The organism is Achromobacter sp. 10T422 (genome assembly GCF_056394065.1).
Genome location: NZ_JBFTHD010000008.1, coordinates 227,748 through 285,418 on the forward strand (window position 1 = coordinate 227,748; position 57,671 = coordinate 285,418).

The following is a 57,671-nucleotide window of genomic DNA, read 5'->3' on the forward strand; positions in this document are numbered from 1 at the left end:
CCCTTCATCAAAAGCGGCAAGGCGCGCGCGCTGGCCGTCACGTCCAAGACCCGCAACCCGGAACTGCCCGACGTGCCCACGATGATGGAAGCCGGCATGAAAGACTACGAAGTGGTCGGCTGGTACGCGCTGGTCGGGCCGAAAAAACTGCCTGACGCCGTCTCCGCACGGCTCACGCGGGCGCTGGCCGACGTGTCCAAAGACCCCGCCTTCCGGCAAGCCATGACCGAAGGCGGCTACACCATCAACACGGGCGATTCCCAGGCGCTGCAATCCCGCATCGACCGCGAATACGCCCTGTGGTCTGACGTTATCCAAAGCGCCAACATCCAGGCCAACTGACCCCCGCTGACCCTTACCGGAGCCCCCTGATGCATCCTCCGCTTGCGCTACACGCCCAGACCCGCCTGCCCATCATCGGCGCCCCCATGTTTTTGGTCTCCGGGCCAGAGCTGGTCGTGGCGCAATGCGCAGCGGGGATCATCGGCACCTTTCCTTCCCTGAATGCCCGCCCGCAAGAGCAGCTGCAAGACTGGATCACCCGCATCGAAGACGGGCTGGCGGCCAAGCGGCGCGCCGATCCGTCGGCCAAGGTTGCACCGTATGGCGTGAACCTGATCATCCATCCCAGCAACCCGCGCTGGCAGGGCGATCTGGCCATCTGCGCGGAACGGCGCGTGCCGCTCATCATCACGTCACTGCACGCACCCGAAGCCGTGGTGCAAGCGGTGCATCCCTATGGCGGGCTGGTCTATCACGACGTCACGAACGTGCGGCACGCCAAGCGCGCGCTGGAAGCGGGCGTCGATGGCCTGATCCTGGTTGCCGCGGGCGCGGGGGGCCACGCGGGCCAGATCAATCCGATTGCGCTCGTCAATGAAATCCGCGCGTTCTACGACGGCCCGCTGGCGCTGTCGGGCTGCATCAGCCACGGCAAAGACATCCTGGCCGCCCAAGTGCTGGGCTGCGACTTCGCCTACATGGGCACCCGCTTCATCGCCACGCAAGAATCGCTGGCAGGCGAGGCGTATCGCGAAATGGTGCTGCAAGCGCAAGCGGCCGATGTCACCTACACGCCCTACTTCTCGGGCGTGCCCGCGAACTATCTGTCGGCCAGCATCCAGGCCGCCGGACTGGACCCGCTGGTGTTGGCCAAGAACGGCGAGGCGCCGCCCGCCAACATGGACAAGAACTCACGGCCCAAAGCTTGGAAAGATGTCTGGAGCGCCGGCCAGGGCGTGGGCGCGGCGCAAGAGATCCTGCCGATCGCGACGCTGGTGGATCAGTTGGAATTGGAATATCGCAACGCGCGCAAAGCAGTGATGGGGGCTTGATCACCACAAGGCGATGATGGGAGCTTGATCACCACAAGGCGGTGATGGCAGCTTGATCACCGCCTTGCGGTGAGGGGACTTGATCCCCCTTCCCGCCCCTACTCCAGCTTGATGTTCGCCGTCTTGATCAGGTCGCGCCACTTCACGATTTCATCGTGCACGAATTCGCCGAACTGCTCGGGCGTTCCTGGTTTCGGCTCGGCGCCCGCCGCGATCATGCCCTTGGCCGTGGCGGGGTCTGACAGCACCTTCACCATGTCGGCGTTCATGCGTTTCACGATGTCGGGCGGGGTGCCCTTGGGCGCCATCACGCCGCTCCAGGAATAGGCTTCGTAGCCCGGCAGGCCGGACTCGGCGATGGTCGGCACATCGGGCAGCATGCTGGAACGCGTGGGGTTGCCCACGCCCAGCGCACGTACCTTGCCGCCCTTCAAGTGCGGCACCGCAGACGGGCCATCCGCGAACATCACTTGCACCTGTCCACCCAACAAGTCTTGCATGGCGGGTGCGCTGCCGCGATATGGCACGTGCTGGATGCGTATGCCGGCCATGGCGTTGAAGAGTTCGCCCGCCAGGTGCGTGCCGCCGCCCGTGCCCGACGAGCTGAACGACAGCTTGCCGGGGTTCTGCTTGGCGTAGGCGATCAGTTCGCTCACCGTGTTCACGGGCAGTGACGCATTCACCACCAGCACGATGGGGAACACCGCCGCCATGCCCACCGGCACGAAGTCGGTGGTGATGTCGTACGTCAGATTGGTGCGCAGGCTGGGCAGCACCGCATGGTGAATGGACGCGAAGAAAAAGTTATAGCCATCGGGTTCGGCTTTGGCCGCGAACTGCGCGCCGACGATGCCGCCCGCGCCCGACTTGTTATCCACAACAGTGGGCACCGACCACAGCTGGCCCAGCGGCTGCGTGGTGAAGCGCGCGGTGGTGTCCACCGGGCCGCCCGCAGGAAAGGGAACGATGAACGTGACGGCGTGGCCCGGCCAGGTGGCGGCGCGGGCGGCCTTGGGGAACAGCACAGGCAAAGCAGCGGCGGCGCAGGCGGCGCCCAGCCCCGCGACGACGCGGCGGCGTTGAGGATCGATCACAGCAGTCTCCTGATTCTTGGTCTTGTTCACGGTCAAGCGTTCAGAACTGCTGCCCGCCGCTCTTATTGGCTAGCGTGTGTTTGCTAACTCTTTTTTATTATTTTCCGAGCGCCCGGATTCGCCGCTACATATTTTCAAAAGCCCCTCTTTCGCAGCGCCCCTGGGTTCGCTGACCGAACAGGATTTTCCCTATGGCGATGCGCGGATACGACATCCGGCGCACGCCAAAAGGACGATGGCAAGTTAGGACAAAGTCCCGATGCTATTGCCCGCGCGCCGCGCGCTGCACGTGTTCGATGAAGCACTCGGCAAAGCTCGGCAGGTCGCGGCCGCGTTGCCGGCACAGCAGGCGGTCACGCAAGGCCCAGGGGTCGTCCAGCTTCAGCACATGCAAGGCGTTGGGACGGCTGTAGCGGGCGGCGCACGCGCGTGGCACCACGGCAATGCCGGCGCCCGCTTCAACCATGCGGCACACCGCTTCAAAGCTGCCGACGTGCACGCGCTGGCAGATGCGCTTGCCCAGACCGCTGGCAATATCTTCCAGGAAGGTCTGGATGGCGCTGTCGGGATGGATGCCCACGAACTGGTAGGCGTCGACCAGGTCTGCAAAGTGTGCCGACTGTGACGCGGCCAGCGGATGATCCAGCGCCGTCACCACCGTGAGTTCGTCGCGGAACAGCGGCGTGACGTCCAGGCCTTCGACGTCGATGTTGCCCGCCACCAGGCCAAGGTCTCCCGCCCCCGCACGGATGGCAATGACGATGTCGCCCGAAATTTTCTCTTCAAGCTCGACGTCCACGTCAGGGTTTTCCGCAAGAAACGTGGACAGCGCATCGGCCAGGAACGAGTTCGTGGCGGTGGTGTTGGCCAGCAATCTCAAGCGTCCCTTTAACCCGCTGGCATAGGGTTGCAGATCGGCGTTCAGGCATTCCAGCTGCCGGAAGACGGCATTGGCGTGCTTGAGCAGCACCTCGCCCGCGGGCGTCAGCGCCACGCCTGTAGCCAGCCGCACCAGCAGGCGCGCCTTGAAGGCTTCTTCCATGTGCTTGACCCGGGCGCTTGCCGCCGGCAAGGACAGGAACGTGCGTTCCGCCGCCCGGGTCAGGTTGAGTGTTTCGCCCACGTTCAGAAACAAACGCAGGTCCGTCAAATCATGTCTCATGTTCCACCACGCAGAAGGGGGGCATTTCTAATTTTGAATTCTTCGAATGCCGGGTCGAATCTACCATGGTGTTTTCCCGTGAACCAGACCGGTTGATGCGGAACTGTTTTCCACAAACGGCGCACGCGCCGCAGCAAAGGAGTCGATTCAATGAGCGGCATGGTTTCCGGAAAGGTAGTGGTCGTCACGGGCGCGGGCGGCGGCATCGGGCGCAGCATTGCGCTGGCGATGGCGCAGGCGGGCGCCAAGGTGGTCGTGAACGATATCGGTGTATCGCTCACCGGTGAAGGCGGCGCCGAAGGGCCTGCGCAAGCGGTCGTGAAAGAGATTATTTCGGCGGGTGGCCAGGCCGTGGCCAACACCGATAGCGTGGCGGCGTATGACAGCGCCAGCCGCGTGGTGCAGACCGCGATCGACGCGTTCGGCCGAATTGACGCCGTCATCAACAACGCGGGAAATTTGCGCGACCGGGTTTTCCACAAGATGAGCGAAGAGGAATGGCGTCAGGTGATTGACGTGCATCTGAACGGCTCGTTCTACATGAGCCGCGCGGCCGCGCCCTATTTCCGCGAGCAGGAATCGGGCGCCTTCGTGCACATGACGTCCACCTCCGGCCTGATCGGCAACTTCGGCCAAGCGAATTACGCCGCCGCCAAACTGGGCATCGTGGCGCTGTCCAAATCCATCGCGCTCGACATGGCGCGCTACCACGTGCGCTCGAATTGCATCGCCCCCTTTGCGTGGAGCCGCATGACGAGTTCCATCCCCGCCGAAACAGACGAAGAAAAGGCGCGCGTCGAAAAGCTGAAGAAGATGGAAGCGGGCAAGGTCGCGCCGATGGCGGTGTATCTGGCCAGCGACGCCGCCAGCGAGATCACCGCGCAGATCTTCGCCGTGCGCGCCAACGAAATCATGCTGATGAGCCAGCCGCGGCCGCTGCGCACGGTGCACAACAGCGAAGGCTGGACGCCGGAACGTATCGCCGAGATCGCCGTGCCCGCCATGCGCAAGCACTTCTATGCGCTGGAGCGTTCGCCTGACGTCATCGACTGGGACCCCATCTGAGACCGCCATGCCGCTGGATTACGCAACCGTGAAGGATTGGCGCTTTGACGAGGTCCGTCAGCGCTACGAGCAGAAAGACACCATGCTGTACGCGCTGGGCATCGGCCTGGGGCAAGACCCCGAAGACGCCAGCCAGTTGCGCTACGTCTACGAAAAGGACTTGCAGGCCTTTCCCACGATGAGCGTGGTGCTGGGCTACCCGGGCTTCTGGGTGCGCGAGCCGCGCGCGGGAATCGACTGGGTGAAGGTGGTGCATGGCGAGCAACGGCTGACAGTGCATGCGCCGTTGCCGGCATCCGGCATGGTCACCGGCCGCAGCCGCAACACGCATGTGATCGACAAGGGCGCAGACAAAGGCGCCATCGTCATCACCGAGCGCACGCTGCATGGCGAAGACGGCACGCATCTGGCCACCTTGCAGCAAAGCACCTTCTGCCGGGGCGACGGCGGTTTCGGGCAAGGCGACGCCAGCCCCGAACCGTTGCCCGCCGCGCCGGATAGCGCGCCGGACCTGCGTTGCGAGTTGCGCATTCCGCCCAGCGCCGCGCTGCTCTACCGCTTGAACGCCGACCGCAATCCGCTGCACGCCGACCCCGACGTCGCAAAGCAAGCGGGTTATCCCCGGCCCATTCTGCATGGGCTGTGTTCGTATGGCGTGGCGGCGCACGCCATCGTGAAAAGCTGCTGCGATTACGACGCGTCGCGGCTGACCAGTTTGAACACGCGCTTCTCGGCGCCGGTGTACCCCGGCGAGACGCTGCAATGCGATATCTGGCGCATGCCGGATGGGCAGATCCGCTTTCGGGCGCGGGCGCGCGAACGCGACATCGTGGTCATGAGCCACGGCACCGCGACGGTGCAATCATGACGCGGCCGCCCGCGCTCGATGGCATCCGCGTGCTGGATTTGTCACGCATCCTGGCCGGCCCCTGGTGCACGCAAAACCTGGCCGACCTGGGCGCCGACGTCATCAAGATCGAACGCCCGCGCGTGGGAGACGACACGCGCGCCTGGGGGCCGCCTTACTTGAAGGATGGCGACGGCCAGGACACCAGCGAATCCGCCTACTACCTCAGCGCCAACCGCAACAAGCGTTCGGTGGAAGCCGACATGGCCACGCCCGAAGGGGCGGCGCTGATCCGCGAACTGGCGGCCGTCAGCGACATCCTGGTTGAGAACTTCAAGGTGGGCGGGCTGGCCAAGTACGGGCTGGACTACGACAGCCTGAAAGAAATCAATCCGCGCCTGATCTATTGCTCGGTCACCGGCTTCGGGCAAGACGGGCCCTTCGCGCAACGCCCCGGGTACGACTTCATGATCCAGGGCATGGGCGGGCTGATGAGCATCACCGGCGAACGCGATGATCTGCCCGGCGGCGGCCCGCAGAAGGCGGGCGTGGCGGTTACCGACATCGTCACCGGCATGTACGCCACCGTCGCCATCCTGGCCGCGCTGCAAGAGCGCCATCGCAGCGGGCTGGGCCAGCATCTGGACATTGCCTTGCTGGATTGCCACGTGGCGCTGCTGGCCAACCAGAACTCGAACTATTTCAACTCGGGCGTGGCGCCCACGCGCGCGGGCAACGCGCATCAGAACGTGGTGCCGTATCAGGTGTTCGCGGCCAGCGACGGCCATCTGATTGTGGCGACGGGCAACGAATCGCAATACCGCGCGTATTGCCGCGCCATCGGCGTGCCAGAGCTGGGCGACGACCCGCGCTTTTGCACTAACCGGCTGCGCGTCACGAACCGCGAATTGTTGATTGGCATGTTGACGGCCATCATGCAGGAAGGCCGGCGCGACGACTGGATCGCCAAGCTGGAAGCGGTGGGCGTGCCTTGCGGCCCGATCAACAACATCGCACAGGCGTTTGCGCATCCGCAGTCGGAAGCACGGCAGCTGCGCCGCGATCTGCCGCATCCGTCAGGCAGCACGGCGCCCGTCACGGCCAGCCCGTTGCGGTTCTCGGGGTCGCCCGTGGTGTACCGGCGCGCGCCGCCGCTGCTGGGCGAACATACGGAAGAAGTATTGCGGGACGTGCTGGGGAAATCGGCCGAGGCCATTGCCACATTCAAGACCAAGACCTTGGGCGGCACCTGACGCGTTGTCGTTATCGTTATCGTCACCCCCAAAAAAAACGGCCGCTGAAAGTCAGCGGCCGTTTTTCTGTGAGGGGGCTTACGCCACCGCGACCGGAATCTTCCCGATCTTGGCTTGCCATTCCTTGGGGCCGGTCGTGTGGACGGACGTGCCTTGGGCGTCAACCGCCACGGTCACCGGCATGTCCTTCACGTCGAACTCATAGATGGCTTCCATGCCCAGGTCGGCAAAGCCCAGCACCTTGGCGCCACGGATGGCCTTGGACACCAGGTACGCTGCACCGCCCACGGCCATCAGGTAGGCCGAGCCGTGCTTCTTGATGGCTTCGATGGCCACGGGGCCGCGTTCCGACTTGCCGATCATGGAGATCAGGCCGGTCTTCTCCAGCATCATGTCGGTGAACTTGTCCATGCGCGTGGCGGTGGTGGGGCCTGCGGGGCCAACCACTTCGTCGCCCACCGGGTCCACCGGGCCCACGTAATAGATCACGCGGTTGGTGAAGTCCACGGGCAGCGGCTCGCCCTTGGCCAGCATGTCCTGGATGCGCTTGTGCGCGGCGTCGCGGCCGGTCAGCATCTTGCCCGACAGCAGCAGGGTCTCGCCCGGCTTCCAGCTGGCGACTTCTTCCTTCGTCAGCGTGTTCAGGTCCACCTGCTTGGACTTGTTGTAGTCGGGCGCCCAGTGCACTTCCGGCCATTCGGACAGCGACGGCGGGTCCAGGCGCGCCGGGCCCGTGCCGTCCAGCTCGAAGTGGGCGTGACGCGTCGCGGCGCAGTTCGGGATCATCGCCACGGGCTTGGAGGCCGCGTGCGTCGGGAAGGTGCTGATCTTGACGTCCAGCACGGTCGTCAGGCCGCCCAGGCCCTGCGCGCCAATACCCAGCGCGTTGACCTTTTCGTAGAGCTCGATGCGCAGCTCTTCCAGCTTGTTCTGCGGGCCGCGGGCCAGCAGTTCGTACATGTCGATGTCTTCCATCAACGACTGCTTGGCCATCAGCATGGCTTTTTCAGCGGTGCCGCCGACGCCAATGCCGAGCATGCCCGGGGGGCACCAGCCGGCGCCCATCGTCGGGACGGTCTTCAGCACCCAGTCCACCAGCGAATCGCTGGGGTTCAGCATGGCGAACTTGGACTTGTTTTCCGAACCGCCGCCCTTGGAAGCGATTTGCACGTCGACCTTGTCACCCTGGACAAGCTCGACGTGCAGGATACAGGGCGTGTTGTCGCGCGTGTTCTTGCGCGCGAACAGCGGGTCGTCCAGCACCGAGGCGCGCAGCGGATTGTCCGGGTTCAGGTAACCACGGCGCACGCCTTCGTCACAGAGCTCTTGCAGGGTGCGCTTGGTGTCAAAGCGCACGCTCATGCCGATCTTCAGGAAGACGTTGACGATGCCGGTGTCCTGGCACAGCGGACGCTTGCCTTCGGCGCACATGCGGGAATTGGTCAGGATCTGCGCCATCGCGTCACGCGCGGCCGGGCTTTCCTCGCGCTCGTAGGCGCGCGCCAGGTGGCGGATGTAATCCACGGGGTGGTAATAGCTGATGAACTGAATGCCATCGGCTATCGACTGGATGAAGTCTTCTTCTTTAATGATGACGGACATGGCGATTTGCGGGTCTAGATGGAAAACATGAAAACGCGGCTGGCACTAACGGCCAACCGCAGTGGAAAAGAAGTATTTTTGCCGCCGGGCCGCCCCAAGGCAAAAAACGCCCCCTCGGGGGGCAGCAAGCGAGCGTAGCGAGTGCAGCGTGGGGGCCATTTTTGCCGCCGGGCCGCCCCAAGGCAAAAAGCGCCCCCTCGGGGGGCAGCAAGCGAGCGTAGCGAGTGCAGCGTGGGGGCCATTTTTGCCGCTGGGCCGCCCCAAGGCAAAAAGCGCCCCCTCGGGGGGCAGCAAGCGAGCATAGCGAGTGCGGCGTGGGGGCTCACATCACTTGCCTTGCCAGACCGGCTTGCGCTTTTCAGCGAAAGCGGTCGCGCCTTCCTTGGCGTCGGCGGACGAGAAAATGTGGGCGATCAGCGGGCGCTGGCGGTCGAACATGCCTTCCTGCTCCCAGTCACCCGATTGCGACACGATGCTCTTGGCAGTCTGCACGGCCAGCGGGCCGTTTTCGACAATGGCGCGCGCCAGTTCCAGCGCGCCGGCCAGTGCGCCGCCCGGCTCGGTCAGGCGGTTGACCAGGCCAAACGAATAGGCGCGCTCGGCGGTCAGCATTTCGCCCGTCAGAATCACTTCCATGGCGATGTGGTACGGCAGGCGGCGCGGCAGGCGCAGCATGCCGCCAGCGCCGGCCACCAGGCCGCGCTTGACTTCGGGCAGGCCGAACTTGGCGTTATTGGCGGCCACGATCAGGTCAGAGGCCAGCGCCATTTCGCAGCCACCGGCCAACGCATAGCCTTCCACGGCGGCGATCAGCGGCTTCTTGGGCGGGCGTTCGTTCAGGCCGGCGAAACCACGGCCTTCCACGTAGGGGCGCTGCCCGGATTTGGCAAACGCCTTCAAGTCCATGCCCGACGAGAACGTGCCGCCGCCACCGGTCAGGATGCCGATACGGATATCGTCGCGGCTGTCCAGCTGGTCAAGCGCGGCGGCCATGGCCTGCGCGGTTTCCAGGTTGATGGCGTTCTTGGCTTCGGGGCGGTTGATCGTGATGATCTGGATGCCGTCGGTGACTTCCACCGTGATCAGGTCTGACATTGGGACTGCTCCTTCCGGGAATTCTCGGAATCGGGTTCCGGGTTTTATATAAGACTTGGGACGTAACCTGGAATCATACGACCATTGGTTTCCAGGCGCAGCCGAGGTCTGCCGAAGCGTCCGCCAGCGGCACACCCGCAGCGCCGCAGCCGGCCGCCCGGCAAGCCCCCGACGCCTTCCGAACGATGCCCAAAAGACGTAGATGTAACCGTCCACCGGCCACGGGGAAACAGGACCGGCCCGGGCCAGTTAAAATGCCGGGTTTCCCACGCCCATGGCAGGCCTTGCCCGGGCGACCGAATTCCAAGAATCCTATGCTCACCTTTCAGCAAATCATCCTTACGCTCCAGGAATACTGGGACAAGCAGGGTTGCGCCCTGCTGCAACCCTACGACATGGAAGTCGGCGCCGGCACCTCGCACACGGCCACGTTCCTGCGCGCGATCGGCCCGGAGCCGTGGCGCGCCGCCTACGTGCAGCCGTCGCGCCGCCCCAAGGATGGCCGCTACGGCGAAAACCCCAACCGCCTGCAGCACTATTACCAGTACCAGGTGGTGCTGAAGCCGGCGCCCCCGGACATTCTGGACCTGTACATCGGTTCGCTGAAGGCGCTGGGCATTGACCCCACCCAGCACGACATCCGCTTCGTCGAAGACGACTGGGAAAACCCCACGCTCGGCGCCTGGGGCCTGGGCTGGGAAGTCTGGCTGAACGGCATGGAAGTCACGCAGTTCACCTACTTCCAGCAAGTAGGCGGCCTGGATTGCACGCCGACCACGGGTGAAATCACCTACGGTCTGGAGCGTCTGGCCATGTATCTGCAGGACGTGCAAAGCGTGTACGACCTGGTCTGGACCGAAGGCGCCAACGGCAACCGCGTGCTGTACCGCGACGTGTTCCACCAGAACGAGGTCGAGCAATCGACCTACAACTTCGAGCACTCGTCGGCCGACATGCTGTTCGCGCACTTCAATGACTACGAAGCCGAAGCGAAGCGCCTGATGGAAGTGCCGCTGGCGCTGCCGGCCTACGAGGCCGCGCTGAAAGCCGCGCACACGTTCAACATGCTGGACGCGCGTGGCGCCATCAGCGTCACCGAGCGCGCCGCCTACATTGGCCGCATCCGCAACCTGTCGCGCGCTGTTGCGCAGGCTTATTTCGATTCCCGCGAACGACTGGGCTTTCCCATGCTGCGCCGCGGGGAGGCTGCATAAATGACGACGAACATCCGCCCGCTGCTGGTCGAACTGCTGACCGAAGAACTCCCGCCCAAGGCCCTGCAAAAGCTGGGCCAGGCCTATGCCGAAGGCGTGCGCGCCACGCTGGAACGCCACGGCCTCTTGGCCGAAGGCTGCGCGGTCACCGCGTATTCCACGCCGCGCCGTCTGGCCGTGCACCTGTCCGCCGTACTGGCGCAGGCGCCCGACCAGCCCTACGCTGAAAAGCTGATGCCCGCCAAGATCGGCCTGACCGAAGACGGCAAAGCCACGCCGGCGCTGCAAAAGAAGCTGGCCGCCAAGGGCCTGGAAAATATTGATCTGGCCACGCTGGACCGCGAATCCGATGGCAAGCAGGACTACCTGGTCGCTCGCGGCACCGCCCCCGGCGCGTCGTTGGCCGCCGGCTTGCAGGAAGGCATCGACACAGCGTTGAACAGCCTGCCGATTCCGAAGGTCATGCGCTACCAATTGGCTGACGGCGTCACCACCGTCAAGTTCGTGCGTCCGGCGCACGGCCTGGTCGCACTGTTTGGCGCCGACGTGGTGCCGGTGTCGGCGCTGGGCATGCAAGCGGGCCGCGACACCCTTGGCCACCGCTTCATGAGCACGGGCCCGGTGTCGTTCGCCGACGCCGATTCCTACGCCGCCACCCTGGCAGAAAAGGGCCGCGTCGTGGCGTCCTTCGAAGGCCGCCGCGACGACATCCAGCGCCAGTTGCTGGACCACGCCGGCCGCCTGTCGGCCACGCTGGGCGACGACCCCGAAGTGGCCGCGCTGCTGGACGAAGTGACCGCACTGGTCGAACACCCCACCGTCTATGTGGGCGAGTTTGAAGAACAATTCCTGCAAGTGCCGCAGGAATGCCTGATCCTGACCATGCGGCTGAATCAGAAGTACTTCCCGCTGTTCGACCCGGCCACCGGCCGCCTGACGCACCGCTTCCTGATCGTGAGCAACATGCACACGGACAAGCCGGTGAACATCGTCGAAGGTAACCAGCGCGTGGTGCGCCCGCGCTTGGCGGACGCCCAGTTCTTCTTCGAAACCGACCGCAAGACGCCGCTGGCCGCGCGTGTCGAGCAGCTGGGTTCCATCGTGTATCACAACAAGCTGGGCACCCAGCTTGAACGCGTTGAACGCGTGCGCGCCATCGCGCGCGGCGTAGCCGGCCAGCTGGGCGGTGACGTCGCCGCCGCAGACCGCGCCGCCATGTTGGCCAAGGCCGACCTGGGTTCGAACATGGTGGGCGAATTCCCTGAGCTGCAAGGCATCATGGGCGCCTACTACGCCGCGGGCGACGGCGAGCCCGCCAGCGTCGTCGAGGCGCTGCGCACGCAGTACCGCAACCGCTACGACGCGCCCGTCACCCAAGACACGCTGACGGCCGCCACGCTCTTCATCGCCGAACGCGTGGAAACGCTGGTCGGCATCTGGGCCATTGGTCTGGCGCCCACGGGCGAACGCGACCCCTTCGGCCTGCGCCGCGCCGCGCTGGGCCTGATCAGCGCGTTCGAACAACTGGCCGCAGGCGGCTGGCTGAAGATCAGCGAAGACGGCCCGCTGTCCCTGAACGGGCTGCTGGAACTGGCCGCGGGCACCTTCCCCGCCGGCAAGATTCCCGCCGACACGCTGGCTGAAGTTCGCACCTTCATCTACGAACGCTATCGCAACCAGCTCATCAACGACTTCGACCGCAACGCGGTGGAAGCCGTGATTGCGCTGACGCCGCCGCTGCACCAAGTGGCCGAGCGCGTGCGCGCCGCCGCCGCGTTTGCGCAGCTGCCCGAGGCCGCGAGCCTGGCCGCCGCCAACAAGCGCATCGGCAATCTGCTGAAGAAGGCAGAAGGCGAGATCGGTGCGGTGAATGACGCCGCGCTGGTCGAGCCCGCTGAACGCGCGCTGGCCGCCGCCGTAGCCGCGCTGCGTCCGCAGGCCGAAGCGCAACTGGCCGCAGGCGACTTCGCCGGCAGCCTGTCCACGCTGGCTCAGGCCCGCGAGCCTGTAGACGCCTTCTTTGCCGACGTCATGGTCATGGCCGAAGACCCGGCCGTGCGCGCCAACCGCCTGGCTCTGTTGAGCCAGCTGCATGGCCTGATGAACCAGGTGGCCGACATTTCCAGGCTGGCACAGTGAAACTGATCATCCTTGACCGCGACGGCGTCATCAATCAGGACAGCGATGCGTTCGTCAAGAATCCCGACGAGTGGATTGCCCTGCCGGGCAGCCTGCACGCCATCGCCCGGCTGACGCAGGCCGACTGGAAAGTGGTGGTTGCCACCAACCAGTCCGGCCTGGCGCGCGGCCTGTTCGATATGGACACGCTGACCGCCATCCACACCAAGATGCGGCGCGAGCTCGCTGCTGCGGGCGGCGCGATTGACGCCGTGTTCCTGTGCCCGCACGGGCCGGACGACAACTGCACCTGCCGCAAACCGCGTCCGGGCCTGTTCGAACAGATCGGCCATCGCTACGACATCCATCTGGCTGGCGTGCCGGCCGTGGGCGATTCGCTGCGCGACTTGCAGGCGTCGTCGGCCGTGGGCTGCTCGCCGTGGCTGGTGCAAACCGGCAATGGCAAGAAGACGCTGGCCAAGGGCGGCTTGCCCGAGAACACGCGCGTGTGTGAAGACCTGTCGGCCGTGGTCGACCTCCTGCTTCAGGACAACTGATTCAATGGCCCGGCTACGTTCGCTGCTGTACTTCATGTTCCTGGCCGTCACGGTCATCCCCTACGCCTTCGCCTGCATCCTGTGGGCGCCGCTGCCGCTGCACTGGCGCTACAAGCTGACGGTGGGCTGGCCGCGTCTGGCCATCTGGGGCGCCAAGGTGTTCTGCGGTATCCGCTGGCAGGTCAAGGGCTGGGAAAACCTGCCCGACGGCCCCGCCGTGATCCTGTCGAAACACCAGTCGGCCTGGGAAACGTTGTTCTTCCCGGCCCACATGCCGCGCGAAGTCTGCTTCGTCTACAAGAAAGAACTGCACATGGTGCCGTTCTTCGGCTGGGGCCTGGCGCTGCTGCGCATGATCGCCATCGACCGTTCGAAAGGCCGCGACGCCTTCGATCAGGTGGTCAAGCAAGGCCAGACCCGCATGGATGAAGGCCGCTGGCCGCTGCTGTTTCCCGAAGGCACTCGCGTGCCGCCGGGCAAGACGGCGCGCTTCAAGATGGGCGGCGCGCTGCTGGCTTCGCGCACGGGCGCCGTCGTCATTCCCGTGGCGCATAACGCCGGCGAGTGCTGGCGGCGCAACGCTTTCGTCAAATATCCCGGCATGATCACCCTATCGATCGGTCCCGCGATAGAATCCAAGGGACTCTCCCCCGAAGAACTGAACCAGAAGGTTCAGGCATGGATCGAAGGGGAAATGCGGCGTCTCAACCCCGAAAGGTATGTCCAGCACTGATCAGCTCGAACTCCTGTTCGACGTGCACGAAGACGACGCGCCCCAGGGCGCGTCGCCGCTGATCGCCACGCCGAAGCCACCGGCCGCGCCCCGCCCCGCTCCCAAGGCGGCGCCCCCGCAGCCGGTCACCCCCAAGACACTTTTCCCCGACGCGCAGGCCGGCACCCGGCCAGACAGTCAACCCCACACGCCCCTCAGCTCGCCGTCCGGCCCCCCGTCCAACGCCGCCCCCTCCGGCGAGCCGCTGCTGACGTTGTCGCCGAACGCGTCGTCGCGCGTACCCACGCCCTGCCCTGATCCTTTGCCGCCCGGCGCGCGCTGGCGCGAAGTGCCGACGGAGCAACAGCCCATCGGCTTCGTGCTGCTGCGCTCGCGCCGCCGCAGCATCGGGTTTGTGATCACGGACGACGGCCTTCGAGTCACCGCGCCCAGCTGGGTCACGCTGACACAGATTGACGACGCCGTGCGCGAGAAGGCCCGCTGGATTCTCGCAAAGCTGCGTGAATGGCATGCCCGCAAGCAGCAGCTGGCCATGGCGCACACGCGCTGGCAGGCGGGCGGCGAACTGCCGTATCTGGGCAAGCGCATCCTGATTGGTGTGGGCGGTGACAGCCGTCAAGCCTGGCTGTCCGGTGACGCCGATGCGCCCGCAGACGGCGACACGCTCTGGCTGGCGCTGCCCTCGCATGCCGACCAAAGCCGCATCCGCGACTCTGCCCAAGCCTGGCTGCAACAGCGCGCCGGCGCATGGTTCGGCGCGCGGCTGGCGCACTTCCTGCAAATCAGCGGGCTGAAGATTCGCCGCTGGAGATTGTCATCGGCCGCCACGCGCTGGGGCTCGTGCACCAGCGACGGCAACATCATGCTGAATTGGCGCCTGATCCATTTCGCGCCCGGCATCATTGATTACGTCATCGCGCACGAGCTTGCTCATCTGCGCGAGATGAACCACAGTCAGGACTTCTGGCGCGAAGTGGGCCAGATTCTGCCCGACTTCGAAGACGCCAAGAACATCCTGCGGCGTCACGACCCCGCATCCTTGCCTCAGTTCTGAGGCGCTTTGGAGACTAGACAATGTTGCTGCTGATTCCGGGCCCGGTCACGACCGACGCGCGGGTGAAGGCCGCCATGGCGCAAGACTATGCGCCGTGGGACAACGACTTCCGCGAGACCTACCGGCAGGTCTGCGATGGGGTGCTGCGTGTGGCGCAGGCGTCGTCCGACACGCACGCCGCGCTGGCGCTGCCCGGCTGCGGCCACTTTGCGGTGGAAGCCGCGATCCGTACCTTCGTGCCCACGGGCGGCCGCCTGCTGGCGCCGTCCACAGGCGCGTACGCCGCGCGCTTGCAGAAGCTAGCGGGCGACGCGGGCCGTGTGGCGGTGCCCTTGCCCGTGGGCGCCTCCGAACGCGTTGACCCGCAAGCCGTCGCCGCCGCGCTGGAACGCGACCCGACGCTGACGCATCTGGCGCTGGTCTACAGCGAAACCGGCAGCGGCATCTGCCATGACGTGCCTGAGCTGGCCCGCATCGCGCACGCGCTGGGCCGCCGCGTCATCGTCGACGCGGTGTCGGCCTTTGGCGCGTTGCCGCTGGATCTGTCCCTGCTGCCGGCGGTGGACGCCGTCGTGCTGACGGCCAACAAATGCCTGGAAGGGCTGCCGGGCGCAGCCTTTGTGGTGGCGCGCCGTGACGCGCTGGACGCCGCACGCGGCAACGCGGGCAGCTGGTCGCTGGATTTGGCCGACATTTATCAGCACACGTTGGCGCCCAACGCCGGCCCCCGCTTCACGCCCCCCGCGCCAACGATTGCCGCGCTGGCCGTGGCGCTGGAGCTGTATCACCAGGAAGGCCGCGAAGCGCGTCTGGCGCGTTACACCGCCAACATGCGCACCCTCTATGATGGCGTCAGCGAGCTGGGGCTCACGCCCTACCTGCCGCGCGATCTGCAAGGCCCGATTGTCGTCAACGTCCATGCGCCGGATTCGCCTAACTGGCACCTGCAATTGTTCGTCGACGCCCTGAAAGCGCGCGGCTACGTGCTCAGCAATTTTTTCAACACCGAACAACCCACGTTCCGGGTCGGCTGCATCGGCGCCTTTGGCGCAGACCAGATGCGGCTAGCGGTCGACGCCATGGGCGGCGCACTGCGCGACATCGGCATTACACGGGAAGGCGCTGGCGCTGCCCGGTTCTTCCCCCAACCCCTCATCGCTTAAGGAAAAATCCCATGCGTATGCTCCACACCATGCTGCGAGTCGGCAACCTCGACAAGTCCATCGATTTCTACACCAACGTGCTCGGCATGCGCGTCCTGCGCCGCAACGACTACCCGGAAGGCAAGTTCACGCTGGCCTTCGTGGGCTATCAAGACGAATCCGAAGGCGCGGTCATCGAACTGACCCACAACTGGGACACCGACAAGTACGACCTGGGCACCGGCTACGGCCACATCGCCCTGGAAGTCGACAACGCCTACGAAGCCTGTGACAAGGTCAAGGAACGCGGCGGCAAGGTCACCCGCGAAGCCGGCCCGATGAAGCACGGCAAGACGGTCATCGCCTTTGTGGAAGACCCGGACGGCTACAAGATCGAGTTCATTCAGAAGAAAGACCGCCAGGACTAATCAGGAACGCCCGCCATGATCCACCCCATCCTCAAAATGGGCGACCCGCGCCTGCTGCGCGTGGCGCCCCCGGTGGAGCGTTTCGACACGCCCGAGCTGCACGCCCTGATCGAAGACATGTTCGAGACCATGGCGGCGGCGCAGGGCGTGGGCCTGGCCGCGCCGCAGATTGGCGTGGACCTGCAACTGGTGATCTTCGGTTTCGACCGCAACGAGCGCTATCCCGACGCGCCCGCCGTGCCGCAGACCATCCTGTGCAATCCCGTCATCACGCCGCTTTCCGACGAAAAGGAAGACGGCTGGGAAGGCTGCCTGTCGGTGCCGGGGCTGCGCGGGCTGGTGCCGCGCTACCGCCACATCCGCTACAGCGGCTTCGACCCCTATGGCAAACCGATCGAGCGCGAAGCCGAAGGCTTTCACGCCCGCGTGGTGCAGCATGAATGCGATCACCTGATCGGCCGCCTGTACCCGTCGCGCATCCAGGATTTCTCGAAGTTCGGCTTCACGGAAATCCTGTTCCCGGGCATAGACCCGAACGCCGACGATTAAGCGTCCGGGCGGGGGGCAGGCGCGGGGGACGCGGTATCGGATGCGTTAGCGGATGCATCGCCCGCCGCCTCGCCCGACGCCTTGGCCACCTGCGGCGACAACTCCTCCGGCGCGAAATCATCCACCTGCAAGACCTGCGACACCAGCGCCTCGGCAGCTTCCAGCTGCGCGGCCTGTGTGTCGGTGATGGCGCCGCGCTGATGCGCCTCGCGCCAATCACGCACGCCAGATTGCCGCAGCCGGTCGCGGATGGGCTGCACGGCGTCCACCAGCGCAAACGCACGCGTCAGATCGGCCAACGGGTCGTGCGCCCGCCGTCCGCCCCCCAGCAGCACGCCCGCCGCCGGATTGCCGGACGGTTCCCGATGCAGGTCCGCCGCCAGCCGCACATGTGTGGGCGACGGCTTCAACAGCAGCTCCGCGCATTCCCGGGTCAGCGCGTCGTTCGGCCCGCGGGCCAGCCGCAGCGGCAGGATGGCCGCGCGCAGCCCCCAGGCCAGCACGCGGCCCGGCAGGTTGCGCAGCACCTGATCCAGGCTCTTTTCGATGGTGGCGTAGCCCTGCTCCATGCACCAATGCACCAGCGGCAGGTCGTCGTGCTTGCGCCCGTCGTCCTCCCAGCGCTTGAGCACGGCGGATAGCAGATACAGCTCGGACAGCACATCGCCCAATCGGGCCGAGATCATTTCGCGCCGCTTCAAGCCGCCGCCCAACTGCGCCAAGGTGGCGTCCGCCAGCAACGCAAACCCTGCCGAATAACGCCCCAACCGGCGGTAGTGTCCCGCCGTGGGGCCTGACACCGGCGACGGCGCCAACATTCCACCCGTCCACGCGCGGCCGATCGCGCGCAGCGTGTTCTTGCCTGCGTGGCGCAGATGCCGCCAGAACACATCGTGGAAAACCTCGATGCCGCGCTCTTCGTCCGGGTTGGCCAAAGCCAGCATTTCCGGCATCAGGTACGGATGCGCGCGGATGGCGCCCTGGCCGAAGATGATCAAATTGCGCGTCAGGATGTTCGCGCCTTCCACGGTGATGGCGATGGGCACCGAGCGATACAGCGCCCCCAAGTAGTTGCTGGGCCCGTCGATGACGGCGCGCCCGGCGTGCACATCCATTGCCGCATTGACCGAGCCGCGCATGCGTTCAGTCGCGTGATATTTCATGATGCCGGATACCACTGCCGGCTTCACATCCTGGTTCAACGCCGCGCACGTCAGGCGGCGGGCCGCTTCGACCAGATAGGCGTTGCCCGCCAGCACAGCCAGCTGTTCCTGCACGCCTTCGAATTTACCGACCGGGATGCCAAATTGCTCACGCACGCGGGCATACATGCCGGTCGTGTGCGCGCACATGACCGCGGCTGCGGCCGACAGCGATGGCAGCGATATGCCACGCCCCGCCGCCAGCGCGCTCATCAGCATCTTCCAGCCCTGCCCCGCACGCGCCTCGCCGCCGATCAGCGCGTCCAGCGGCACGAACACATCGCGCCCCTTGTTGGGGCCGTTCTGGAAGACCTGCATCGCGGGCAAATGGCGCCGTCCGATCTCGACGCCCGGAGCCTCAGTGGGCACCAGCGCCACCGAGATGCCAATGTCTTTCGCGCCGCCCAGAATGCCGTCGGGGTCGCTCATCTTGAACGCCAGGCCCAGCACCGTCGCAACCGGCCCCAGCGTGATGTAGCGCTTGTGCCAGTTCAGCCGGATACCGATGAGCTCGCGGCCGTCCACCACCTGGCGGCAGACGACGCCGGTGTCKACCATGGAGGCGGCGTCCGACCCGGCCTCGGGGCTGGTCAGGCCGAAGCACGGCACTTCCCTGCCATCCGCCAGCCGGGGCAGCCAATAGTCGCGTTGTGCGGGCGTGCCGAACTGCATCAGCAATTCGCCCGGCCCAAGCGAGTTGGGCACCATCACCGTCACGCCCGCGGTGATGGAATACGCCGAGATGCGCCGCACCACTTCCGAATGCGCATAGGGCGAAAAGCCCAGTCCGCCGTAGCGGCGCGGGATGATCATGCCGAAGAAGCGCTGCGATTTCAGAAACGCCCAGACCGCTGGCGGCAGGTCACGCCGGTTCCAGGTGATGTCCCATTCGTCCAGCATGGAACACAGTTGCGCCACCGGGCCGTCGATGAATGCCTGCTCTTCGCGGCTCAGCGTGGCGGCGGGCACGTCGAGCAGCTTGCGCCAGTCGGGGTTGCCGGTGAACAGGTCTGCGTCCCACCAGGTGTCTCCGGCCTCGATGGCCTCGCGCTCGGTCGCCGACATGGGAGGCAAGGCGTTGCGCGCCCAGCGGTACGCAGGTTCCGAGATGCGGCGGCGGCGCCAGGCATTGAAATCCATGAGTGTCCCTCACTGTTATGGCCCTAGGGCGGTTCGGGTCAAAGTACCAGAATTGGCGGCGCGCGGCCAAGCCGGACAGCGCTGACTCTGCGACAATGGGCGTCCCCCGCGCTGGTGCGCAATCAACCGCTATCCGGGCATCAAGACGCATGCTGAACAAACTCTGGCTGGGCTTCTTCCTGACCGCCGCCGCCGCCGCGCTGTACCGCTGGCTGGCCATCGGAGACCCCGACGTTTTCCGCCTGATGGTGGCCAGCCTGTTCGACATGGCGCGCGTATCCGTGGAAGTCATGGTGCTGCTGTTTGGCACGCTGACCTTGTGGCTGGGCTTTCTGCGCATCGCTGAAGGCGCGGGGCTGGTGGAGCGGCTGGCGCGTTTGCTGGGGCCGCTGTTTGCCCGTCTGATGCCCGAGGTGCCGCGCAATCATCCCGCGATCGGTCTTATCACCCTGAACTTCGCCGCCAATGGGCTGGGGCTGGACAACGCCGCCACGCCGATCGGCCTGCGCGCCATGCGCGAGCTGCAATCACTGAACCCCACGCCCGAGACCGCCACCAACGCGCAGATCCTGTTCCTGGTGCTGAATGCGTCATCGTTGACGTTGCTGCCCGTCACGCTCTTCATGTTCCGCGCGCAACAGGGCGCGGCGGACCCGACGCTGGTATTCCTGCCCATCCTGCTGGCCACCAGCGCATCCACGCTGGCGGGCTTTCTGGCGGTTGCCCTGTGCCAGCGGCTGCGGTTGGCCGACCCCGTCGTCATGCTGTGGCTGGGCGGCGCGGCGCTCGTCATGGGCGGATTCATGGCGCTCTTGGCCAGCATGTCGGCAGTGGCCATCGCGTCGCTGTCGTCGCTGATGGGCAACTTGGCGCTGTTCGGCATCCTGCTGGCGTTCCTGATTGCGGGCGCCTGGAAAAAAGTGCCGGTGTACGAAGCCTTCATCGAAGGCGCCAAAGAAGGCTTCGACATCGCCAAGAGCCTGCTGCCCTATCTGGTGGCGATGCTGTGCGCCGTGGGCGTGCTGCGGGCCTCGGGCGCGCTGGACTTTCTGTTGGACGGTATCCGCTGGATGGCGCAGCACGCGGGCTGGGACACGCGTTTCGTTGACGCGCTGCCCACCGCGCTGGTCAAGCCGTTTTCCGGCAGCGCAGCGCGCGCAATGATGCTGGAAACCATGACGCACTTCGGCGTCGACAGCTTCCCCGCGCTGCTCGCCGCGGTGATGCAAGGCAGCACCGAAACCACCTTCTATGTGCTGGCGGTGTATTTCGGATCAGTGGGAATTCTGCGCGCGCGCCACGCGGTGGGCTGCGCGCTGATCGCCGATCTGGCCGGTGTGCTGGCCGCGATCGGCGTGTGCTACTGGTTCTTCGGCTGAAGGCGATAACTGCCTGCGGGGCAAGCCCCGCAGGCGCCGCGCGTCAATCCACCAGCAGGATTTTCATGCCGTTGGTGCCACCGCTGTCGCGGTAGAAATCACCCTTGGTCAAAATGACCCAATCGCCCGTCTGCACCAGGTTGCGCTTGCGCAGTTCGTCGATGGCGGCGTTGCTCAGATCGGCCGGTTCGTAATCCGACGGCGAGAACGGAATGGTGTAGACGCCACGGAACATCGCCACGCGATTCTGCGTCAGGCTGTGCGGGCTGTAGCAGTAGATCGGCACGCCCGACCGGATGCGCGACATGATCAGCGGCGTGTGGCCGCTTTCGGTCAACGCGATGATGGCTTTGACGCCCGGGAAATGATTGGCCGCGTACATGGCCGCCAGCGCGATGGTTTCATCGCAGCGCGTGAACGTTTCGCCCATGCGGTGATGCGACTTCGTGGACGTGGGATGCTTTTCCGCGCCCAGGCACACACGCGCCATCGCTTGCACGGTTTCCACGGGGTACTGGCCTGACGCGCTTTCGGCGGACAGCATCACGGCGTCGGTGTAATCCAGCACGGCGTTGGCCACGTCGGACACTTCGGCGCGCGTGGGCATGGGGCTGGAGATCATGGATTCCATCATCTGCGTCGCCGTGATCACGACCTTGTTCAGCGTGCGGGCGTGCTGGATGATGCGCTTCTGAATGCCCACCAATTCGGCGTCGCCCACTTCCACGCCCAGGTCGCCGCGCGCCACCATCACGCCGTCGCTCGCGCGGATCAGCGAGTCCAGCGCTTCGTCGTCCGCAACGGCTTCGGCGCGTTCGATTTTGGCGATGATCCAGGCCTGGCTGCCCGCTTCGGCAAGCAGGGTGCGGGCTTCGTCGATGTCGCTGCCATAGCGCGGGAACGACACCGCGACGTAATCCAGTTCCATCTCGGCGGCCAGCTTGATGTCGACGCGGTCTTTGTCGGTGAGGCTGGGCGCAGACAAGCCGCCGCCACGGCGGTTGATGCCCTTGTTGTTCGACAGCGGGCCGCCGACGGTGACGGTCGTGTGGACCTCGTCGCCTTCAACGCGGTCAACCACCAGCACCACACGGCCGTCGTCCAGCAACAGCTCGTCGCCCACGCGGCAGTCGGTCACGAGTTCGGGGTAGTCAATGCCGACGATGCTGGCGTTGCCGGCATCCTTGGGATGCACGCGCGACAGCGTGAACGGCTGGCCGACTTGCAGCTGCACCAGCTTGTCGGTGAAGCGCGCAATGCGGATCTTGGGGCCTTGCAGGTCGCCCATGATGGCGACGAAGCGGCCTTGCTTGGCGGCGATCTCGCGCACGAGGCGGGCGCGGTCGCGGTGATCGTCCGCGCTGCCGTGCGAGAAGTTCAAACGGGCCACATCCAGGCCTGCGCGGATCAAGGCTTCAATGCGTTCGGGCGACGAAGTCGAAGGGCCCAAGGTGGCGACAATTTTTGTGCGGCGCAATACAGGCATGACGGTCCACTCTCGCAAAAACAACGAAAGCGCTATGGTACGCCGCCTGCGTTCGCACGGGTATCATGGTCGTCACGCCGGCCTTCTCGCCACCTTCATCGCAGCCTTTTACGAGCCCAGTCAAACCCGTGAAAATTGTCATCGCTCCCGACTCTTTCAAAGAAAGCGTGTCCGCGCCCGATGCGGCGGCGGCCATTGCGCGCGGCGTCAAAGCCGCGTTTCCCGGCGCCCACACGGTGTGCGTGCCGATGGCCGACGGTGGCGAAGGAACGGTTGAAGCCGTGCTGGCCGCAACCGGCGGCAAGGAACACGAGCTGACGGTAAACGATGCGCTCGGCTACAAGGTCGACGCCATCTGGGGGCTGCTGGCAGACGGCACCGCCGTGATCGAAATGGCGGCAGCAGCCGGGCTTGAACTGATCTCGCCCAGCAAGCGCGACCCGATGCGCGCCAGCAGCCACGGCGTGGGCGAACTGATCCTGGCGGCGGTTAACGCCGGCGCCACGCGCATCATCCTGGGCCTGGGCGGTTCGGCCACCAACGACGGCGGCGCTGGCATGCTGACCGCGCTGGGCGTGCGTTTGCTGGACGCCGACGGCCACAGCCTGCCGCCCGGCGGCGGCGCGCTGGGCAAGCTGGCCAGCATTGACACGCGCGGGCTTGATCCGCGTCTGGCCAAGATCCGCATCGATATCGCCTCGGACGTCGACAACCCGCTATGCGGCGCGCACGGCGCATCCCATATCTTCGGCCCGCAAAAAGGCGCCACGCCCGAACAGGTGCAAACGCTGGATCAGATGCTGGGCAATTTCGCCGATGTCTGCGCGCGCCATCTGGGTGTGGACCATCGCAATGAGCCGGGCGCGGGCGCGGCGGGGGGCTTGGGTTTCGCCGCCAAGGCCTTTCTGCAAGCGCACTTTCGCCCGGGCGTCGAGATCGTGGCGGAGCTGGGCCATTTGGCTGAAGCCATCGAAGGCGCCACGCTGGTGTTCACCGGCGAAGGCCGCATGGACGCGCAGACGCTGCGCGGCAAGACACCGGCCGGTGTGGCGAAGATTGCACAACGCGCGGGCGTGCCGGTTGTGGCGTTGGCGGGGTCGCTGGGGGATGGCTATGAAGCGCTGCATGCCGTCGGCATCAGCGCGGCGTTCAGCTTGGCGCCGGGGCCGATCACGTTGCAGCAGGCGCTGACGGACGCAGAAAAGCTGCTGGCGGATCGTGCGCGCGACGTGATGCAGCTGTGGATGGCGGCGCAGAAACGGATGTTGTAAGGGGCCGGGGGCACCGCTGGCACGCTGCCCATCGGCGTCGTTCTGTCCATCAGCCATGACGCGCCCGGCACCATAAAAAAAGCCCGCATCATCGCGGGCTTTGTCATGCGCGGCCGGAATTCAGGCGCTTTGCAGCACGCCCGCTTCCACCAGCGCGTCCGACAAGCGGATGTAGCGGTCGACCGAGATATCTTCCGCGCGTGCGGTCGGCGCAATGTCCAGCGCTTCCCACGGCACTTGCGGCGCCCAGTCGGCCAGCACGCGGCGCAGCATCTTGCGGCGTTGCGAGAAGGCGCGCGCCACCACCGTTTCAAAGGCGCGGACACTGACCGGACGCAGCCGGTCTGCCGGCAACGGCACCATACGCACAATCGCCGACACCACCTTGGGCGGCGGATCAAACGCTTCCGGCGGCACGTCGAACAGCTTGTGCATGCGATAGCGCGATTGCAGCATCACGGACAGGCGGCTGAAATCGCCCGAGCCCGGTTGCGCGACCATGCGGTCGATCACTTCGCGCTGCAACATGAAATGCTGGTCGCGAATGTGGTCGGCCCACGTCATCAGATGGAACAGCAGCGGGCTGGAAATGTTGTAGGGCAAATTGCCCACGACACGCAGCGCGCTGCCGAACTGTGAAAAATCGACCGTCAGCGCATCGGCCTCGACCACCGTCAGGCGGCCGGCTTCGAACTGCTTGCGCAGGCGGGCGGCCAGATCGCGGTCGATCTCAACCGCGGTCAGATGGTCCAGCCGCTCAAGCAGCGGCCGGGTCAGCGCAGACAAACCCGGGCCGATTTCGACCACGGCATCGTCACGGGCGGGTGCAACCGCCCGGACGATGGACTCGACGACACTTTCGTCGGTCAGAAAGTTCTGGCCAAAGCGCTTGCGCGCCTGGTGTTGAGACATGAAAAGCCCGTAATGCGTTTAGCGGTTGTTCTGCTGGATCTTCTGCTGCTTTTCAAGACGGTTGTCGACGTACGCCTGAGCGCGCAACTGGTCGAGCCAATCTTCAAAGGCAGGCTGGGCACGGCGCTCGAACAGAATCTGGCGCGCCTTCATGCGGGCCAGCTCGTCGGTGACGTCGTGCTGACGGCGTTCTTCAACCTGGATCAAGTGCCAACCGAAAGGCGACTGGATCGGCGGGCTGATTTCGCCCGGCTTCAAGGCATTCATGGCGGCTTCGAACGGCGGCACGGTTTCGCCCGGGTTCAACCAGCCCAGCTCGCCGCCCTGAGGCGCGTTCGAATCCTGCGAGTATTGACGCGCCATGTCTTCGAACTTGGCGTCGCCAGCCACCAGGCGCTGACGCACCTGCTCCAGACGTTGACGCGCGGTTTCGTCGCTCATGACGGTGGACGTCTTGATCAGGATGTGGCGCGCACGGGTCTGCATCACTTCCGTCGGGCCTTGCTGCGCCGGCGCTTGCGGGCGCGCAGCGGGTTGCGGAGCCGGCGTGGGCGCCGGCGCGCGCGCGGTGCGGCCAGGCGCCGGCTGGGCGGTGCCGCGGTCCATGACCTTGATGATGTGGAAGCCGTTGCCGCTTTGGATCAAGCCCGACACATCGCCCTTCTGCAGATTGCCGATGGCCTTGACGAACAGGTCGGGCCATCCATCCAGCGGACGCACGCCCATGACGCCGCCTTGCAGCGCTTCCGGGCCGTCCGAGGCGGCGGCCGCCAGGCTGGCGAAGTCGTCGCCGCGCTTGGCGCGCGCCAGGACGCCTTCGGCCTTCTTGCGCAAGGCCGCCAATTGCTCCGGTGTCGAGCCTTCCGGCACGCGCACCAAAATCTGCGCCAACGCGTAGAGCATCGGGCCCGACGGCGCCGCGGCTTGTTCGGGCGCGGGTTGCTGCTGGGCCTGCTGTTGCGCTTGCTGCTGAGCGGCCGCTTGCGGCGATGCGCCGAACGCCGGATTGCGGCGTTGGTCCTTCAGGAAGGCATCCACCTCGGCGTCCGAGATGACGATGGTGGAATCCACCGCGCGCTGGCGCAGGCGATCCGTGCGGATCTCATCGCGCAACGATTTGCGGTAGGCATCCCACGAGGTGCCCGACTTTTCGATTTCGGCGCGCAGTTGCGCCACGCTGATCTTGTTGCGGCCGGCGATGGTCGTGATGGCCTGATCAACCTGGGCGTCGTCCACGCGAATGCCAAGGCGATCCGCTTCGTGGCGCTGCACGCGTTCCATGATCAGGCGTTGCAGCACCTGATGCTGCAAGGTCTGGTCGTCCGGCACCTGGATGCCGCGCGACTTCAGTTCAGACGCAATACGGACCGACGCATCGCGCAATTCGCGCAGCGTGATCACGTCCTTGTCGACCACGGCGGCAATGCCGTCCACGAACTGTTCGCCCTTGGCGGCGGGTGCGGCCGGCGCGGCCTTCTGCGAAGCGGCGGGCGCGGCCTTGCCGCCATTGCTTGCGGGCCGGCCCGTCTGCTCGGCCGCGTGTGCGGCGGGCAGGCCGGCGCACAGAGCCAGCAACAGCGCACTGCCGGACAGGCGGCGCAAAGAGTGCAACCTACGCATCATTCATACCTTTCAAATGTGGTCCCGGCCGGCGCAGGCGGGGTAATGCCGGTGTAGCCAGGGATACTTCTGTTCAGCAGGTTCATCGGATCGGTTCCCAAGGAACCCAGACCGGTCAGCTCAAGCTGGAAGAACACTGCGGAGTTGGCGTCCGTTGCCGACACGGCGTAGCGCTGATAGACCACGCGGCCCACCCAGCAGCAATCACCCTTGTACTCCAGGCCGGCGATGGCCTGCGTAACGCGGGGGGATTCCGTCGTATTGGCGACCGTGCTCGACGGCCCGGAGCGCAAGGAATAGTCGACGCGGCCAACGCCATACCAGCGCTTGCTGAAGGGCCATTGCATCGCCAGACTGATCTGGTTCTGCCCCTGCGGCTGATACTGGACCCCCGTTTGAGGATCACGCTGATAGCGGTACGACAGCGCCACCGTCGTCAGACGCTGCGGCGACCAGCGCGCGCTGACCAAGCCGCGCGACCAGTTGTTGTCATACGGGTTGTACTGCGCCGCCACGTCGGTGCTGAGCGTATCGGTCAGCGCCGCGCTGGCGCCCACCAGGAAGTCCGACCGCACATTTTCGCGCGGCGTCTCGCCCGGCAGGGTCACTTTCTGGTCTTCAAAGTACAGGCGCTGGGCCACGGCCAGCGACATGCGTTCGAAGCCGGTACTGGCGTCCAGCCAGCGCGTCGTCAACGCCGCGGTCAGCTGGTTGGCGTTGGAAATACGATCCCAGCCGCCCGTGTAGATGTTCTCTTCGAAGGCCTGCGAGAAGCTGAAATCCGCCAGCGACGTATCGTAGACGGGCATCTTGGACTGATCCCGGTACGGCACGCGCAGGTAGTACAGGCGCGGTTCGAGCGTCTGCGTGGAGGCCTTGCCGAACAGCGAGGTGTCGCGTTCGAAGATCATGCCGGCGTCCAAGGACATGATGGGGACGGTGCGCGATTGCGAGGACGGATAGCCGTTAGACGTGCCTGCGTTCGGGGTGCCCGAATTCAGGCCCAGCCAATCGCTGCCATACCAGTTGGTCTGGTATTGGGTGTAGTTCACCCCGGCCTTGGGGATGATGAACCAGCCTGGCCGCACGATCGGGTAGGACACGGTCGGATACGACTGCAAGCGGTCGCCTTCCGGGCCACTGCGCTTGTCGGACACCAGCGGAATCTGGAAGCGCGTGGCGGTCGACACCCATTCAACGTCGAAGCCACCCCAGTCATATCGCGCTCCGCGCAGATAGAGTTCAGGCACCTTGTCATACGGCGGCACCAGCGGCGCATCCGGGTCTTGCAGCGTCTGGTACTTATAGACCTGCGCGTACGTGCTCCAGTATGTGGACGCCCAACCCACGCGGCCACGCTGCGGCAGATACGTCGTCGACGCCTGGTTCAGCCCCAGCTGCGAAATGTCGCGGAAATAGTTGTCGTCCGAAACCTTGGCAAGGTCCCAGTCCGCATAGAAGCCATGCGAGAAGGTCTGCTGGTGACGCCACCAGTACATCCAGCGGTCTTCGCCGGTGATGTTGTCGTTGGGCAGGTAGGTGCCGTCAAACGTGCCCAGGTAGCTATTACCCAGATACCGGAATTCCCCGCCCAGCTGCATGCCGCGCTTGGAGAAGTAGCGTGGCTGGATGGTTGCGTCGTAGTTCGGCGCCAGATTCAGGTAGTAAGGCAGCGAGAAGTCGAAACCGCCCTGGCTGGTCGTGCCGTAGGTCGGCATCAGGAAGCCCGACTTGCGTTCCCTCTTGACCGGGAAGGTCATGTAAGGCGACGCCAGAATTGGCACGTCCTTGAAATACAGCACGCCGTTGCGCGCCACGCCTTCGTTCTCGTCGAAGTCGATGTCGACGGTGTTGGCCTTGATGTACCAGGACGGCGTCTCGCACGAGCAGCCGCTATAGGTCACCGTATGCAGCCGCATCTGCGACTTGCTGAAAATATCCGCGTGTTCGGCCACGGCGAAACCGCCGGTGGCGCCCATCCAGAAGTTGGGCTTTTCGACTTCGCCGGAATACTTGTCGACGTTGAACTTGGCGTTCGGGCCGGTCACCAGCGTGCCGTCGCGCATCATGCGCGCGCTGCCCTGGACGTCGACCTCGCCCGTATCCTTGCGGTAGTTGATGCGGTCGCCCTTGATCACGCCGTCGATGCGGCGCACCTGCGCGCTGCCCGTCAGGGTCAGGTCGGAATCCGGATCGCCTTCGATGCTGTCCGCTTCCATATAGGCGGGGATGCTGTCGTCCGGCAGGCGGTGGATGCGCAAACCGGGCGAGGTGCGCAGCACGGGAGCCGAGGAGGCGGCGGTCGCCGACGATGCAGCTGGTGTCGCGGTCTGGCTGCCTTGAGCCTGAACGGCTCCGGCGGCGACGCTGACAGCAGAGAGGATCAACCACCGAACCTTGCGCACGAGTGAAAACAGCCCTTATCTACGATGGGAAATCCGGCATCGGCGCCCGAAAAGGCCCCAATGCGAATGGAAACGAGCCGGTATTATAGAGAAGCCGCGCCATACGCCCAGCCTTATGTGCGCCGAACGCAAATTTCAGCAATATTGCCCTTCTGACACGGATCTTCTTTGAAAAACGATCACGACCCCCGCCTGGTGCAGATCCGCAACTGGCTGGAAAGCCTGCCCGCCTCCCTGAATCTGGCCATCGGCACGCTGCGCCCGGCCTCTGCCGACGCCAGTTTCCGCCGCTATTTCCGGCTGGACGCAGGCGAGCGCACCCTGATTGTCATGGACGCCCCGCCCGCGCATGAAGACTGCCGCCCGTTCCTGCATGTGGGCCAGTTGCTGGCGGACGCCGGCCTGAACGTGCCCAAGGTGCTGGAACAAGATCTGGACCAGGGCCTGCTGCTGCTGTCCGACCTGGGCGAGCAGACCTATTACCAGCGCATCCAGGCCGGCCTGTCCGACAGCCAGCTTCAGACGCTGTACCGCGAAGCGCTCGCCGCGTTGGTCCGCCTGCAACAGGCGTCCACGGCCGGTTTGGGCAACTACGACACCCCCCGCCTTGCTGACGAGCTCAAGCTCTTTCCCGAGTGGTACGTGGAAAAGCACCACGGCGTGACGCTGGACGACAAGACGGCGAACGCGCTGGACAAGATTTTCGCGCTGCTGTCGGCCAGCAATGGCGGCCAGCCGCAGGTGCTGGTGCACCGTGACTTTCACTCGCCCAACCTGATGGTCTGCGACCAGCCGCAGTACGGCCCGAACCCCGGCATCATCGACTTCCAGGACGCGCTGGCCGGCCCCATTACCTATGACCTGGCGTCATTGGTGACGGATGCTCGCACGACGTGGGAAGAACCGCAGCAACTGGACTGGGCGATCCGCTACTGGGAAATGGCGCGCGCCGCCGGCCTGCCGGTCGATGCCGATTTCGCCGAATTCCACCGCGCCTATGAATGGATGGGCTTGCAGCGCAACCTGCGCATCCTGGGCGTGTTCGCCCGTCTGAACCATCGCGATGGCAAGGCCCATTACCTGGCCCACATGCCTCGCGTGAACGGCTACGTGCGCCAGGTCGCCCAGCGCTATGGCGTCTTCACGCCGCTGCTGCGCTTGCTGGACCGCATGGATGACCGCCAGGTCAGCGTCGGGTACACGTTCTGATGCAGGCGATGATTCTTGCCGCGGGCCGCGGCGAACGCATGCGCCCGCTCACCGACAGCCTGCCCAAACCCATGCTGGCGGTGGGCGGCAAGCCGCTGATCGTCTGGCATCTGGAACGGCTGGCTGCGGCCGGCATCCGCGACGTCGTCATCAACCATGCGTGGCTGGGTCACGAGATCGAAAACGCCTTGGGCGATGGCAGCGCTTACGGCGTGCGCATCCGCTATTCGCCGGAAAGCACCGCGCTGGAAACGGCGGGAGGCATCGCGCAGGCACTCCCCCTGCTGGGTGATGCCCCCTTTCTGGTGATGAATGGCGACGTCTGGTGCGACTGGAATCCCGCCGCCGCCCCGGCGCGGGCGGCCGGCCTGCCCGACGGCGGCGCCTGGATGCTGATGGTGGATAACCCCGTCCAGCACCCCAATGGCGATTTTCATCTGGCGTCCGACGGCCGCCTGCACGCTCAGGGCGAGCCGCGTTTGACCTACGCAGGCATCGCCGTCTACCATCCCTCGTTGTTCAAGACCGTCCCGCGCGGCACGGCAATGCCCATGCTGCCCCTTTTCCGGCAAGCCATGGCTGACGGTCTGGCGCAAGGCGCTCACCACACTGGCCGCTGGACGGATGTCGGCACCCCGCAACGGCTTGCTGATCTGGACGCAGAGCTCCGCGCCATGGCGCGTTAATGCTCACATATTTCACAATATCAAGGTGCGCAACCAGGCTTGTCCGCGCACCCAACGGCCCCGGCTAACGGGGTATTCTCTGACGCTTTGGCACGCGCGGGCACCGCGCGGACGAGCAACACACAGGAAGTTTTCTAGGAATGGGGATGTTTGGAAGATCGCAACGGGCTGTATTCAAGCCCTCCGTATACCAACCCGGTCAACGCACGCGGCGCCTGCCGCGCTGGCTCGTCCTGCTGCTTGTGGGGATCGCCCTGGGTGCGGGCGGCGTGCTCTTCCTGCAAACCAACTATGGCCCGCAACGCCTGACGGTCGAGCAATCGGAATCTCTGCACAGCGAACTCAGCGCCTCGAACCTTGAGCGCCAACGTCTGCAAACGCAGCTGGAAGAAGCCACCCAGCAGCGCGACGCCAACAAGTCGGGCCACGAAAAGCTGACGACCGATCTGGCTGACGCCCGCGCCAAGATCGACACCCTGAACAAAGAACTGGTTCTGTTCCAGGACGCCATGCCCGCCGACCCGCGCGGCGGCAACCTGGGCATCCGCTCGGCCACGTTCAAGCGCGCCCCCGGCCAGTTGGACTACCAAGTGCTGGTCATGCGCGAAGAGCGCACCGGCGCCCCCTTCAAAGGCACGCTGACTTTCTCCATCGACGGCAGCTACCCCAACGGCCGCGCCGCCACCGTCACGCCCGAAGGTCCGACGCTGAATGTCGACCGTTACGACTACGCACTCGGCCAGCTGAAGCTGCCCGACGGCTTCACCCCCAAGGTGGTGGTGCTGCGCGTGATGGACGGCGCGCAGAAGCAGCAAGCGATGCGTATCTATTACGTGCGCAACTAAGACGTGCGCAACTGATACGTCGGCAGCGAAGACGCGCGCGACAAATCCTGACGCGCCCGCCAAGAAACCCGCCCGAACCAAACCCGCCCCAACCGGCGGGTTTTTTTTCGCCCTCCACAACTAGTTGCGTGCGCAACTTTTCAGGAATATAGTTGCGCAAACAACCAAATAGATTCTGGAGACAAGATGCCGCTACCCGCGCACGTACCCGTCCTGATCGCTGGCGGAGGCCCCGTCGGCCTGACGCTGGCCGCGCTGCTGGCCGAATACGGCATCGCTTCCTTGACCGTGGAAGCCGACGATGACTATTGCAGTGGCAGCCGCGCCATTTGCATCTCGCGCCGCTCGCAGGAAATCCTGGGCTGGGCGGGCGCTGACCGGCCGCTCGTGGAGACGGGCCTGGCCTGGACCGGCGGGCGCAGCTACTACCGCGACCGCGAAGTGCTGCACTTTGAAATGCCGCACGATCCGCTGCAACGCTACGCGCCAATGGTGAACATCCAGCAATACTCGGTCGAGGAATATGCCCATCAGGCCATGCAACGCCACCCCGGGCTGGCCACGCTGCAATGGTCAGCCCGTGTTGCCGGCGTGCAGGCGCACACTGACGGCGTCGATGTTGAAATCGACGCCGGCGGCCAGCGCCAAACGGTGCGCGCCGATTGGCTCATCGCCTGCGACGGCGGCCGCAGCACCGTGCGCGAGGCCATGGGCCTGAAGCTGGAAGGCATGCAGTACGAAGGCCGTTACGTCATCGTCGACATCGAGCAGGCCTCCAACCGCCCGGTCGAACGCCTGGCCTGGTTTGATCCCCCCTCCAACCCCGGCTCGACCTTGCTGATGCATCGCCAGCCCGGCAACGTCTGGCGGGTGGACTATCAAATCCGCGACGACGAAGATCCCGAAGAAGCCGTCAAGCCCGAAAACGTGCTGCCGCGCGTGCAAAGCCATCTGGACATGATCGGCGAGACCGCACCGTGGAAGCCGCTGTGGATTTCCGTCTACAACGCCAAATGCCTGACGCTGAACCAGTACCGCCACGGCCGCGTGCTGTTCGCGGGCGACGCCGGCCACCTGGTGCCGATCTTCGGCGTGCGCGGCCTGAACTCTGGCCTGGACGACGCGGGCAACCTGGCCTGGAAGCTGGCTTGGGTGCTGAAGGGCCAGGCGCCCGACAGCCTGCTGGACAGCTATAGCATCGAACGCGTTCACGCCACCCGCCAGAACCTGGCCTATGGCGCGAAGAGCACTGAATTCATGGCTCCGCCCGATTTCGGCTTCCGCCTGATGCGCGAAGCCGCATTGCGGCTGGCCTTGGCGGACGACACCGTGCGCTCGCTGATCAACCCCCGCCAATCCGCGCCCATCTCGTACGACACCTCGCCCTTGAATCTGCACGACGGCGCCCGCCAAGCCGGCATCGCCGCCGCGCCGGGCCAGCCCGCCCCCGACGCGCGTCTGCAAGACGGCGACACGCCGCGCTACCTGAGTGAATGCTTTGGCCGCGGCTTCGTCATGCTGGCGGTATCGCCCGATGCCACATTGGCTGCCGACCTTGCCGCGTTGGCGGCGGCCACGCAAGACGCGCCCCATCCCCTGCGCATCGTGCGCACGGGCGACGGCGGCTGGGATGACGCGCATGGCCAGTTGCGCCAACGCTATGGCGCAGCTGAAGGCATGGTCTGCCTGATGCGCCCCGACGGCTATGTGCTGGGCCGCTGGGCCACCCCCGACACCGGCACGTTGCTCAGCGCACTCGCGCCCTACTATCCTTCAATCGCCTCGCGCGCCCAACCGAAAGGCCAAGCATGAATCCCGATGAACTGGACCAGATCTACACCAGCATGGCGCAGGCGCTGACGCGCGTGGGTGAATCCCAAGCGCCGCTATTCCTGTCGATACTGGGTTTGTCTTTGCTGAGCCGCCAAGCCGACGCCGGCACCGCCCTGGCCTTGCTGGCGCAAGCCGAAAGCGCCTGCCTGGGCGAACGTGCTGTGGCAGACTATCCCGCCCCCACTGCCGCCCACCCCACGTGACAACGCAAGATTCAACGCCGCCCGCCGTGAACGAGAACCCGCGCCGCACTCCGCCGCAAGACGACCCAACGCCGGCCCTGGAACGATTCCTGACCTACCGCCTGCACGTGCTCAACAAGATCACCGACCGGGAGACGAATCGCGCCTACCTGTCGGACTGCGGCATTCCCTTGGGCGAGGCGCGTTGCCTGGCCGCCATCGGCCGATACGCGCCGCTATCGGTGAACGATCTGGCGCGCGCGGCCAACCTGAACAAAGGCCAGGCCAGCCGTTCGGCGCAAGCGCTGGTGGATCGCGGGCTGGTGGAAAAAGCGCTGTCCGCGTCAGATGGGCGCGGCGTGGTCCTGACGCCCACCGAAGCCGGCACGGCGCACTATCAGCGCATCATCGCGCTGATTGCGCGCCGCAATGAAGAGATCTTCGGCTGCCTGGACGCCGCCGAACAAGCCGCGCTGGGCGGGATGCTCGACCGCCTGATCGAGCATCTGCAAGACCGCGAAGATCGCGCAGGCGACGACGACAGCTAGGCGTCCGCCTTCGGCGCCGTCGCCCCCAACTGCGCGGCGGCCTCGTCCATGAACTGCGCCATGCGCACGTCCAGCTCCGTGACGCCACCCGCGTCATGCGTGGTCAAGGTCACATCCACCCGGTTGTAGACGTTGGTCCATTCCGGGTGGTGATTCAGTTTCTCCGCAAACATGGCCACGCGGGCCATGAACCCGAACGCAGCGTTGAAATTCGGGAAGCGAAACCGCTTCTCGATCGCGTCGCGCGTGGCGTCTGCCTGCCAACCGGTCAGCGCGGCCACGGCGATATCAGTGCCGATACGGGCGGGGGGAAACATGCTCATGGCTAGACCTTATTGTTTGACCGCATACAAATAGATTTCAACGCGCCGGTTCAGCGCACGGCCTTCGGCGGTCGCATTGTCGCCGATCGGGTCATTGGGCCCGCGTCCTTCCACCGCCATGCGGCCCGACGCCACGCCCTGCTTGGCCAGATAGTCCGTCACGCTTTTCGCGCGGTTGACCGACAGCGTCTGGTTATGCGCCAAGGCGCCCGTGCTGTCGGTGTGGCCGACGACCTTGGTGCGCAGTTCGGGATGCTGATTAAGCGACCGCGCCACGCTGTCCAGCACCGGCAGCAAGGCCGGCTTGAGTTGCGTCTTGTCCGTGTCAAACGACACGCCGCTGGGAATGTTGACCTTCAGGCTGCCATCGGGCATTTCCACCACGTCGATCCCCAACGACGACGCGCCCGACTGCTGCACGTCGTCCTTGACGACCTTCCAGTTGTAGCCGACCAGGCCACCCGCCACCGCACCGATACCGGCGCCAATGGCCGCGCCCTTGCCGTGCCCGATCAGCGCGCCGATGCCCGCGCCCACCGCGGCCCCCGCCCCCGTGCCCACGGCGGTGTTGGTTTGCTGTTGCGTGGCGCACCCCGCCAGCAACGCACCCGCCGCCGCCACCACGGCGACCCGGTTGAGTATTGTTCTTGAATTCATGGCAACCTCCACTATCCCTTCGGTGTGCCGGATCATTCCGGCGTAGACCATGCTAGCAAGGGGACGCAAGGCGACCAGCAACATTTTGTGTTGGCAAACCGGGGATTGCTGCGGTGCAGGCCCGCGTTCAGGCCTGAGTTCAAGACCGCGTTCAGGCCGGCATTCAGCCTGCGTGAAAGCGCGCCAGCCAGGGCAATGCCGCGTCCAGCGTGGGGGATTCCAATTCGGGCGGCGGCGCGCCGTCGGGCAGCGTCAGCCCCACCCGGTTGTGCCAATAGGTGCGCATGCCGACTTTGCTCGTTCCGAACAGGTCGTAGCCAGAACCCGCCACAAACGCCGCATTTTCGGGACGCACCCCCAGGCGCGACAAGGCCAGTTCGTAAGGGCGGGGATCGGGTTTGTAGAACCCCGCGGCTTCCGACGTGACAACCACATCCCAATCCACCCCCAATAAGCTGGCGGCACGCTGGCCCAGTCGGTCGGAACAGTTGGTAACCACGCCCAGCCGGCAATGCGGCCGCAGCGCCGTCAACAATTCGCGCACGCCCTCCCAGACGGGCAGTTCGTCCCAGTGCGCTTCCAGCGCTGCCGGCGCGCTTGCCGGCAGGCCGACGGTGGCGGCGGCCTCCTGCACCAGTTGCTCATAAGGCTGATACGCGCCGCAGCCATAGGTGCGGCGCAGATACTCCGCGCGCCAGGTCCGGCCAGCGGTCTCGGAGCCGGCCGCCCGGTTCCATACCGTCCAGGAATCCAGCAAGGCGGTCAGCAGATCGAACAACACCGCTTCGGGATAGGCGGATGACGAACCGGGGGATGGGAAAGAAGACATGCGGCGCTCCGTGGATGGCAGTGCGGCCACTATAAAGAGCCGCGCGCCCGCTGTGGTTCAGCGGGCGTTTACCCATCGTTAAGCCAGAACTTAATGAAGCGCGACGCGAGCGCTACCGTTCAGCCCCGCCTGCCAAACAGCATCGACAAGCCGAACAGCGCGCCCAGCCCCCCCACGATCGCCAGCGAGATCGAGGGCTCGCGCAAGTTCAGCGCCAGTGCGGCCGAGCCCACGCCCAAGGCGGTGATCACCGCGCCCACCAGGCGGCCGCCGGTCGAACCGTAGAAGTGCGTGCGGTGCGCAGCATCCGTGCCAGCCGGCTGCCGCTTCTGCCAGGCCGCCAGCGCCTGCTCGAAGTCGCGCAGCAAGCGCTCGCGGCTGGGCAGGTCGACTGGGCTGACCAACAGCGTCGGCAGCCCCGGCCGGATCAGCTTCAGATAATCGTCCGTGCCCCAGCTTTTCAAATCGGCGAACGCGATAGGCGAACGGCGTGAGAACTCCAGGCCGTCGGGCGTGACCTTCACTGCATTGCGGGTAGGAAAACCTCTGAAGGCCACCAACGGCGGCACCAGCAAGCCCAGCACCGCCAGCACGATCGCCAAGGCGATTGGGCCACGGTTGAACACAACCAGCATGAAGCTGCCAGCGGCCAACGCGAACGCCAGCGGCACTGACAGCTGATGCCAGCGCGTGTAGACGGCCGCCTGGATACCTTCATTGCTATTCATGCTTGAAGCCTTCTCAATTAGTCGCTTTCACGACATTCGTGCCCGCGCCGCCTACCGGCAGCGACCGAATATCCGGCATGCGTTCCGGGTCAGGCCAAAACTCAATCTTGATGAGCGCTTCCGTGAAGATGTCGTCATCCACCAGCACTTCCGTGCGCAACACCGCGTAGCCATTATGAATCTGAAATTGGACCGAATCGTCCCAAGGCTTGCTCGTGAATTCAACGGATTGGCTGCGGTCCTTGCGTATCCAGCGCCAGATATCCGCCCACCCTGGCCGAGCGCTCAAGTTATCAACGTACTTGTCCACGCGGTCGGCCCAGGTTTCAGGGTCTGGCCGGCCCGCCACCATTTGCGCTTGCGACGCGCCGCGCGGCTGCAAGTCCGGGTCTTGCGCACGCATCGACCCTTTACTGGCCACCACCACGCTGATGCCCGGGCCGATAAGTTTGAGGTTGTAGGCGTAGTCGCTGTTCTGGGTATAGCCGGGCATCACCACCTCTAGCACCACCCGGTCGCGGCCGAACAGTTCGCCGCCCGTGAACCCATACCATTGCAGCATCACGCGCACGCCGAACACGGCCCGGTTGAAATCTTCCAGCTCGTCTTCGCGGGTCGCATACAGCTCGCGCCCTTCCACGCCTTCGTATTCCGATGACCGCATGCAGCAGCGCGTATACCAGACCTCCAGCTCGTTGTCGGTCGCGCTGTCGCCCCAGAATTTGAAATACAGGCCGGCCGCCAACAAGCACAGGCCCAGTGCGATCCAGCCCCACACCGGAATACCCAGCAGCACCGAGCCGCCGCTGGTCAGCCCGACCATCGCCCCGCCGAACCCGCCCGCGCCCGCCACGACGCCTGCCGTGCTGAACGCCCCGCCCACAGCGATCACCGCCGTCGCTACGCCCGTCAGGCCTGACATCAGCAGAAACGCCGACGACGTCGCATACGCGCCGCCCGCTTCGTAGTTGTGGACGTCGTACTGGTCGATGGCGCTGAGCGCATTGTTCGTGCTGTCCACCAGGGTTGCCGCCGTTGCAAACACGGCGCCTGCCGTTCGGAACGTCGCCAAGCGCATGTTCAATTGCAAGTTCATCGTGAACGCCGTGTTGGTGCCCACGCGCGCACCGATCGCCCCCGCGGTGACTTCGATCGCCACGCTGCCCACCCCCAGCATGCCGGAGGTGATGCCGAACCACGCCTTGCGTTCTTTCTTGCCATCCGCAACCACCTGCGCCGCTCGCAAATCCGACACCGACGAGTAAATCGCCACCAGCGCCATCACGCCCGTCGCCCCGGCGTTGGCGCCATCTCGCGACTTGGCCCATTTGAGCAGCCCGGCCATCGGCGACATCGTGGGGGCGGGCAGCGCCAGCACCGTCGGTGGCGCGGGCAGCCCCAGCGGAGGCCTCGTCCCCGCGCCGGGCCGAGCCCCGGTCGGCGGTGGCGCATTGAGCTGCGCGTCGACCTCTTGCGGAATGATGTAGTTCATCGTGACCGGCCGCGATGCCTCGGACTGCGTGCCGATCCACCCGGCCTGCATGTGCTGCGTCGCGTTCATGCCACCGCCCGCAATCACCGCCATCGCCCGGGGGTTCGGTTCCCAGATGATCTGGTGCATATCCGCGATCAGCCTGGGAACCGTTGTCGTATGGGTTCGAACCACCATCACGGTGTTCATGCGTGCGGCCATCGTGAACGTCACGCGCGCGGCGACCCGCTCCGCAATGGGGTCGCGCGCCAATTGCAGCCGCAATAGCTGGGTGGCGATAAACCGGCCAATCGCGGTCGTGGCGGCCCGCACCGGCGTGATCGGCGTCGGCAAGCCTTGCGCCCGCCGCTTGGTCAGCCAATCGTTGTAGCTCTTGACCATCTTGCGAACTTTCGAGATCTCTTTCGATAGCTTGCCCTTGGCCTCTTTCTGCAAGAAGGCCAGCAGCTCGCCATCGTTCGAGGCCATCCCGCGCCACATCGCCTCGTACATCCCGTCCGTATCGTCGTCCTTCAGTGAATCGTCGATTGCCTTGTGCTCGCACTCCACCGCCCCGGCGCCATCCACGCACAGCGCCATGTCATCTTCCAGGCGCACGCCCGCCGCGTCATCCTTGGGCGAATAGGTCTTCAGCGTCACCCAGAACGACTCGCGGCCATACCACCACGTCCAGTCCCGGGCGGCGCCATCGATCAGGGCCTTCATCCGGCTGATGGCTGCGGTGTTGTCGCTTAGCGTTTTATTGACCTTGCCAACGTCGACACGCTCGCGCATCCGTTTGACTTCGTCACCGCCAGCGTCCATCTGCTTTTCCAGACCCTTGATGATCTGCGCCACTCCTACTTCGCGCAGACGGGTCGGCTCCATGTGATGGTCGGCCAGGTCGCCCATGCGCTTGTTGCGCCACGTCGATACGTCCGCCAGCACGCCCACCGGATCACGCAGCGCCAGCACGATGCCGCCCTTGGGCGTCATCTGACGCATCTTCTCCGCCATTTCCGCGGCCTTTCCGCCGAACACGTTCGTGCCCGGCGTCAGCGTATTGGCAAACAAGGTGGCCGCCCCAGCCGCATCGCGAAATTCGATGGAGTGCTTCGCCAGATTCGCGCCGTTTTCGGCCACGCGGTAGCCAGCCAGCGGATCGGGGTGGCCCCCCGCCCACACCGCCTTCGCATCCAGCTCCAGCATGACCTTCTTGCGCCACCTGTCGTCCCGCACCAGCGCCTGGCGTATATCGCGCGTCCACCATACGCGGGAATAGCCGACCCACACCGTGCGCGACGCGTTGGCCGGCGCCTCCACATTGATCAAGGCAGATTCCAGGCCATGCCCCTCGCGCGTGCACGTGAACGTCGGCTGCTGGGACGGCCGGTCGTCGTCATCCACCGGCACTTCCTTCATCTGCCCCGTCGCGGTGGCGGCGAACGCGCGCCAGCCGTAGCTGCGGCGCGGGTCCCAGATATACACATAGCCTGCTGTGATCGCGCGCAACATGTACGCGCCCTGGCGCATGGTCTCGTAGTAGAGCTCGGGGTCCGTGTAGACCCCATCGGGCAGATCATTCTTGCCGCCGGGAACATACGAAATCCGCATCGGCAGGATGGGCAGGCCCGGCCGGCCGCAGAACTTGCCCTTGCAGGGCAGCGCGTCGTAGTCAGTCGTCATGCTTGCAAGTCCTCCTGCGCTTGCGCTTCCTGCGCAAACCGCTCCCAATCTTCGTCTTCCATGTCTTGCGCGGCGTTGCGCAAATGGCCGCCCTCTTCACGCACTTCGCGCAGCAGGGCCGCAAACGATGGCGCCTGTTCCAGCGGCGCATCCAGGCGCACGCGCCAGGCGGCGAATAGCGCCACGTCGTCATCGTCATCCATGCCGCAAGCCGCCCCGGCATCCAACGCACGCCGCACCGCGTCCAGCACCGACGGCCCCCAGCACAGCCCGTCCGCGTTCAGCCGTTGCAGCACGGCGTTGATACGGCCCAGGCGTGCCAATCGCGGCCACTCTGGCGTCACGGTCTGCATCGGGCCGGGCGTGTCCGGCAACACCTGCCAACGCGCGAATCCGTCCACAGACATCCAGGTCACGCCCGGTATCCACGACGCTGGCACCGTCCCGGCATACAGCTCGCTTTGATATTGAGTCGTGCGCGGGTCCCAGAACCGCAGGATGCGCACGCGGCCTTGCGCGTCGCGCAGCCGCGCGCGCAGGATCAGACGCTGCGCCACTTCCGCCAACGGCAAGTCGGTGGCCAGCCATGCCGACATTGACCGCGGCCGCTTGGCCGCAGGCGCGGCGCGCATGGCTTCGTCCACGGCCAAGCGGATGCTGGCGTTGATCAGGCGTTCATGGCGGATCTCATCCGGCACCTCGGCCAGATACAACGGCGGCGCGGCCGCACCTTGGGAAATCAGATTGACCTCGCGCCGCGCGAGTCCCGCCGTGGCGATATCTTCCGCCAGCGGATCGGCCAGCGTCGAATCGCAAAGCAGCAGCACGCGGCGGTTGGCGCGGCCATCCAGCACCGCGCGCAAACCGGCGATGGCGCGTTCAACACGGTCTTCGGCGCGCGCCGTTGCTTGGTGAGGACTGCCCGGCATCCTGGTCATCGTCATGCCGCCAATGCGCCGCTGCCGGCCGCGTCTTCGAGCGCGGCGGCGCAGCCTTCCATATCGCCCTGCGGCGGCTGCGCGGGGCCGGTTCCGCTTTGCGGCCCCACCCAGCTATGCACGCCCGCCTTCAGTTCAACCTTGCCCGGCGCATGCAGCTGAATACCGCCGCCCTCGATGCGCATATAGGCGCCCGCCGCCGTGGCCAGTACTTTCTTTGACGCGTTGACATCCACCGCACCCTGCGCCGACACCAAGGTCACCGCCTTCTCGGCCGCCAGGCGCATGCGGGCCTTCTGGCTCTGCAAGCGCAGCTTGCCGCCTGCGGCATGCAAACGAATGCCTTGCTCCTCCACCGCGCGGCCGCTGCCGCCCAGCCCCTTCGTGAACAGCACCACGCCCTGCGCCACGCACACCGCCAGGTTCGCACCCGCCGCCCAGTTCACATCCGGCGCAACCTGGCACAGCGTGGTGCCCGCCACCGTGTACGCGTTCTTCGGCGTGTATTGGCCAATGCCCTTGGGCGCGCTCACCTGGATGTGCGGCAGCGTGTAGGCGGGCACGTTGACGCCTTCTTCACCCTTCGTGCCTTCCATCACCTTGCGCACCGCGTCCAGCTCGTTCAGCGGCCGTGTCTTCTCGCTATCGCCCGGCAGCAGCGCTTCCTGCCGCACCACCGTGGCCGACAGCTCGTTTGCCTGCTCGATGGCTTTCTCCATCTGCTGGATGGCCTCTTCGCTATCCAGCAAACCACCCGCCGCGCCTTCGCGCTTATCCGCGCTGATCAGCAGGCCTTCGCCCGCCCGCAGCGCCAGCGCTTCGCTCGTCGCGAGCTCCGCGCCATGGCCCAGATCCGACAAGCGTTCGTTATCGCGCTGCTGCTTCAGATGGCCCAGGTTCAGCCGCGCTTCGGCTTGCGTGGTCGACGCCGTCAACCGCGACTGCCCCGGCGTGTCGTCCTGCACCAGCTGGTTATAGCCGCCCATGCCTTGCCCGCTTTCAGCGAGCGCCTGCGTCTTGAAACCCGACATCACCACGTTGTGCGCATGGCCTGCCTCGCTGCCCGCGAACCACGCGGGTGCGTTGCCGGTGGCCTTGGCCGCGCCACCTTGCACCTGATTGTTCGCCGCGTTATCCGTGCCTGCGCCGTTGTACAGCGCGCCCACCACCACCGGGCGGTCGATATCGCCATGCAGGAATTGCACCAGCACTTCCTGCCCCAGACGCGGCACGAAATGCCCGCCCCAGTCCGACCCGGCAACGGGTTCCGCCACGCGTACCCAGGTGCCTAAGGCCTCGCTGGCGGGCGCATTGTCGGCCCCTGCCGGATGGTCTTGGCGATTGCTGGAGGCGCTGCCGCGCTGCCAATGAAACTGGATCTTGATGCGGTGGTCGCGGTCGGTATAGACCGGGTCACCCGCTCCCACCACCAACGCGGTCTGCGAGCCATGCACCGTGGGCCGCGGATGCAGCCGCGCGCCATGGCCATCCACCGTGCTGGGCCGGTATTCCAGCGTGGCGGCAATGGCCTCGAACCGATTGCGATAGAAATCCGCATCGCCGTCCTGCGGCTCGCCCGCTGCACCCAACGCCTGCGTCACCGCCGCGCCCAGGCTTTCATCGAAATTGTTGCGGGCGTCGTGGTGCATGCGCAGCACCACAAAATCGGCCCCCTCGCCTTGCGACGGCCCCCAATGGCCCGTCAACGTAAAGCGCTGGCCGGGCGCCAGCGTGCGCACCGTGCCTTCGCCTTCGTACAGCGACTGCCGCACGCGTTGCGCGGCCAGCGCGTTATGCGCCAGACGCTCGCCTTGGCCGCCATCTTCGAACAGGTATTGGCCGGGGTAATCAGAATCGGCCAGCTCCATGGCATTCGGCAATTTGTCATCCACCTGCGCGCTGACCTTGCGTGCCTGCATCGCGCGGTAGTCCCACGTGGCCAGGCGCACGGCGTTGGTGCGCCACGTGCGGCTTTGGCGCCAGGTCTGGATGGTGTCTTCGGTTTCAGTGGCGTCCGCGCGCTGGAACTTCACGCTTTCTTGCGGGCCGGTTTCAAACGCGCCGTTGTGGTCGGCGATGACGACGGTATGGGTGCCCGGCTCGCCTTCGCCGGCTTCGTGCTCCACCCAATAAAACAGCCCTTCTTCCGCCAGCAATCGTTCCACAAAGGCGTAGTCGGTTTCGCGGTACTGGATGGTCAGGCTGCGCTTGGCATACGCGTCACGGTCTTTCACTTCCCAACGCCACTGTGGCGCCACCGCGCCCTGGCTGTTGTAGTCGCCAAATACGCTGTCAACGATGTCGATCACCGACAAGTCCTGGAACGCATAGCTGTCACGCCGCTGCCGCAACAAGGCCAGCCACGGTTCGATGCGCAAGCGGTAGCGCGCAAAGCCGCCGTTGGCGCCATCAAAGCGGGCTTCCGATACCAGGCCGCACCAAACGCGGCGCTCATCCCGGCCCAAGGCCGTCTGCAACGTCACCTGCACCGGCTGGCCGATCAACGACTTCAGCGGAATGTGCGCGTCATCAGACAGCGCATCCACCTGCAAGGCAAAGCCGCCATCGCTCAGTTGCTCGGTGCCTTGAAGCCGTTCCGCCAGCAGCTTGTCCTGGCCCAACGGCGTGCTCAGATCAAGCAGGCGATCCGCTTGGGTGAAGCCTGCGCCCAACAGGCTGGCGGCGGCGAGTTCAAGAGCCATGTCGGCGTCTCCTGCGTCAGCTCATGCGAAAACGGAAGTCGCCGTTCTTGCCCGCGCCCACGCGGATCTTGGCGATGGCTTCACCCTGCGCCATGCGGCTCAGCACCTGCTCGGCGATTTCGGGCAACAGCGTTCCGTTCAAAATGTGGTCGACGTTGCGCGCACCGGTATCCACTTCGGTGCAACGCGCCAGCACGGCTTCGACCAGCGCATCGTCCCATTCGAACGTGGCGCGGTGCGTGGCTTGCACCCGGCGCGCGATGCGGCCGAGCTTCAGCCCGATGATGTGCGCCAGCGCATCGTCATCCACCGGAAAATAGGGAATGGTCTTCATGCGGCCCAGGAACGCAGGCTTGAACGCTTTGTACAGCTGCGGCGTCAACAGTTCCGACAACTGATCGGGCGACGGCCGTTCACTGGCGGGCTTGTTCAAGCAGGCTTGCATGATGGTGCTGGAACCCAYGTTCGACGTCAGGATGATCAGCGTGTTGCGGAAATCAATCTCCCGGCCCTCGGCGTCATCCATGACGCCCTTGTCGAACACCTGAAAGAACAGCTCCAGCACATCGGGGTGGGCCTTTTCAATTTCATCCAGCAGCACCACGCTATAGGGCTGACGCCGCACGGCTTCGGTCAGCACGCCGCCTTCGCCGTAGCCCACATAGCCTGGCGGCGAACCCTTCAGGCCCGAGATGCTGTGGGCCTCTTGATACTCGCTCATGTTGATCGTGACCAGCTTGCGCTCGCCGCCGTACAGAATGTCGGCCAGGGCCAGCGCGGTCTCGGTCTTGCCCACGCCCGACGGCCCCACGAACATGAACACGCCCTTCGGCTTGTCCGGGTCTTCCAGACCGGCGCGCGCCGTGCGCACCCGTTGCGCGATGGCATGCAGCGCGTGGTCCTGGCCAATCACGCGTTCCGCCAGCATCGGCTGCAATTGCAGCACGGTACGGATTTCATCATTGACCATGCGGCCCAGCGGAATGCCGGTCCAAGCGGAAATGATCTCGGCCACGATCTGCGCGTCCACGCAGGCCGGCACCAGCGGCTGTTCGCCTTGCAGCGCGCGCAACTCATCCATCAAACCGGCCAGGCGTTGTTGTTCAGGCGATAACGCCGGTGCGGCGGACTTGCGCTTCGAAGCAGGCGCAGCCGACGGTGCAGCCGACGGTGCAGCACCTTCGGCCAAGGCCGTGTCCAGCCCCTGCGCATCCTGCCCCTGCGCTTCCAGCTCGGCGCGCAACGCGTGGATGCGTTCCACCAAGCCCGTCTCCGCCGCGTGGCGCGCCTCGGCATCAGCCAGCGTCTGCTCAACCGCCGCAATCTCCTGATCCAGTTCGGCCAGACGCGCATGCGGCGCACCGGTCGCGGCTTCGCGGCGCAGCGCCGCCTGTTCCGTGCGCAAACGCGTCAGGCGATGGCGCGCATCATCAATCAGTGCCGGCGTGGCGCTGCGGCCCAACGCCACGCGCGCGCAGGCCGTGTCCAGCACGCTGACCGCCTTGTCGGGCAACTGCCTGCCGGTGATGTAGCGGTGCGACAAGCGGGCCGCCGCGCTGATTGCTTCGTCCAGAATGCGCACGCCAAAATGGCGCTCCATCAATGGCGCCATGCCGCGCAGCATGGATGCAGCCAGCGTTTCGTCGGGCTCTTCCACCTTCACGACCTGGAAGCGGCGAGCCAGCGCCGCGTCCTTCTCGAAGTATTTTTTGTATTCGCTCCACGTAGTGGCGGCAATGGTGCGCAGCTCGCCGCGCGCCAATGCGGGCTTGAGCAGGTTGGCGGCGTCGTTCTGACCCGCCTGCCCGCCCGCGCCAATCATGGTGTGCGCTTCGTCAATGAACAGGATGATGGGCGACGGGCTTTTCTTGACCTCGTCGATCACGTTCTTCAAGCGATTTTCGAATTCGCCTTTGACGCTAGCGCCCGCTTGCAGCAAGCCCATGTCCAGCACCCGCAAGGTCACATCCGCCAGGGCGGGCGGCACGTCGCCGGCCACGATGCGCAGCGCCAGGCCTTCCACCACCGCCGTCTTGCCCACGCCCGCCTCGCCGGTCAGGATGGGGTTGTTCTGCCGCCGCCGCGTCAGAATGTCGATCATCTGGCGGATTTCGGCATCGCGCCCAATCACCGGGTCAATCTTGCCTTCGCGCGCGCGCTCGGTCAGGTTGGTGGTGTATTGGTCCAGCGCGGGGGATTGCGATAGCCCCGGCGCTGGCTGCCCCGCGTCGCCTTGTGGCGCAGCGCTATCGGCAAAGCCCACCGCCTGGCCCGCCTCTTCCGACCCTTCGGTCAGCGCGGCGAAGTCATGCTTCAGTTCGTCCAGCCGGAACGACTCGAACAAGGGTGAACCCCGGCGCGCCAGCTGGGCCAGATCGGGTTCGGTCAGCAGCGCCAACAGCAAATGCCCGGAACGGATGCGCGTCGTCTGCGTGTCCAGCGACGCAATCAGCCACGCGTGTTCAAACAGCTTGGGCAGGTGCGCCGAAAACACCGGCGTGCGCGTATTGCCATTCTTGAAGCGGCTGATTTCCGCCTTCAGGTCGGCCTCCAGCGCGTCGGTATGAATGTGGCAACGCCGCGCGATGATGCTGACATCGCTGGCCGGCTTCTCCAGCAGCGCCAGAAACAGATGCTCCAGATCCACCTCGTAATGGCCTTGCGCCATGCACAGGCTGGCGGCGCGCTCGGCGGCCTGGCGGCAGGTCTGGTTCAACTTCCCGATCAACGTCTTCAGCGGTGTGGCCATGAGTGTCTATGTGGTTTTAAGGATCAGTGAATGGTGTGCAGTTCGTAGCTGGCGTCGTCGCGATCCGACTCGGCCGGGCCGCTGCACAGGAACGAATTCCAGCCCAGCCGCACGTCGCCGCCCGCGCCCAGCTGGCTGGGGGTGACGCTTTCGCGGGCCATCACCAGCCGGACTTCGTATTCGAACGTCATGCCGCCAAACATCGTCAGCAGCTTTTCCAGGGCCTGCGCGCGCTCGCCGCCCGGCAGAAAGTCCGAGAAGGCCTGACCTGACAAGGGGCCAATCCACAACCGGATGCGCAGGTCGCGCTGCCAGATGCGATCGCCCGCCAACGCCGACACGCCCAGCACCGCGCCCGGTTGGCCCAGCTGCGTGCGGTTCTGCGGCGGCACGTCATACCAGCGGCCCACAAACTGTTCAACACGCAGCGGCACGCCGAAGTAATCCTGCAACACGCGTTGCAGGAAAGGCGCCGACACGGGCCGCTGGCGTGCCGCCGCGGCGTAGTGCGCGACGGACTCATCAAACACCCGGCCCTTGCCGTTGTGCAGGCGGTCGCGCAGCGCCGGATGCCCGATGCCGCCCAACGCCAGCAAGAGCGGCAGGTAATGATGGTCTTGCTCGGTCTCGTGCCGCAGCGGCATGCGGTACTTCTTCCAGGCCGCATAGAAAAGCGCCGCCGCCCGGTTCGAAAAGATGTCGAAGAACGCGCGCGCGCCCCGGTCGCGGCGCAGGCTTTCCCGGTTCGCCAGCATCTCGGAATAGTGCAGCGGCAATGCCCCTTGCGCGCCCAGCAGGCCGAAGAAGGCGGGTGTCAGATCCACTCGGCCCAACCGCCCTTCGGCTACCGCTGCCTTGCGTGAAGCCTCGTCCTCCAGCACGTCGCCGTTCTTGTCGTAGGCCACGGCGTCAACAATTTCACTGGGCGGAAAACCTAGCCCCGGCGAATTGGGAAAGCGCAGGTGCACCGGCACGGTATGGCGCGTCGCGCCGCGCTCCTGCTTTGCAAAGCACTGTTCAAGCAGGCGCACCGCTTGGAAAAACTTGAAACGCTGCGGCTCAGCCAGCAGCGTGTCCATCACGCTAGGATGGCGTCGCCGTTGCATGGGGGGCATCGTAGAAGTTCCTCTGCGCCACGGCGCGACAGCACAACCAGTTGCACGAAGCTGTTGGCGTGCACGTAAAGGCCAAAGAATCGGTTGATGACCGCCACGAAGGTGTGCAGGCTCGTGCCCACAAAATGGTCTTCGTTGACGGTCAGGCGGATTTCGATGCCGCGCACAAAGGTTGCGAACGGCTCGCCCGGCATCCAGTGCGTAGCCGGCTTGTAGTCCAGGCCAACCAGCCCTTCAATCTGACGCGCCGCCACCGGCGAGCCCGACAGGTCGTATAGGCGCAGCGTTTCCTTCAGCGCGGGCAAACCGCTTTGCACCAGCGACAAATGGTTCAGCGCCAGATGCGAAATCAGCCGCCAGTGCGCGGCGCGGCCCTGCTGGAAACGGTGCGAGTTCGTCGGCCGGCGCAGCATGCGGATGCTGCGCGCAACGGTGCCGCCTTCCAGGAACAAGTCGCCGCCTGACTGCCCCACCGCAATCTGCGACGGCAGGTCGCGATTGGTGCAGGTCAGGTCCAGGCTCAGCGTTTCGGTTTGCGGCACCATCGGGTCGAAGTCGATATCGACGATGGAAATCTCGGTCTCGTACCCGGGGCTGCGTTGCGCCATCGCGGCGTCGCGCCGCATCGTCCAGTAATGGCCGGCGGCCTCGGGTGATTCGCCGTGATGCAGGGAATAGAACGGCCGGAAGTCCACCACCGCATCGCCCTGTGCGTTCTGCCGCACCTGGCGCACGCGGTCGATGGAATAAACCTCGTAGCCGTAGGCGCGGCGCGCATCGGCCACCACCGGATACGACGCTGCCGCATGCGTCACGCGGATGGGGTCTGCGCGCTGCGTGAACAGGTTCACCACCGGCGTGCAGCCCAGCCGCAGATTGTCGGCCGACGTCGATTCCAGCAGCCGCGCCGTGTTCGAATCCGCGCGCAGGCCGCTTACCGGCAGATGCAGCGTGAACTGGCGCACCGTACCCAGATACGGGCGCAACGCCGCCAGATCGATATCGACGAAATTGAATTTCTCGGAAAAGACGAAGTACTCGGCCAGCAGCCGGTAGGCCGGATGCGAGCTGGCCGGAAAATCAATCAGCGCGTCGTCTTCCGCCAGGCCGACTTGCGCCAGCGGAATCGCGGGCAAGCGGTCCCACCGGCCCGGTTGCAGCTCAACATATGCCGCCGCCGTGCGCAGGAACAGCGCGTCGCGCAGCGCCGCCACGAACGACGGCTCGCCGTGCAAGTACACGCGCAGCTTATCCACACCCAGCATGCCGAAGTGCTGGTTTTCACCCTGGCATCCCAACGTGACCGCAAAGCGGCCGGTGACGCCGGCGGGCAGCTTGGCGGTGGCCGGCGCATTGGCGCTGGACACAAAGCCCGCGCGCTGCACTTCCACGGGCGCCAGCGTCACCTCGTACGCCGTGCGAAAGCGGCACGACACGCCACGCACCGGATGCGATTTCAATTCCGTGCCGCGCGCAATGCGCACGGGCGCGGTCAGTTGCGCGCCCGCGCCGCCCAGGTCGAACTGGGCCACGCTGCACGACGGAAACGGCCGCAGATAGTGCGGGTACATCACCTCGAACAGCGCTTCAGTGAATTCGGGGTAGTCGTCGTCCAGCTTCTTGTTGATGCGGGCGCTCAGCAGTGCGAACGACTCGATCATGCGTTCGACGTGCGGGTCTTCGCAGGTCTCGCCCGACAACCCCAGACGCGCCGCGATCTTCGGATAGCGTTCGGCGAAATCGCGCGACGAGGTGCGCAGAAAACCCAGTTCGCGCTCGTAATAAGGCAGCAATTCTTCCATTGATGTCTTCCTTTCCAGCGCGCCAGCGCATGAGCGATGGGTGTTGCGTCAGACCGTGGCCGGGCTCTTGGCCCAGCCTTTGGTGACGGAGTACTGCAAGGTCGACGGCTGCAACGTCGCATCAAAGGTCACGGGTTCGTGGGCGGGCCCCACATCCAGCATGGCCGTGATGGCGAAGTACAGTACCGACGTCGCCCGGCTATCCACCTGCAGCATCACCCGCACATGGGTCAGCCGCGGTTCGTGCCGCGCAATCGCCTGTTCCAGCGAACGGCAGATGAACTCGCGGTCGTAGTGGCTGGCCAGACTCAGGCCGGAAAAATCCGACAGCCCGTACGTCAACAACGACCGCTGGCAATTTGGGTAACGCCGCAGGTCTTCCTCGGTGAACACCATGCGGGTGTTCAGCAAGGCCTCGATGTCGCGCGCCACCGTCTCCTTCATTTCCTCGATCGACAAGCGCCGCAGGGCATAGGGCGACTGGCCCTCGCCTTCGAACAGCTTGTCGAACAGACTCGGTTCGAATCCTTTCATCCGGGCCTCAAATAAAAAAAGACAGCGACCCGGCTCGGGCCGCGGTCTTCTTGCCAGCGCAGCCGCGATCAGACCGAGTAGGTCTTGTCGTTCTTGGTCAGGCTCCAGGCGCCCTGGGCGTTACCGCCCTGGTTGCCGCCCACCTTCTGCTGCGTGTACTTCCATTGCACGGCGGCGTACTTCAGCGAGAACGACTCGTGCGGCAGCCCTTCGGCCACCACTTCGGGCGCCACGCGCGCGATGATCACGTACTTCAGCTTGATTTCCAGGTACTTGACGCGGTTGCCTTCACCGTCGGCGCGCAGGAAGTCGATGGTGACTTCGTCAAAGGTGGTGCCGCCCGAGGCGTGCTGATACAGCAGCGGGCTGACCACATCCAGGTCCTTGGTGAAGACCATTTCCCCATGTTCGGTACGCTCGGCGGTGTGCCCGCCCGAGGTCGAAGCGGTGGCCGAACGCGGCTGGATGATCTCGTGGCGCCACGAGCTGACTTCGATCCAATCCGGGTGGTCCTTGTCTTGCGACTCGCCTTTGAGCGCCGGATTGCCGAACTTGACGTAGATGTCCTTCATTGTTGATAACCTCTTTTAATGGATAAGTTGTCAGTGCAATGACGCTCAGGATTTCTGGGCCTGGGCCGGCAGTTCGGCAACCAGGCGCAACGAGATCGAGAGTTCGTCAAGCTGGAAATGCGGCCGCAAAAACGCCACGGCACGGAAGACGCCAGGACGTCCCGGGACCTCGGCCACCTGCACCGAAGCTTCACGCAGCGGGAACTGCGCTTTTTGTTCCTGCGTCGCGTTGTCGTCCAGCAGCACGTACTGCGACACCCAGCGGTTCAGGAAACTCTCTACGGACTGCGCCGATGCGAAGCTGCCGATCTTGTCGCGCATCATCGCCTTCAGGTAGTGCGCCACGCGCGATACCGAGAAGATGTATTGCAGCTGCGCCGACAACACCGCGTTGGCGTTGGCGCTGTCCGTGTTGTACTTCTTGGCCTTCTGCACCGATTGGGCGCCGAAGAAGGCCGCGTAATCCGAGTTCTTGCAGTGCACCAGCGGGATCAGGCCCTGATCGCTCAGTTCCTTTTCGCGGCGGTCGGTGATGGCGATTTCGGTCGGGCACTTCAGTGCAATTTCGCCGTCGTCCGTTTTGAACGTGTGCGTGGGCAGGTTCTCAACCAGGCCGCCGCCTTCCACGCCACGGATGGCCGCGCACCAGCCAAAGTCCGCAAACGCGGCCGTCAGGCGCGCGCCGAACGCCCACGCGGCGTTGCACCACAGGTACTTCGAATGGTCGGTGCCATCCACGTCTTCGACGAAGTTGAAGCCTTCGACCGTCGTGCCTTCCACCGGGTCATACGGCAGGCGGCCCAGAAAGCGCGGCATCGTCAGGCCGACATAGCGCGAGTCTTCCGAGTCGCGGAAGCTGCGCCACTTGGTGTATTCCACGGTGTCGAACACCTTGGCCAGATCGCGCGGGCGGCCCAGGTCAGCAAAGCTGTCCAGCCCCAGCAGCTCGGGCGACGCCGATGCGATGAACGGCGCGTGCGACGCCGCAGCCACGTGCGACATCTGTTCGATGAAGTACATGTCCTCGGGTTGGCGCGTGATCTCGAAGTTGCCCAGCAAGGCGCCAAACGGCGCGCCGCCGAAGGTGCCGAACTCTTCTTCGTAGACCTTCTTGAACATCAGACTCTGGTCGAAGTCGATCGCAGTCTGGAAGTCGCGAACCAGGTCACGCTTGGTCGTGTTCAGCACCTTGATCTTCAGCATGGGGCTGGTGTCGGTTTCCTGGCACAGATAGTGCAGGCCGCGCCACGTGCTCTCCAGCTTCTGGAATTCAGGCGCGTGCATCACTTCGCTCAGCTGCGCGGAGATCAGGCGGTCCAGCTCGGCCACGCGCGCATCCAGCATGGCCGACAGGTTGTCGGAGACGACCACGGTGCCCTTCATCACTTCACGCACCAGCTCGCCAATGATGTCTTTCGCGCGGTCATGTTCGGCGGTGGACTTGGCGACGCGGCTCTGCTCGACGATCTGGTCCAGCAGCCCGTTCTCGGACGCGGCCGATGTGGCGGCGGTGTTCTGTGCGGCGGCGGAATTACTCATTGCGGCCTCCCTTGTCGGTCTCGCTGGTCAGCTGTTGCAGTTTTTCGGTGCTGGTCAGCACTTCGCCCAGCAGGTCTTCAAGCTTGTCGTTGCCGGCAAGCTTGTTGCGCAGGTCGGCCAGCTTGGTGCGGATGTCCAGCAGCTCGCGCAGCGGGTCCACCTGCTGCACCACGGCTTCCGGACGAAAGTCTTCAATCGAGCGGAACTTCAGGTCGACACCGAACGTGCCGCCCTCGTCCGTCAGGCTGTTCTTCACGCGGTAGGCCGCGCGCGGTTCCAGCCCGCGCATCACGTCGTCGAAATTATCGACGTCGATGTTGACGAATTTGCGGTCCTTCAGACGCGGCAGTTCCGCCTCGGATTGCGCGCTGAAATCGCCCACCACCCCGACCACGAAGGGCAACTCCTTCTGTTCGATGGCGTCGCCCTTCTCCACGTCATACGTGAGCTGAACGCGCGGCGGACGAACTTTCTGCAATCGTTTCTGTACGCTTTCTTTCTTGGCCATGGAAGGCTCCGTGCAAAGGATCGTGTCTGTCGGTCAAGCGTGCGCCGCATGGCGCGGCGCACGCTCAGGCAAATCACTTGGTAAGCAGGTCGCCGAACGGATTCGGCGCGCGGTTAGGCTGCTGGGCGGGCGGGGAAGCGGGTTGAGGCGCCGACGGCTGAGCCGCCGGGGGTGCTGCGGGAACGGTGGCAGGGGCCGCGCCAGACGACGCGGCTTGCGATGACGGGGTTGCGGCGCCAGGAGTCGTAGTGGCCGGGATTGCGGCGCCAGAGGTGGCTGCGCCAGGCGCCGGGTCCACCTTGCGCGGAGGCTGGCGGGGACGCGGCGGCGGGCGGCGGCCTTCAGGGAACAGCACATCCTGCCCCAGCGTCTCGCGCATGGATTCGGCCAACGCCACCGCATCGGCACGCGCGTTGCCCGCCAACAGCGCATCGGCGCGCAGGTCCGCCAGCGACTGCATCGCCACGCGCAAGCCACCCACGGCGCGCACGGTCTTGGCGACAAAGTCCTGCGGGTCGCGGCTCAGCGTTTCATCGGCGGCAACAATCGCCTGCCCATACTTCTGTTCGTCAAAACGAATCTTGGCGATGTAAGACCAGGGCTCGCCCTTGGACGGATTGCGCTGCGCGATCTCTTCGAATTGCACAACAGCCTGGTCAGCACCCTTCTGCTCCAGCGTCTTTTGCGCGGCGTCCATGGATTGTTTGAATTCAGCTTCCGACTGTGGTTTGACGGTGGCACAGCCGGCCATTACTGCAACAACACCAGCAATAACAACGAGGCGGGAAAAGGGCATTTTTAAGCACCTAGCAAGGTTGTAACTAGGGGCCGTATTTCAACAACCTTTTGTTAGTACCGCGCTACAGCGCGTGTCTTCATGTTACTTGCATCGAAATTGCATTCATCATGCCGCGATCTGTATTGCTTCACACAGTTCCGGTATAAAGGGCCATGTCCAAACATATCCATTTATCACGTTTGTTCGCAGTGGCGGCTTGCGCGCTTGCAAGCACCGCCGTTACTGGATGTGCGGCCGTTTCGGCTATCGGCGCAGTGGCCGGTTTGACCGGTAATGCGATGGAGATGGCAGGCCTGAAAAAGCCTGAAAACGCGCCTGTGGAAGTGAAATTAGCGATTCACGCCGGAGAAAATTTGAATGCCAGCAGCGGGCAATCGATGGCTGTCGTTACAAAAATATACTACCTGAAGAATCCTGAGCAATTCCAGCGTGCACCGCTCACGCAATTGATAGACACTGCGCAAGAGAAAGCCGCGCTGGGTGAAACAGTGTTGGGCGTACGCGAGCTAACACTCACACCTGGCCAGCGTTACGAGACCGTGGAAAAGGTCCCTAAACAAGCGGAATACATTGCGATCGCGGGGCTGTTCTACGCCCCCGCGCCAATGCGTTGGAAGTACGTATTCAAGGTCGACGGTGTGGAAGACAGTGGCATTGTTTTAGGCGCGCATGCGTGCGCGCTGACAGTCGCCACTGGCAAACCCACACTGCCGGCGGGCATACCAACCTTTGACCCCGCACGCTTATCCGGCGTGCAGTGCCCTGGTTGACGCGCACTGCGCGGCCGCCCGCCTTCTATATAGATAGACATAGAAAGACAAGAGAGGGAGCGCCAACTTGAGTTATTCAGCCAAAGTCCTTTGGGGCGAAGGATTGTTCCTGCGGCCGCAGCATTTCCAGCGGCAGGACGCGTATCACGAAGACCGGCTGGCCGAGATGGCCCGCGCACTGCACCCTTATGCATGGGGGTTGCGATCCGCGCGCTTTGATGCGTCGGCGCTGGCCAACGGCATGCTGCGCGCCACCGAAATGAGCGCCGTGTTTCCAGACGGCGAGCTCTACAACGCGCCCCACGGCGATGAGCTGCCGCCCCCGGTTGCGCTGACTGCGCTGGATGGCGTGAGCGAAGCGGTGTTCTATCTGGCGATTCATCCGCTCAAGGCCATTGGCGGCAATTACCGGGATGGCCAGGCCGCGAGTTTCGACACGCGCTACACGCACAACAACACGCCCGCGCCGGATCTCTACACCGGCGCCACCACCGCGGAACTGGCCTTCCTGCGCAAAGACGTGCGCCTGATTTCCGAATTCGAACCGCGCGACGAACTGCTGGCGATACCTGTTGCGCGCGTGCGCCGCACCGCCAGCGCGGGCTATGAACTCGACAGCACATTCATCGCGCCCAGCCTGTCGCTGACGGCCTCGGGCGCGCTGCATGAACAGCTGCGCCGCCTGCTCGACGCGCTGCAAGCGAAGGTCAACGCGCTCTATGGGTTTCATCGCGAACCCAGCAAGAACATCATTGAATTCCGCTCGGGCGACGTGGCCTCGTTCTGGCTGCTGCATACCGCCAACGAAGCCTACGCCACGCTCTCGCACCTGTTCCATCATCCGCAGCTGCATCCTGAACGCCTGTTCCAGGAACTGGCGCGGCTGGCCGGCGCGTTGATGACATTCTCGAAAGTTCACACGCTGGCCGATCTGCCCGTGTATCGCCACGACGCGCCCGGCCCTGCGTTTGCACGCATGGACGAGATTCTGCGCGACCTGCTTGAAACGGTGATTTCCACGCGCTACTTCTCCATCGTGCTCGAAGAACTGCGGCCCTCGTTCCACATGGGCCGGCTCGACTCCGAAAAGCTCGACGAAACCACCTCGCTGTACCTGGCGGTGCAGGCCGCGATGCCGGCCGCCGAACTCTCCGAGAGCGTGCCCATGYGCTTCAAGGTGGGCGCGCCGGAAGACGTGGACAAGCTCGTGCTGTCGGCCATGCCGGGCGTGCCGCTGGCCTACACGCCGCAAGTGCCGCCTGCCGTGCCGGTAAAGCCCGGCGCCGTCTATTTCGCCTTGCAGACGCGCGGCTCGCTGTACGACCGCATGCTGCAAGCGCGCAGCATCGCCATCTATGCGCCCGCAGGCATTCCCGAACTCAAGCTGGATTTGATCGCAGTGACTCGCTGACAGGAACGACACCGCCATGACCGCTGACACCCCTTCCCTGATGTCCGGCGCAACCCTGCCCCCGCGCGCGGCCGACTTTCACGCCAGCCGCCCCGCCAAGTCATTGCTGGACCTGTTGTACGACGGCTTCTTGATGTTGTTCCTGGTGAAAAGCGGACAGGAGCCCACCGATGCGGCCGCCTTCTCGGCGCGCGTGCAGCAGTTCCTGGCGGACTACGAGCGCGCCGCCAAGAAGATGGATATTCCCGCCGAAGACGTGTACGCCACCAAGTACGCCTTCTGCGCGGCCGTCGATGAAACCGTCTTGAATTCCCGCTTCGCCATTCGTGATGCGTGGATGCTGCAACCCTTGCAGCTGACGCTGTTCGGCGAACAACTGGCCGGCGAGAATTTCTTCGCTCGCCTTGAAGACCTGCGTGCCCAAGGCGCGCCGCGCCTGCAATCGCTAGAGATCTATTACATGTGCCTGCTGCTGGGTTTTCAGGGCAAGTACCTGATCGAAGGCCAGGAAAAGCTCGGCTATCTGACTGCGCGCCTGGGCGACGAAATTGCGTTACTGCGCGGCAAGCGCACCGGCTTCGCGCCGCACTGGCCCTTGCCCGACAAAGTGGCCCACACGCTCAAGCGCGACGTGCCGCTGTGGTCGATCATGGCGGTGTTTTCGCTGCTGGGCCTGCTGGCGTTCCTGGGCATGGGCCACTTTCTGAACAGCGAAATGCAGACCGCGATGGCGCCGTATCACGACATCGTCAAGCTGGGTCCACGCGCCGCGCACCTGACCATTTCGCTGCCGTAGCCCGTAACCGCCACGCCGCCCCCGCCCCTTCCGGCGCGTACTGCGCGCCTTCGGCACTGCCGATCGAACACCGCCAAGTCCTATGAACGCCTTGTCTTCGAACGCCCCGGCCTACTCTTCGCTGAACATCGCCACCCTGTCGCAACAAGCGCGGCTGCTGCGGGTGAGCACGCCGCTGGATGCAGAGCTGGTGGCCGAACACATGACCTTGCGCGAAGGCGTCTCGCGTCTGTTCTCGCTGACGCTGGACTGCCTGGCCGCCAGCGCCGAGCTCGACGTGGCGGCGTTGCTGGGCAAGGAGATCAGCGTCAGCCTGTTGCAGGCCGATGGCTCGATGCGGCGCTGGCATGCGGTGGTCGACGGTGTCGATGCCTTGGGCGCAGACGGCGGCCTGGCCCGCTACCGCTTGCACGCCGCGCCGTGGATGGCCGCGCTGGCCTTGCGGCGCGACAGCTTCATCTATCAAGACCTGTCGGTGCAGGACATCGTCAGCGAGGTGTTTTCGGATTATCCCCAGGCCGCGTTCGCCTTTGAAGTGACTGCCGCCCTGACACCGCGCGCCGCTTGCACGCAGTACCGCGAGTCGGACCTGGATTTCGTGCAGCGCATCCTGGCCGAAGCGGGCCTGAGCTATCGCTTCGAACACCAGCAGGACGATGCGCAATCCGCAGGCGGCGGCGCGCGCCATCGCGTCGTCATCTTCGACGCCGACGCGGCACGCCCCGAAGACCCGGCATCGCCTTTGCGCTTTCATCGCAGCGACGCCACCGAAACGCGCGACAGCATCACGCGCTTTGCGGCCGTGCAGACGGTGCGCCCGAACTCGGTCGCACGCGCGGCCTGGAACGAGCGCTCGCTGACCGCGCACGCCGCGCAAACCCGTTCGCAGGTGCAGGTCGAAGCCTTGCCCGTGCTTGAGGACTACGATTATTCCGGCCATGGCCGCTACGCCGATGACGACGCCGCTGAACAAAGCGTGGCGCGCGCCTTGCGCGCCCATGAGTCCACGCTGGTGCGCTTTGAAGGCGCGGGCACGGCCCGCTCGCTTGCGCCCGGCCGACTGTTCGCGCTGAGCCAGCACGACCGCTATGCCGCAGGCGGCGGCGGGCAGGCCGTGGACGAGCTGGGCGGCAACCGCTACGTCTTGCTGGATGTCACGCACGAAGCCACCAACAATCTGGGCGGCCAGGCGGCGCAAGTATTGAACACGCCCGACATGGAACGCGGCACGTACCGCAACCGCTTTCGCGCACAGCCCGAAGCCGCGGCATTGATCCCGGTCTGGCGCCCGCGCCCCACCGCGCCCGAGGKCCTGGCTGCCGTCGTGGTCAGCGCCAGCGATGCGCCCATCACGTCAGACCGCGACTTGCGCGTGAAGGTGCAATTCCCGTGGCAACGCGGGGAAAAGCCCTTGACCGGCGGCCTGCCCCATCGCACCCATGGCGACGCCAGCGGCAACGCCCCCGGCGACGAACGCTCCGGCACCTGGCTGCGCGTGGCCAGCTCGCAGGCTGGCCCCAACTGGGGCGCGCACCATCTGCCGCGCGGCGGCACCGAAGTCATCGTCGAATTTATTGATGGCGATATCGACCAGCCCGTTGTCGCGGGCCAGCTATACAACGACGCCGACCTGCCGCCCTGGTCCGCCGGAGAGAACGGTGACGCCAACCACGCGGGCGTACTAAGCGGCTGGCACAGCCAGGGGCTGGACGGCGCGGGACGCAACCAATGGGTCTTTGACGACACCAAGGGCAAACTGCGCACGCGCCTGGCGAGC

General features: G+C 65.2%; 49 protein-coding genes (2 of these 49 cut by a window edge). 25 read left to right on the forward strand and 24 right to left on the reverse strand.

What is annotated here, in order from left to right; all coding sequences use genetic code 11:
• A protein-coding gene (locus AC1DB0_RS22620; RefSeq protein ID WP_054420573.1) for a Bug family tripartite tricarboxylate transporter substrate binding protein crosses the window boundary here: on the forward strand, positions 1 to 342 show its final stretch. 633 nt of this gene lie to the left of the window's left edge; only the last 342 of its 975 coding nucleotides appear in the window; its start codon lies off the left edge, out of view; it ends in the stop codon at positions 340 to 342.
• A gap of 29 nt (positions 343 to 371) precedes the next feature.
• Complete coding sequence (locus AC1DB0_RS22625; RefSeq protein WP_447981074.1) at positions 372 to 1,334, forward strand: NAD(P)H-dependent flavin oxidoreductase; 963 nt, start codon at positions 372 to 374, stop codon at positions 1,332 to 1,334.
• Between the two features lie 98 nt (positions 1,335 to 1,432).
• Here AC1DB0_RS22625 and AC1DB0_RS22630 read toward each other — a convergent pair whose 3' ends face one another.
• Together AC1DB0_RS22630 and AC1DB0_RS22635 are read right to left on the reverse strand one after the other, a co-directional pair.
• Entirely contained in the window at positions 1,433 to 2,428 is a 996-nt protein-coding gene (locus tag AC1DB0_RS22630; protein ID WP_447577141.1) for a Bug family tripartite tricarboxylate transporter substrate binding protein, read from the reverse strand.
• A gap of 262 nt (positions 2,429 to 2,690) precedes the next feature.
• A complete protein-coding gene (locus tag AC1DB0_RS22635; protein ID WP_054420571.1) occupies positions 2,691 to 3,590 on the reverse strand; it encodes a LysR family transcriptional regulator in 900 nt (299 codons plus the stop codon).
• 150 nt (positions 3,591 to 3,740) lie between these two features.
• Between AC1DB0_RS22635 and AC1DB0_RS22640 the strand changes: the two genes are divergently transcribed.
• Genes AC1DB0_RS22640 through AC1DB0_RS22650 form a run of 3 tightly spaced genes read left to right on the forward strand, consistent with a single transcriptional unit; the run spans position 3,741 to position 6,755 of the window.
• The gene (locus tag AC1DB0_RS22640) at positions 3,741 to 4,655 is read left to right on the forward strand and encodes an SDR family NAD(P)-dependent oxidoreductase (protein ID WP_054420570.1); all 915 of its coding nucleotides are present in this window, start codon (positions 3,741 to 3,743) and stop codon (positions 4,653 to 4,655) included.
• A 7-nt stretch (positions 4,656 to 4,662) separates the two neighbouring features.
• Positions 4,663 to 5,523: a MaoC/PaaZ C-terminal domain-containing protein gene (locus tag AC1DB0_RS22645; RefSeq protein ID WP_054420569.1), complete on the forward strand. Its 861-nt coding sequence runs from the start codon at positions 4,663 to 4,665 to the stop codon at positions 5,521 to 5,523.
• Complete coding sequence (locus AC1DB0_RS22650; RefSeq protein WP_476757815.1) at positions 5,520 to 6,755, forward strand: CaiB/BaiF CoA transferase family protein; 1,236 nt, start codon at positions 5,520 to 5,522, stop codon at positions 6,753 to 6,755. Before AC1DB0_RS22645 ends, AC1DB0_RS22650 begins: the two co-directional genes overlap by 4 nt.
• A 78-nt stretch (positions 6,756 to 6,833) precedes the next feature.
• On the opposite strand, the gene AC1DB0_RS22655 is transcribed toward AC1DB0_RS22650, so the two are convergent.
• The gene (locus AC1DB0_RS22655; protein WP_054420567.1) at positions 6,834 to 8,357 is read right to left on the reverse strand and encodes a fumarate hydratase; all 1,524 of its coding nucleotides are present in this window, start codon (positions 8,355 to 8,357) and stop codon (positions 6,834 to 6,836) included.
• A gap of 327 nt (positions 8,358 to 8,684) precedes the next feature.
• The gene (locus tag AC1DB0_RS22660; RefSeq protein ID WP_054420566.1) at positions 8,685 to 9,452 is read right to left on the reverse strand and encodes a crotonase/enoyl-CoA hydratase family protein; all 768 of its coding nucleotides are present in this window, start codon (positions 9,450 to 9,452) and stop codon (positions 8,685 to 8,687) included.
• A gap of 314 nt (positions 9,453 to 9,766) precedes the next feature.
• On the opposite strand from AC1DB0_RS22660, the gene glyQ reads away from it, so the two are divergent.
• From glyQ to def, 8 genes are read left to right on the forward strand one after another with little or no spacing between them, the layout of a single operon-like run.
• Positions 9,767 to 10,666 (forward strand): glycine--tRNA ligase subunit alpha, encoded by a 900-nt coding sequence (gene glyQ, locus AC1DB0_RS22665; protein ID WP_054420565.1) that lies wholly within the window; start codon positions 9,767 to 9,769, stop codon positions 10,664 to 10,666.
• Entirely contained in the window at positions 10,667 to 12,805 is a 2,139-nt protein-coding gene (glyS, locus tag AC1DB0_RS22670) for a glycine--tRNA ligase subunit beta (protein ID WP_054420564.1), read from the forward strand.
• The gene (gmhB, locus tag AC1DB0_RS22675) at positions 12,802 to 13,341 is read left to right on the forward strand and encodes a D-glycero-beta-D-manno-heptose 1,7-bisphosphate 7-phosphatase (RefSeq protein ID WP_054420563.1); all 540 of its coding nucleotides are present in this window, start codon (positions 12,802 to 12,804) and stop codon (positions 13,339 to 13,341) included. The genes glyS and gmhB overlap by 4 nt, the downstream gene beginning before the upstream one ends.
• 4 nt (positions 13,342 to 13,345) lie before the next feature.
• The gene (locus tag AC1DB0_RS22680; RefSeq protein ID WP_054420562.1) at positions 13,346 to 14,074 is read left to right on the forward strand and encodes a lysophospholipid acyltransferase family protein; all 729 of its coding nucleotides are present in this window, start codon (positions 13,346 to 13,348) and stop codon (positions 14,072 to 14,074) included.
• Complete coding sequence (locus AC1DB0_RS22685) at positions 14,061 to 15,128, forward strand: M48 family metallopeptidase (protein WP_476757816.1); 1,068 nt, start codon at positions 14,061 to 14,063, stop codon at positions 15,126 to 15,128. The genes AC1DB0_RS22680 and AC1DB0_RS22685 overlap by 14 nt, the downstream gene beginning before the upstream one ends.
• A gap of 20 nt (positions 15,129 to 15,148) precedes the next feature.
• Positions 15,149 to 16,291, forward strand: a complete 1,143-nt coding sequence (locus AC1DB0_RS22690) for a 2-aminoethylphosphonate--pyruvate transaminase (protein ID WP_476757817.1) — start codon at positions 15,149 to 15,151, stop codon at positions 16,289 to 16,291.
• An 11-nt stretch (positions 16,292 to 16,302) separates the two neighbouring features.
• Positions 16,303 to 16,698 carry a lactoylglutathione lyase gene (gloA, locus tag AC1DB0_RS22695; RefSeq protein WP_054420560.1) on the forward strand — a complete coding sequence of 132 codons (396 nt, stop codon included), beginning with the start codon at positions 16,303 to 16,305 and terminating at the stop codon, positions 16,696 to 16,698.
• Between the two features lie 15 nt (positions 16,699 to 16,713).
• Positions 16,714 to 17,247 carry a peptide deformylase gene (gene def / locus AC1DB0_RS22700; protein ID WP_476757818.1) on the forward strand — a complete coding sequence of 178 codons (534 nt, stop codon included), beginning with the start codon at positions 16,714 to 16,716 and terminating at the stop codon, positions 17,245 to 17,247.
• Here the strand turns inward: def and AC1DB0_RS22705 are convergent.
• Positions 17,244 to 19,589: an acyl-CoA dehydrogenase gene (locus AC1DB0_RS22705; RefSeq protein WP_476757819.1), complete on the reverse strand. Its 2,346-nt coding sequence runs from the start codon at positions 19,587 to 19,589 to the stop codon at positions 17,244 to 17,246. The genes def and AC1DB0_RS22705 overlap by 4 nt on opposite strands.
• Positions 19,590 to 19,738: 149 nt before the next feature.
• Between AC1DB0_RS22705 and AC1DB0_RS22710 the strand changes: the two genes are divergently transcribed.
• A complete protein-coding gene (locus AC1DB0_RS22710) occupies positions 19,739 to 20,968 on the forward strand; it encodes a nucleoside recognition domain-containing protein (RefSeq protein WP_054420557.1) in 1,230 nt (409 codons plus the stop codon).
• Positions 20,969 to 21,011: 43 nt separating this feature from the next.
• Here the strand turns inward: AC1DB0_RS22710 and pyk are convergent, their stop codons facing one another.
• Entirely contained in the window at positions 21,012 to 22,454 is a 1,443-nt protein-coding gene (gene pyk / locus AC1DB0_RS22715; RefSeq protein ID WP_054420556.1) for a pyruvate kinase, read from the reverse strand.
• A gap of 128 nt (positions 22,455 to 22,582) precedes the next feature.
• Between pyk and AC1DB0_RS22720 the strand changes: the two genes are divergently transcribed.
• Complete coding sequence (locus AC1DB0_RS22720; protein ID WP_476757820.1) at positions 22,583 to 23,725, forward strand: glycerate kinase; 1,143 nt, start codon at positions 22,583 to 22,585, stop codon at positions 23,723 to 23,725.
• A 120-nt stretch (positions 23,726 to 23,845) separates the two neighbouring features.
• Here the strand turns inward: AC1DB0_RS22720 and rsmA are convergent, their stop codons facing one another.
• From rsmA to AC1DB0_RS22735, 3 genes are read right to left on the reverse strand one after another with little or no spacing between them, the layout of a single operon-like run.
• Positions 23,846 to 24,637 (reverse strand): 16S rRNA (adenine(1518)-N(6)/adenine(1519)-N(6))-dimethyltransferase RsmA, encoded by a 792-nt coding sequence (gene rsmA, locus AC1DB0_RS22725; RefSeq protein ID WP_054420554.1) that lies wholly within the window; start codon positions 24,635 to 24,637, stop codon positions 23,846 to 23,848.
• Positions 24,638 to 24,655: 18 nt separating this feature from the next.
• On the reverse strand, positions 24,656 to 26,260 hold the full coding sequence (locus tag AC1DB0_RS22730) for a peptidylprolyl isomerase (protein WP_175170758.1): 1,605 nt from the start codon (positions 26,258 to 26,260) through the stop codon (positions 24,656 to 24,658).
• Positions 26,257 to 28,662 (reverse strand): LPS-assembly protein LptD, encoded by a 2,406-nt coding sequence (locus AC1DB0_RS22735; protein ID WP_346552231.1) that lies wholly within the window; start codon positions 28,660 to 28,662, stop codon positions 26,257 to 26,259. Before AC1DB0_RS22735 ends, AC1DB0_RS22730 begins: the two co-directional genes overlap by 4 nt.
• 168 nt (positions 28,663 to 28,830) lie before the next feature.
• On the opposite strand from AC1DB0_RS22735, the gene AC1DB0_RS22740 reads away from it, so the two are divergent.
• From AC1DB0_RS22740 to AC1DB0_RS22765, 6 genes are all read left to right on the forward strand, one after another.
• Positions 28,831 to 29,871, forward strand: coding sequence for an aminoglycoside phosphotransferase family protein (locus AC1DB0_RS22740; protein WP_342066832.1), 1,041 nt, complete (start codon positions 28,831 to 28,833; stop codon positions 29,869 to 29,871).
• Positions 29,871 to 30,557, forward strand: a complete 687-nt coding sequence (gene murU / locus AC1DB0_RS22745) for an N-acetylmuramate alpha-1-phosphate uridylyltransferase MurU (RefSeq protein ID WP_476757821.1) — start codon at positions 29,871 to 29,873, stop codon at positions 30,555 to 30,557. Before AC1DB0_RS22740 ends, murU begins: the two co-directional genes overlap by 1 nt.
• Before the next feature lie 146 nt (positions 30,558 to 30,703).
• Positions 30,704 to 31,402, forward strand: a complete 699-nt coding sequence (locus AC1DB0_RS22750; RefSeq protein WP_175170754.1) for a DUF6776 family protein — start codon at positions 30,704 to 30,706, stop codon at positions 31,400 to 31,402.
• Positions 31,403 to 31,588: 186 nt separating this feature from the next.
• Positions 31,589 to 33,214: an FAD-dependent oxidoreductase gene (locus tag AC1DB0_RS22755; RefSeq protein WP_476757822.1), complete on the forward strand. Its 1,626-nt coding sequence runs from the start codon at positions 31,589 to 31,591 to the stop codon at positions 33,212 to 33,214.
• Complete coding sequence (locus tag AC1DB0_RS22760; protein WP_054420547.1) at positions 33,211 to 33,438, forward strand: hypothetical protein; 228 nt, start codon at positions 33,211 to 33,213, stop codon at positions 33,436 to 33,438. Before AC1DB0_RS22755 ends, AC1DB0_RS22760 begins: the two co-directional genes overlap by 4 nt.
• A 26-nt stretch (positions 33,439 to 33,464) precedes the next feature.
• Positions 33,465 to 33,965 (forward strand): MarR family winged helix-turn-helix transcriptional regulator, encoded by a 501-nt coding sequence (locus AC1DB0_RS22765; protein ID WP_476757924.1) that lies wholly within the window; start codon positions 33,465 to 33,467, stop codon positions 33,963 to 33,965.
• Here the strand turns inward: AC1DB0_RS22765 and AC1DB0_RS22770 are convergent.
• From AC1DB0_RS22770 to AC1DB0_RS22840, 15 genes are all read right to left on the reverse strand, one after another.
• Positions 33,962 to 34,288, reverse strand: a complete 327-nt coding sequence (locus AC1DB0_RS22770) for a 4a-hydroxytetrahydrobiopterin dehydratase (protein WP_054420546.1) — start codon at positions 34,286 to 34,288, stop codon at positions 33,962 to 33,964. The two genes, AC1DB0_RS22765 and AC1DB0_RS22770, sit on opposite strands and share 4 nt — an antisense overlap.
• A 9-nt stretch (positions 34,289 to 34,297) precedes the next feature.
• Complete coding sequence (locus AC1DB0_RS22775; RefSeq protein WP_054420545.1) at positions 34,298 to 34,945, reverse strand: YiaD family glycine zipper/OmpA-like lipoprotein; 648 nt, start codon at positions 34,943 to 34,945, stop codon at positions 34,298 to 34,300.
• A gap of 163 nt (positions 34,946 to 35,108) precedes the next feature.
• Positions 35,109 to 35,774, reverse strand: a complete 666-nt coding sequence (locus AC1DB0_RS22780) for an HAD family hydrolase (RefSeq protein WP_476757823.1) — start codon at positions 35,772 to 35,774, stop codon at positions 35,109 to 35,111.
• Positions 35,775 to 35,893: 119 nt separating this feature from the next.
• The gene (locus tag AC1DB0_RS22785; RefSeq protein WP_342066835.1) at positions 35,894 to 36,502 is read right to left on the reverse strand and encodes a hypothetical protein; all 609 of its coding nucleotides are present in this window, start codon (positions 36,500 to 36,502) and stop codon (positions 35,894 to 35,896) included.
• A gap of 13 nt (positions 36,503 to 36,515) precedes the next feature.
• Entirely contained in the window at positions 36,516 to 39,659 is a 3,144-nt protein-coding gene (locus AC1DB0_RS22790; protein WP_054420542.1) for a T6SS effector BTH_I2691 family protein, read from the reverse strand.
• Positions 39,656 to 40,603 (reverse strand): hypothetical protein, encoded by a 948-nt coding sequence (locus AC1DB0_RS22795; RefSeq protein WP_427948154.1) that lies wholly within the window; start codon positions 40,601 to 40,603, stop codon positions 39,656 to 39,658. The genes AC1DB0_RS22790 and AC1DB0_RS22795 overlap by 4 nt, the downstream gene beginning before the upstream one ends.
• Positions 40,600 to 43,299, reverse strand: a complete 2,700-nt coding sequence (locus AC1DB0_RS22800; protein WP_476757824.1) for a type VI secretion system Vgr family protein — start codon at positions 43,297 to 43,299, stop codon at positions 40,600 to 40,602. The genes AC1DB0_RS22795 and AC1DB0_RS22800 overlap by 4 nt, the downstream gene beginning before the upstream one ends.
• A gap of 16 nt (positions 43,300 to 43,315) precedes the next feature.
• Positions 43,316 to 46,048 carry a type VI secretion system ATPase TssH gene (gene tssH / locus AC1DB0_RS22805; RefSeq protein WP_476758742.1) on the reverse strand — a complete coding sequence of 911 codons (2,733 nt, stop codon included), beginning with the start codon at positions 46,046 to 46,048 and terminating at the stop codon, positions 43,316 to 43,318.
• Positions 46,049 to 46,071: 23 nt separating this feature from the next.
• Entirely contained in the window at positions 46,072 to 47,163 is a 1,092-nt protein-coding gene (gene tssG, locus AC1DB0_RS22810) for a type VI secretion system baseplate subunit TssG (protein WP_476757826.1), read from the reverse strand.
• A complete protein-coding gene (gene tssF, locus AC1DB0_RS22815) occupies positions 47,127 to 48,965 on the reverse strand; it encodes a type VI secretion system baseplate subunit TssF (RefSeq protein WP_346552238.1) in 1,839 nt (612 codons plus the stop codon). Before tssF ends, tssG begins: the two co-directional genes overlap by 37 nt.
• A 48-nt stretch (positions 48,966 to 49,013) precedes the next feature.
• Complete coding sequence (gene tssE, locus AC1DB0_RS22820; protein WP_006226590.1) at positions 49,014 to 49,499, reverse strand: type VI secretion system baseplate subunit TssE; 486 nt, start codon at positions 49,497 to 49,499, stop codon at positions 49,014 to 49,016.
• Positions 49,500 to 49,567: 68 nt separating this feature from the next.
• Positions 49,568 to 50,071 carry an Hcp family type VI secretion system effector gene (locus AC1DB0_RS22825; protein WP_006226591.1) on the reverse strand — a complete coding sequence of 168 codons (504 nt, stop codon included), beginning with the start codon at positions 50,069 to 50,071 and terminating at the stop codon, positions 49,568 to 49,570.
• A 45-nt stretch (positions 50,072 to 50,116) separates the two neighbouring features.
• Complete coding sequence (gene tssC, locus AC1DB0_RS22830; RefSeq protein ID WP_054420538.1) at positions 50,117 to 51,610, reverse strand: type VI secretion system contractile sheath large subunit; 1,494 nt, start codon at positions 51,608 to 51,610, stop codon at positions 50,117 to 50,119.
• Positions 51,603 to 52,118 (reverse strand): type VI secretion system contractile sheath small subunit, encoded by a 516-nt coding sequence (gene tssB / locus AC1DB0_RS22835; RefSeq protein ID WP_054420537.1) that lies wholly within the window; start codon positions 52,116 to 52,118, stop codon positions 51,603 to 51,605. Before tssB ends, tssC begins: the two co-directional genes overlap by 8 nt.
• A 73-nt stretch (positions 52,119 to 52,191) precedes the next feature.
• Positions 52,192 to 52,815 (reverse strand): tetratricopeptide repeat protein, encoded by a 624-nt coding sequence (locus AC1DB0_RS22840; RefSeq protein ID WP_254600652.1) that lies wholly within the window; start codon positions 52,813 to 52,815, stop codon positions 52,192 to 52,194.
• Positions 52,816 to 53,069: 254 nt separating this feature from the next.
• On the opposite strand from AC1DB0_RS22840, the gene tssJ reads away from it, so the two are divergent.
• From tssJ to tssI, 4 genes are all read left to right on the forward strand, one after another.
• On the forward strand, positions 53,070 to 53,687 hold the full coding sequence (gene tssJ / locus AC1DB0_RS22845; protein ID WP_082386884.1) for a type VI secretion system lipoprotein TssJ: 618 nt from the start codon (positions 53,070 to 53,072) through the stop codon (positions 53,685 to 53,687).
• 67 nt (positions 53,688 to 53,754) lie between these two features.
• Positions 53,755 to 55,098: a type VI secretion system baseplate subunit TssK gene (gene tssK, locus AC1DB0_RS22850; RefSeq protein WP_476758743.1), complete on the forward strand. Its 1,344-nt coding sequence runs from the start codon at positions 53,755 to 53,757 to the stop codon at positions 55,096 to 55,098.
• A gap of 16 nt (positions 55,099 to 55,114) precedes the next feature.
• Positions 55,115 to 55,894: a type IVB secretion system protein IcmH/DotU gene (gene icmH / locus AC1DB0_RS22855; RefSeq protein WP_428980480.1), complete on the forward strand. Its 780-nt coding sequence runs from the start codon at positions 55,115 to 55,117 to the stop codon at positions 55,892 to 55,894.
• Positions 55,895 to 55,976: 82 nt separating this feature from the next.
• Positions 55,977 to 57,671 carry the 5' portion of a type VI secretion system tip protein TssI/VgrG gene (gene tssI / locus AC1DB0_RS22860; protein ID WP_476758744.1) on the forward strand. Its footprint extends 6,879 nt past the window's final position, so 1,695 of the gene's 8,574 nt are visible here — the first part of the coding sequence; its start codon is at positions 55,977 to 55,979; its stop codon lies off the right edge, out of view.

Coding starts and splice junctions, on each gene's coding strand:
- pyk (WP_054420556.1), bottom strand. CDS start 22,454: ATGCCTGTATTGCGCCGCACAAAAATTGTCGCCACCTTGGGCCCTTCG.
- AC1DB0_RS22655 (WP_054420567.1), bottom strand. CDS start 8,357: ATGTCCGTCATCATTAAAGAAGAAGACTTCATCCAGTCGATAGCCGAT.
- tssC (WP_054420538.1), bottom strand. CDS start 51,610: ATGAGTAATTCCGCCGCCGCACAGAACACCGCCGCCACATCGGCCGCG.
- glyQ (WP_054420565.1), top strand. CDS start 9,767: ATGCTCACCTTTCAGCAAATCATCCTTACGCTCCAGGAATACTGGGAC.
- tssE (WP_006226590.1), bottom strand. CDS start 49,499: ATGAAAGGATTCGAACCGAGTCTGTTCGACAAGCTGTTCGAAGGCGAG.
- tssG (WP_476757826.1), bottom strand. CDS start 47,163: ATGCCCCCCATGCAACGGCGACGCCATCCTAGCGTGATGGACACGCTG.
- AC1DB0_RS22680 (WP_054420562.1), top strand. CDS start 13,346: ATGGCCCGGCTACGTTCGCTGCTGTACTTCATGTTCCTGGCCGTCACG.
- tssF (WP_346552238.1), bottom strand. CDS start 48,965: ATGGAAGAATTGCTGCCTTATTACGAGCGCGAACTGGGTTTTCTGCGC.
- AC1DB0_RS22635 (WP_054420571.1), bottom strand. CDS start 3,590: ATGAGACATGATTTGACGGACCTGCGTTTGTTTCTGAACGTGGGCGAA.
- murU (WP_476757821.1), top strand. CDS start 29,871: ATGCAGGCGATGATTCTTGCCGCGGGCCGCGGCGAACGCATGCGCCCG.
- AC1DB0_RS22795 (WP_427948154.1), bottom strand. CDS start 40,603: ATGACGATGACCAGGATGCCGGGCAGTCCTCACCAAGCAACGGCGCGC.
- AC1DB0_RS22710 (WP_054420557.1), top strand. CDS start 19,739: ATGCTGAACAAACTCTGGCTGGGCTTCTTCCTGACCGCCGCCGCCGCC.
- AC1DB0_RS22825 (WP_006226591.1), bottom strand. CDS start 50,071: ATGAAGGACATCTACGTCAAGTTCGGCAATCCGGCGCTCAAAGGCGAG.
- AC1DB0_RS22685 (WP_476757816.1), top strand. CDS start 14,061: ATGTCCAGCACTGATCAGCTCGAACTCCTGTTCGACGTGCACGAAGAC.
- gloA (WP_054420560.1), top strand. CDS start 16,303: ATGCGTATGCTCCACACCATGCTGCGAGTCGGCAACCTCGACAAGTCC.
- tssB (WP_054420537.1), bottom strand. CDS start 52,118: ATGGCCAAGAAAGAAAGCGTACAGAAACGATTGCAGAAAGTTCGTCCG.
- AC1DB0_RS22780 (WP_476757823.1), bottom strand. CDS start 35,774: ATGTCTTCTTTCCCATCCCCCGGTTCGTCATCCGCCTATCCCGAAGCG.
- AC1DB0_RS22640 (WP_054420570.1), top strand. CDS start 3,741: ATGAGCGGCATGGTTTCCGGAAAGGTAGTGGTCGTCACGGGCGCGGGC.
- AC1DB0_RS22760 (WP_054420547.1), top strand. CDS start 33,211: ATGAATCCCGATGAACTGGACCAGATCTACACCAGCATGGCGCAGGCG.
- AC1DB0_RS22755 (WP_476757822.1), top strand. CDS start 31,589: ATGCCGCTACCCGCGCACGTACCCGTCCTGATCGCTGGCGGAGGCCCC.
- tssJ (WP_082386884.1), top strand. CDS start 53,070: ATGTCCAAACATATCCATTTATCACGTTTGTTCGCAGTGGCGGCTTGC.
- AC1DB0_RS22770 (WP_054420546.1), bottom strand. CDS start 34,288: ATGAGCATGTTTCCCCCCGCCCGTATCGGCACTGATATCGCCGTGGCC.
- AC1DB0_RS22645 (WP_054420569.1), top strand. CDS start 4,663: ATGCCGCTGGATTACGCAACCGTGAAGGATTGGCGCTTTGACGAGGTC.
- AC1DB0_RS22775 (WP_054420545.1), bottom strand. CDS start 34,945: ATGAATTCAAGAACAATACTCAACCGGGTCGCCGTGGTGGCGGCGGCG.
- rsmA (WP_054420554.1), bottom strand. CDS start 24,637: ATGTCTCAACACCAGGCGCGCAAGCGCTTTGGCCAGAACTTTCTGACC.
- AC1DB0_RS22785 (WP_342066835.1), bottom strand. CDS start 36,502: ATGAATAGCAATGAAGGTATCCAGGCGGCCGTCTACACGCGCTGGCAT.
- AC1DB0_RS22790 (WP_054420542.1), bottom strand. CDS start 39,659: ATGACGACTGACTACGACGCGCTGCCCTGCAAGGGCAAGTTCTGCGGC.
- AC1DB0_RS22840 (WP_254600652.1), bottom strand. CDS start 52,815: ATGGACGCCGCGCAAAAGACGCTGGAGCAGAAGGGTGCTGACCAGGCT.
- AC1DB0_RS22750 (WP_175170754.1), top strand. CDS start 30,704: ATGTTTGGAAGATCGCAACGGGCTGTATTCAAGCCCTCCGTATACCAA.
- AC1DB0_RS22625 (WP_447981074.1), top strand. CDS start 372: ATGCATCCTCCGCTTGCGCTACACGCCCAGACCCGCCTGCCCATCATC.
- glyS (WP_054420564.1), top strand. CDS start 10,667: ATGACGACGAACATCCGCCCGCTGCTGGTCGAACTGCTGACCGAAGAA.
- AC1DB0_RS22650 (WP_476757815.1), top strand. CDS start 5,520: ATGACGCGGCCGCCCGCGCTCGATGGCATCCGCGTGCTGGATTTGTCA.
- def (WP_476757818.1), top strand. CDS start 16,714: ATGATCCACCCCATCCTCAAAATGGGCGACCCGCGCCTGCTGCGCGTG.
- icmH (WP_428980480.1), top strand. CDS start 55,115: ATGACCGCTGACACCCCTTCCCTGATGTCCGGCGCAACCCTGCCCCCG.
- AC1DB0_RS22660 (WP_054420566.1), bottom strand. CDS start 9,452: ATGTCAGACCTGATCACGGTGGAAGTCACCGACGGCATCCAGATCATC.
- AC1DB0_RS22800 (WP_476757824.1), bottom strand. CDS start 43,299: ATGGCTCTTGAACTCGCCGCCGCCAGCCTGTTGGGCGCAGGCTTCACC.
- AC1DB0_RS22730 (WP_175170758.1), bottom strand. CDS start 26,260: ATGATGCGTAGGTTGCACTCTTTGCGCCGCCTGTCCGGCAGTGCGCTG.
- AC1DB0_RS22690 (WP_476757817.1), top strand. CDS start 15,149: ATGTTGCTGCTGATTCCGGGCCCGGTCACGACCGACGCGCGGGTGAAG.